Source organism: Kitasatospora sp. NBC_01539, assembly GCF_045040525.1.
In the GTDB taxonomy this organism is placed as follows: domain Bacteria; phylum Actinomycetota; class Actinomycetes; order Streptomycetales; family Streptomycetaceae; genus Kitasatospora.
In genome coordinates this window covers 6,291,101-6,348,015 of record NZ_CP109390.1, presented here as the reverse complement: position 1 = coordinate 6,348,015, position 56,915 = coordinate 6,291,101, and the positions used below count along the sequence as shown (strand labels likewise).

51 protein-coding genes (2 of these 51 running past the window's edge) are annotated in these 56,915 nt (G+C 74.2%); 18 read left to right on the top strand and 33 right to left on the bottom strand.

From position 1 onward, the window contains the following. Together OG335_RS27520 and OG335_RS27515 are read left to right on the top strand one after the other, a co-directional pair. On the top strand, positions 1-50 hold the end of the coding sequence (locus tag OG335_RS27520) for an MTH1187 family thiamine-binding protein (RefSeq protein WP_405013813.1). 250 nt of this gene lie to the left of the window's left edge; the window shows 50 of its 300 coding nt (coding positions 251-300); the start codon falls outside the window, past its left edge; it ends in the stop codon at positions 48-50. Between the two features lie 69 nt (positions 51-119). Then, a complete protein-coding gene (locus OG335_RS27515; RefSeq protein ID WP_405013812.1) occupies positions 120-641 on the top strand; it encodes a hypothetical protein in 522 nt (173 codons plus the stop codon). Between the two features lie 24 nt (positions 642-665). Here OG335_RS27515 and OG335_RS27510 read toward each other — a convergent pair whose 3' ends face one another. Further along, positions 666-1,358 (bottom strand): ester cyclase, encoded by a 693-nt coding sequence (locus OG335_RS27510; RefSeq protein ID WP_405013811.1) that lies wholly within the window; start codon positions 1,356-1,358, stop codon positions 666-668. A 291-nt stretch (positions 1,359-1,649) separates the two neighbouring features. Between OG335_RS27510 and OG335_RS27505 the strand changes: the two genes are divergently transcribed. The 3 genes from OG335_RS27505 (at position 1,650) to OG335_RS27495 (ending at position 3,888) form a co-directional block, all read left to right on the top strand. After that, the gene (locus OG335_RS27505) at positions 1,650-2,240 is read left to right on the top strand and encodes a hypothetical protein (RefSeq protein WP_405013810.1); all 591 of its coding nucleotides are present in this window, start codon (positions 1,650-1,652) and stop codon (positions 2,238-2,240) included. A gap of 62 nt (positions 2,241-2,302) precedes the next feature. Then, positions 2,303-2,950: a TIGR03085 family metal-binding protein gene (locus tag OG335_RS27500; RefSeq protein ID WP_405013809.1), complete on the top strand. Its 648-nt coding sequence runs from the start codon at positions 2,303-2,305 to the stop codon at positions 2,948-2,950. A gap of 158 nt (positions 2,951-3,108) precedes the next feature. After that, positions 3,109-3,888 carry a VOC family protein gene (locus OG335_RS27495; protein WP_405013808.1) on the top strand — a complete coding sequence of 260 codons (780 nt, stop codon included), beginning with the start codon at positions 3,109-3,111 and terminating at the stop codon, positions 3,886-3,888. Positions 3,889-3,931: 43 nt separating this feature from the next. Here OG335_RS27495 and hisF read toward each other — a convergent pair whose 3' ends face one another. The 8 genes from hisF to hisD are packed head-to-tail and all read right to left on the bottom strand — an operon-like array spanning position 3,932 to position 9,711. Next, complete coding sequence (gene hisF, locus OG335_RS27490) at positions 3,932-4,702, bottom strand: imidazole glycerol phosphate synthase subunit HisF (RefSeq protein WP_405013807.1); 771 nt, start codon at positions 4,700-4,702, stop codon at positions 3,932-3,934. Next, positions 4,699-5,133, bottom strand: coding sequence for a RidA family protein (locus OG335_RS27485; RefSeq protein ID WP_405013806.1), 435 nt, complete (start codon positions 5,131-5,133; stop codon positions 4,699-4,701). Before OG335_RS27485 ends, hisF begins: the two co-directional genes overlap by 4 nt. After that, entirely contained in the window at positions 5,130-5,855 is a 726-nt protein-coding gene (priA, locus tag OG335_RS27480) for a bifunctional 1-(5-phosphoribosyl)-5-((5-phosphoribosylamino)methylideneamino)imidazole-4-carboxamide isomerase/phosphoribosylanthranilate isomerase PriA (protein WP_405013805.1), read from the bottom strand. Before priA ends, OG335_RS27485 begins: the two co-directional genes overlap by 4 nt. Before the next feature lie 47 nt (positions 5,856-5,902). Continuing rightward, positions 5,903-6,538 carry an imidazole glycerol phosphate synthase subunit HisH gene (hisH, locus tag OG335_RS27475; protein ID WP_405013804.1) on the bottom strand — a complete coding sequence of 212 codons (636 nt, stop codon included), beginning with the start codon at positions 6,536-6,538 and terminating at the stop codon, positions 5,903-5,905. Between the two features lie 22 nt (positions 6,539-6,560). After that, entirely contained in the window at positions 6,561-6,713 is a 153-nt protein-coding gene (locus OG335_RS27470; protein WP_405013803.1) for a hypothetical protein, read from the bottom strand. Next, a complete protein-coding gene (gene hisB / locus OG335_RS27465) occupies positions 6,710-7,303 on the bottom strand; it encodes an imidazoleglycerol-phosphate dehydratase HisB (RefSeq protein WP_405013802.1) in 594 nt (197 codons plus the stop codon). Before hisB ends, OG335_RS27470 begins: the two co-directional genes overlap by 4 nt. Before the next feature lie 6 nt (positions 7,304-7,309). Next, positions 7,310-8,407: a histidinol-phosphate transaminase gene (locus OG335_RS27460; RefSeq protein WP_405013801.1), complete on the bottom strand. Its 1,098-nt coding sequence runs from the start codon at positions 8,405-8,407 to the stop codon at positions 7,310-7,312. Further along, entirely contained in the window at positions 8,404-9,711 is a 1,308-nt protein-coding gene (gene hisD, locus OG335_RS27455; protein ID WP_405013800.1) for a histidinol dehydrogenase, read from the bottom strand. The genes OG335_RS27460 and hisD overlap by 4 nt, the downstream gene beginning before the upstream one ends. Positions 9,712-9,802: 91 nt before the next feature. Between hisD and OG335_RS27450 the strand changes: the two genes are divergently transcribed. The 3 genes from OG335_RS27450 (at position 9,803) to ybaK (ending at position 12,710) form a co-directional block, all read left to right on the top strand. Then, complete coding sequence (locus OG335_RS27450) at positions 9,803-11,383, top strand: oxidoreductase (protein ID WP_405013799.1); 1,581 nt, start codon at positions 9,803-9,805, stop codon at positions 11,381-11,383. A 70-nt stretch (positions 11,384-11,453) separates the two neighbouring features. Continuing rightward, on the top strand, positions 11,454-12,182 hold the full coding sequence (locus OG335_RS27445) for an LON peptidase substrate-binding domain-containing protein (protein WP_405013798.1): 729 nt from the start codon (positions 11,454-11,456) through the stop codon (positions 12,180-12,182). 33 nt (positions 12,183-12,215) lie between these two features. Next, complete coding sequence (gene ybaK / locus OG335_RS27440; protein ID WP_405013797.1) at positions 12,216-12,710, top strand: Cys-tRNA(Pro) deacylase; 495 nt, start codon at positions 12,216-12,218, stop codon at positions 12,708-12,710. A gap of 6 nt (positions 12,711-12,716) precedes the next feature. On the opposite strand, the gene OG335_RS27435 is transcribed toward ybaK, so the two are convergent. From OG335_RS27435 to OG335_RS27420, 4 genes are all read right to left on the bottom strand, one after another. Next, entirely contained in the window at positions 12,717-13,529 is an 813-nt protein-coding gene (locus tag OG335_RS27435; protein ID WP_405013796.1) for a hypothetical protein, read from the bottom strand. Positions 13,530-13,585: 56 nt separating this feature from the next. After that, positions 13,586-14,389: an ABC transporter permease gene (locus OG335_RS27430; protein ID WP_405013795.1), complete on the bottom strand. Its 804-nt coding sequence runs from the start codon at positions 14,387-14,389 to the stop codon at positions 13,586-13,588. A 10-nt stretch (positions 14,390-14,399) separates the two neighbouring features. After that, a complete protein-coding gene (locus tag OG335_RS27425; RefSeq protein WP_405013794.1) occupies positions 14,400-15,425 on the bottom strand; it encodes an ABC transporter ATP-binding protein in 1,026 nt (341 codons plus the stop codon). A gap of 72 nt (positions 15,426-15,497) precedes the next feature. Continuing rightward, positions 15,498-16,724 carry an NYN domain-containing protein gene (locus OG335_RS27420; RefSeq protein ID WP_405013793.1) on the bottom strand — a complete coding sequence of 409 codons (1,227 nt, stop codon included), beginning with the start codon at positions 16,722-16,724 and terminating at the stop codon, positions 15,498-15,500. 162 nt (positions 16,725-16,886) lie between these two features. On the opposite strand from OG335_RS27420, the gene OG335_RS27415 reads away from it, so the two are divergent. After that, complete coding sequence (locus tag OG335_RS27415; protein ID WP_405013792.1) at positions 16,887-17,648, top strand: hypothetical protein; 762 nt, start codon at positions 16,887-16,889, stop codon at positions 17,646-17,648. A gap of 109 nt (positions 17,649-17,757) precedes the next feature. Here the strand turns inward: OG335_RS27415 and OG335_RS27410 are convergent, their stop codons facing one another. Further along, positions 17,758-18,786, bottom strand: coding sequence for an aspartate-semialdehyde dehydrogenase (locus OG335_RS27410; protein WP_405013791.1), 1,029 nt, complete (start codon positions 18,784-18,786; stop codon positions 17,758-17,760). Positions 18,787-19,022: 236 nt separating this feature from the next. Continuing rightward, a complete protein-coding gene (locus OG335_RS27405) occupies positions 19,023-19,997 on the bottom strand; it encodes a dihydrodipicolinate synthase family protein (protein WP_405013790.1) in 975 nt (324 codons plus the stop codon). A 29-nt stretch (positions 19,998-20,026) separates the two neighbouring features. Here OG335_RS27405 and OG335_RS27400 point away from each other — a divergent pair, with 29 nt between their 5' ends. From OG335_RS27400 to OG335_RS27390, 3 genes are all read left to right on the top strand, one after another. Beyond that, on the top strand, positions 20,027-20,926 hold the full coding sequence (locus tag OG335_RS27400) for a LysR substrate-binding domain-containing protein (protein WP_405013789.1): 900 nt from the start codon (positions 20,027-20,029) through the stop codon (positions 20,924-20,926). A 94-nt stretch (positions 20,927-21,020) separates the two neighbouring features. Then, entirely contained in the window at positions 21,021-21,467 is a 447-nt protein-coding gene (locus OG335_RS27395) for a type II toxin-antitoxin system PemK/MazF family toxin (RefSeq protein ID WP_405013788.1), read from the top strand. A 115-nt stretch (positions 21,468-21,582) separates the two neighbouring features. After that, positions 21,583-22,248, top strand: a complete 666-nt coding sequence (locus OG335_RS27390; protein WP_405013787.1) for an RDD family protein — start codon at positions 21,583-21,585, stop codon at positions 22,246-22,248. 60 nt (positions 22,249-22,308) lie between these two features. Here OG335_RS27390 and dnaE read toward each other — a convergent pair whose 3' ends face one another. Further along, positions 22,309-25,842, bottom strand: a complete 3,534-nt coding sequence (dnaE, locus tag OG335_RS27385) for a DNA polymerase III subunit alpha (RefSeq protein WP_405013786.1) — start codon at positions 25,840-25,842, stop codon at positions 22,309-22,311. A gap of 262 nt (positions 25,843-26,104) precedes the next feature. Here dnaE and OG335_RS27380 point away from each other — a divergent pair, with 262 nt between their 5' ends. The 3 genes from OG335_RS27380 (at position 26,105) to OG335_RS27370 (ending at position 29,135) form a co-directional block, all read left to right on the top strand. Next, complete coding sequence (locus OG335_RS27380; RefSeq protein ID WP_405013785.1) at positions 26,105-27,031, top strand: hypothetical protein; 927 nt, start codon at positions 26,105-26,107, stop codon at positions 27,029-27,031. A gap of 118 nt (positions 27,032-27,149) precedes the next feature. Continuing rightward, entirely contained in the window at positions 27,150-27,692 is a 543-nt protein-coding gene (locus OG335_RS27375) for a hypothetical protein (RefSeq protein ID WP_405013784.1), read from the top strand. Positions 27,693-27,797: 105 nt separating this feature from the next. Continuing rightward, the gene (locus OG335_RS27370) at positions 27,798-29,135 is read left to right on the top strand and encodes a DUF2252 domain-containing protein (RefSeq protein WP_405013783.1); all 1,338 of its coding nucleotides are present in this window, start codon (positions 27,798-27,800) and stop codon (positions 29,133-29,135) included. Between the two features lie 128 nt (positions 29,136-29,263). On the opposite strand, the gene OG335_RS27365 is transcribed toward OG335_RS27370, so the two are convergent. Next, a complete protein-coding gene (locus OG335_RS27365) occupies positions 29,264-29,857 on the bottom strand; it encodes a dienelactone hydrolase family protein (protein WP_405013782.1) in 594 nt (197 codons plus the stop codon). A 165-nt stretch (positions 29,858-30,022) separates the two neighbouring features. Between OG335_RS27365 and OG335_RS27360 the strand changes: the two genes are divergently transcribed. Beyond that, the gene (locus OG335_RS27360) at positions 30,023-31,702 is read left to right on the top strand and encodes an alkaline phosphatase D family protein (RefSeq protein WP_405013781.1); all 1,680 of its coding nucleotides are present in this window, start codon (positions 30,023-30,025) and stop codon (positions 31,700-31,702) included. A gap of 62 nt (positions 31,703-31,764) precedes the next feature. Here OG335_RS27360 and OG335_RS27355 read toward each other — a convergent pair whose 3' ends face one another. The 8 genes from OG335_RS27355 to OG335_RS27320 form a co-directional block, all read right to left on the bottom strand. Further along, the gene (locus OG335_RS27355; RefSeq protein ID WP_405013780.1) at positions 31,765-34,431 is read right to left on the bottom strand and encodes an MXAN_6230/SCO0854 family RING domain-containing protein; all 2,667 of its coding nucleotides are present in this window, start codon (positions 34,429-34,431) and stop codon (positions 31,765-31,767) included. A 164-nt stretch (positions 34,432-34,595) separates the two neighbouring features. Further along, on the bottom strand, positions 34,596-35,453 hold the full coding sequence (locus OG335_RS27350) for an ABC transporter permease (protein ID WP_405013779.1): 858 nt from the start codon (positions 35,451-35,453) through the stop codon (positions 34,596-34,598). Continuing rightward, positions 35,450-38,203, bottom strand: coding sequence for an alpha/beta fold hydrolase (locus OG335_RS27345; protein WP_405013778.1), 2,754 nt, complete (start codon positions 38,201-38,203; stop codon positions 35,450-35,452). The genes OG335_RS27350 and OG335_RS27345 overlap by 4 nt, the downstream gene beginning before the upstream one ends. A gap of 73 nt (positions 38,204-38,276) precedes the next feature. Then, entirely contained in the window at positions 38,277-38,855 is a 579-nt protein-coding gene (locus OG335_RS27340) for an O-methyltransferase (RefSeq protein ID WP_405013777.1), read from the bottom strand. A 242-nt stretch (positions 38,856-39,097) separates the two neighbouring features. Then, a complete protein-coding gene (locus tag OG335_RS27335; protein ID WP_405013776.1) occupies positions 39,098-39,394 on the bottom strand; it encodes a hypothetical protein in 297 nt (98 codons plus the stop codon). 94 nt (positions 39,395-39,488) lie between these two features. Beyond that, on the bottom strand, positions 39,489-39,839 hold the full coding sequence (locus tag OG335_RS27330; protein WP_405013775.1) for a hypothetical protein: 351 nt from the start codon (positions 39,837-39,839) through the stop codon (positions 39,489-39,491). Between the two features lie 204 nt (positions 39,840-40,043). Next, entirely contained in the window at positions 40,044-40,817 is a 774-nt protein-coding gene (locus OG335_RS27325; RefSeq protein ID WP_405013774.1) for a hypothetical protein, read from the bottom strand. 26 nt (positions 40,818-40,843) lie between these two features. Beyond that, positions 40,844-44,881 carry a toxin glutamine deamidase domain-containing protein gene (locus tag OG335_RS27320; protein WP_405015541.1) on the bottom strand — a complete coding sequence of 1,346 codons (4,038 nt, stop codon included), beginning with the start codon at positions 44,879-44,881 and terminating at the stop codon, positions 40,844-40,846. 697 nt (positions 44,882-45,578) lie between these two features. Here OG335_RS27320 and OG335_RS27315 point away from each other — a divergent pair. Next, a complete protein-coding gene (locus tag OG335_RS27315; protein WP_405013773.1) occupies positions 45,579-46,865 on the top strand; it encodes an SUKH-4 family immunity protein in 1,287 nt (428 codons plus the stop codon). A gap of 301 nt (positions 46,866-47,166) precedes the next feature. On the opposite strand, the gene OG335_RS27310 is transcribed toward OG335_RS27315, so the two are convergent. The 4 genes from OG335_RS27310 to OG335_RS27295 form a co-directional block, all read right to left on the bottom strand. Beyond that, positions 47,167-47,622 carry a GNAT family N-acetyltransferase gene (locus OG335_RS27310; protein WP_405013772.1) on the bottom strand — a complete coding sequence of 152 codons (456 nt, stop codon included), beginning with the start codon at positions 47,620-47,622 and terminating at the stop codon, positions 47,167-47,169. 1 nt (position 47,623) lies between these two features. After that, positions 47,624-48,562 (bottom strand): RluA family pseudouridine synthase, encoded by a 939-nt coding sequence (locus OG335_RS27305; RefSeq protein WP_405013771.1) that lies wholly within the window; start codon positions 48,560-48,562, stop codon positions 47,624-47,626. Between the two features lie 85 nt (positions 48,563-48,647). Then, positions 48,648-49,391 (bottom strand): signal peptidase II, encoded by a 744-nt coding sequence (gene lspA, locus OG335_RS27300; protein WP_405013770.1) that lies wholly within the window; start codon positions 49,389-49,391, stop codon positions 48,648-48,650. Positions 49,392-49,575: 184 nt separating this feature from the next. Then, the gene (locus tag OG335_RS27295; protein ID WP_405013769.1) at positions 49,576-50,082 is read right to left on the bottom strand and encodes a TraR/DksA family transcriptional regulator; all 507 of its coding nucleotides are present in this window, start codon (positions 50,080-50,082) and stop codon (positions 49,576-49,578) included. Positions 50,083-50,721: 639 nt separating this feature from the next. On the opposite strand from OG335_RS27295, the gene ileS reads away from it, so the two are divergent. After that, complete coding sequence (gene ileS / locus OG335_RS27290; protein WP_405013768.1) at positions 50,722-53,850, top strand: isoleucine--tRNA ligase; 3,129 nt, start codon at positions 50,722-50,724, stop codon at positions 53,848-53,850. Positions 53,851-53,997: 147 nt separating this feature from the next. Here the strand turns inward: ileS and OG335_RS27285 are convergent, their stop codons facing one another. From OG335_RS27285 to OG335_RS27270, 4 genes are all read right to left on the bottom strand, one after another. Beyond that, on the bottom strand, positions 53,998-55,434 hold the full coding sequence (locus OG335_RS27285; RefSeq protein ID WP_405013767.1) for a DivIVA domain-containing protein: 1,437 nt from the start codon (positions 55,432-55,434) through the stop codon (positions 53,998-54,000). 49 nt (positions 55,435-55,483) lie between these two features. After that, positions 55,484-55,774, bottom strand: a complete 291-nt coding sequence (locus OG335_RS27280; RefSeq protein WP_030262809.1) for a YggT family protein — start codon at positions 55,772-55,774, stop codon at positions 55,484-55,486. A 76-nt stretch (positions 55,775-55,850) separates the two neighbouring features. Then, positions 55,851-56,459, bottom strand: a complete 609-nt coding sequence (locus tag OG335_RS27275; RefSeq protein WP_405013766.1) for a cell division protein SepF — start codon at positions 56,457-56,459, stop codon at positions 55,851-55,853. Between the two features lie 210 nt (positions 56,460-56,669). Then, positions 56,670-56,915: the end of a YggS family pyridoxal phosphate-dependent enzyme gene (locus OG335_RS27270; protein WP_405013765.1), read on the bottom strand. It continues 543 nt past the right edge of the window; only the last 246 of its 789 coding nucleotides appear in the window; its start codon lies off the right edge, out of view; its stop codon occupies positions 56,670-56,672.

Genomic DNA, 56,915 nt, shown 5'->3' with positions numbered 1-56,915 from the left:
TGACGGCGAAGGTGGCGACCGTCGAGCGCCACCTGGGCGGCGGGCAGTAGCCCCGATCCGCTGACGGCGCCCACCGCCGGGGGCCAGAATGGGGCGGACAGGACCTGGGAGGGCTCGGGGTGGAGCAGGTGCGGAGGCGGCGGGCGGTCGTGGCGGCCGCCGTGGCGGCGGTGCTGGTGGCCGTGGCCGCGGTGTGGCTGTGGCCGGACGGCGGCCACCGCTCGGCGCAGCCGCCGCCGGTGGCGGTCAGTGCCTCGCCGAGCCCGTCGCCCAGTCCGTCGCCGACGCTGCCGTACCCGTTCTTCCCGCCGGGCACGTGCCTGGACCACCCGCAGCTCAGCAAGGTGATCACGACGGTCGAGGCGCGCCCCTGCGAGCAGTCGCACGACGGCGAGGCGATCGCGAACGTCCGGCTGCCGGAGGGGCTGACGAGCGATGCGGGGATCGGCCGGGCGCTGCGGGAGCTCTGCAAGGCCCCGCTCGCGGAGTGGGACGGCCGGCAGGGCGGCGGCGGCCCGTACTACGGTTTCCCGTTCGGTCCGTCCCTGGCGTTCTACGGGCAGGGGATGCGGGACGCGACGTGCGCGATGACGGTCAGCTCCCGGCAGGAGGGCCGGAAGCTGACGGGCCGTCTGCGCTGACCCGTGGGCGGGCGCGGCCGGGCGTCACATCCGGACGAGTCCGAGCTGCCGCATCATGCTCATGCTGTCCCAGTGCCACCAGCCTTCGCAGATCATGCCGTCCTCGATGCGGAAGATCGTGGTGCCGGTCATCTCGACGCGCTTGTGGGTGGCCGGCAGGCCCATGAACTCGCCCTTGTGGAGGCCGCTGAAGGTCCAGCGGGTGGCGACCTGGTCGCCGTCGGCGAGCTGGCTCTCGACGGTCATGCCGAGGTCGAAGGCGTCGAGCCATCCGGTGCACTTCTCCCGCATGGCGTCGCGGCCCACGACGTCGGTCTCGTCGGCGATGTCGTGGTCGTGGTAGCCCTCGGCCATCAGCTGGTCGAGCACGGAGAGGTCGCCGGCCGACAGGCCGTCCATGAAGCGGCGCACGGTCTGCTTGTTGAGCTGTTCGTCGCGGACGATGTCGAGGTCGGTGAAGGTCGGCGGCTCGTCGCAGAGCGCCACCATCTCGCGGAAGATCCGGTCGGTCTCGGGGAGTTTCGAGTTGCGCATCGCCTCCTCGTAGGAGGGGAACTCGACGATCTCGACGACGTGCCGGCCGTCGGCGCGGTCGGCGCCCACCATGGAGTGGGTGGCCGTCCTGCGGCCCCTGGTCTGCTCGACCCAGCTGTCCATCAGCCGGTTCAGGTCGTCGACCTTGTCGGTCCTGCACTCGATGAGCTGGACGAACGTCATGCTGCACCTCCGGGTGGCATCGCCCCCTGGCCCATGATCGTCCGCCGGCCGTCGTACCCCTCGGCTTCTTACGATCCTCCCGGTGCCCGCGACGGGCAAGGCGCGGGCGGGCGGGCCGGGCGTCGCACCCCGCGAGGCGTGTCAAGGAATCCTTGACAATTTCGATCATGTCAAGGTTTCCTTGACACATGGCGACCACGACACACCCGGCCCCGCGCCGGGACACCCCGCCCCCCGCCACCACCGACGCCCGCGAAGCCCTGCGGCCGCACGCCCCCGGAGGCCCCCGCCGTGGCCACTGAACCCCTGCTCGCCCCCGAGGAGGTCACCCGGATCCGCGAAGGCGTCGCCGCGGCCGTCCTCGGAGCGCCCGAGGGCCTGGCCGACGCCCTCGAACACGACCCGGCAGGCTACCTGCGCCTGGTCGACGCCACCCGGGTCGGCGCCGAGGAGACCGGCCGGCTGCTCCGCGAGGCGGTCCAGGGCGCCCGGGCCGCCGGCCACAGCTGGGACACGGTGGGCCGCATCCTGGGGGTGAGCCGCCAGGCCGCCCAGCAGCGGTTCGCCGGCAAGTCGCCGGACCCCGCGCCGTCCGGCACCGGGAGCGGCGGCCCCGAGCGCCGCACCCTGACCCCGCTCTCCGCCTTCGACGAGATGGCCGCCCTCGCCGAGGCCGGTCGCGACGGCTGGCACCTCGTCGGCTACGGCTCGTTCTTCCACGAGGTGGAGGCCTCCGACCACCCCTGGGAGCACTGCCGGGTCACCCTGGCGTCCGGCGGCCGGCACCGCCGCCTGGAGGCCGAGGGCTGGATCCAGGTCGGCACCGGCTGGTTCCCCTGGCGCTACTACAAGCGCCCGCTGCGCCCCGCCGGGAACGCCTGAGCGGCAACTCCCCCTGCCCGCACCGGCGCAGGACCGGCGGGCCGCTGACTAGGGTGGTGCGCATGGCGACCTATGCGCGGGCAGAGCGTGAACGGCTGGCGGACCTGCTGGTGGCGGCCGGGCCGGAGGCCCCGACCCTGTGCGCGGGGTGGACGACCCGCGACCTGGCGGCCCACCTGCTGCTGCGGGAGCGCCGGCCGGACGCGGCGGTCGGCATCCAGCTGGGCCCGCTCGCCGGCTGGACGGCCCGGGTGCAGCGCGGGTACGCGCGGCGGCCGTACGAGGAGCTGGTGCGGATGTTCCGGACGGGGCCCCCGCGGTTCTCGCCGTTCGCCCTGCCGGGGGCGGACGAGGCGGCCAACCTCGTCGAGTACTTCGTGCACGCCGAGGACGTCCGCCGGGCCGGCCCGGACCGGACGCCGGAACAGGTGGCGGCGCCGCTCGCCGACGCCCTGTGGCGCCGGCTGCCGACGGCGGCCCGGCTGGAGGCGGGCCGCCGCTCCCCCGTGCCGCTCGTGCTGGAGCGGCCGGACGGGCGGAGCGCCGCGGTGACCCGCCGCAGCGGGCCGGCCGTGCACGTCACCGGCGAGCCGGGCGAGCTGGTGCTGTTCGCCCTCGGCCGGGGGGCGCGGGCCGCCGTGACGGTGGTGGGTCCGGAGGCGGCCGTCGCCGCCCTGCGCGCCACCGTCCCGCTGCCTCCACCGCGCTGACCTGCGCGGATGCCGGGTGCGCGGCGCGGCGCGCACGACGGCCGGTGGCACCGCGCGCGCGATTGTCGGTGACGCCGGTCACACTGGCTGGTGGCCGTGGGTCGAGGTCTCCGCGTCCGGCGGAGCCGCCCGGCCACCGACCGCCGAAGGGCACCCTCATGCTCACCACGGACTTCCGGACCGGCTCCCCCTGCTGGCTCGACCTCGGCAGCCCCGACATCCCCGCGACCGCCGCGTTCTACGGCACGGTCCTCGGCTGGACGTTCCACCCGATGGAGGGCGCGGGCGGGTACGGCTTCTTCCACCAGGACGGCCGCAGGGTCGGCGCCGTCGGGCAGCAGACCGAGGAGGGCTCCTCCCCGGCCTGGATGATCTACTTCTCGACCCCGGACGTCGACGCCGCCGTCAAGACGGCCGAGCAGCACGGCGGCACCGTGCGGGTCGAGCCGGGCGACGTGATGGCGGAGGGCAGGATGGCGCAGCTGTCCGACCCGGCCGGAGTGCAGTTCGCGCTGTGGCAGCCCGGCAACACGGCGGGCGTGGACGCCGTCAACGACCCGAACACGCTCTGTTGGGCGGAGCTGCACACCCCCGAGCCGGCCGCCGCGACGGCGTTCTACCAGGCGCTGTTCGGCTGGCGCACGGAGGACGTCGAGATGCCCGGCATGACGTACACCGTGGTCTCCACCGCCGAGGGCGGCGACCGGCAGCAGACGTCGCTGGGCGGCATCGCCCCGCTGCAGAGCGAGGACGAGCCGCTGCGCTGGGTGCCGTACTTCGAGGTCGCGGACGTGGACGCGGTGCTCGGCCGGGTGGAGCACAGCGGCGGGGCCGTCGTCATGCCGGGCATGGACGTGCCGGGTGTCGGCCGGATGGGCTGGGCGACGGACCCGCACGGCGCGGTGTTCGCCGTGATCCGCAGCGAGACGGCGTCCTGAACGGCTCCGCGGGTCCCGCCGGGCGGCGGGACCCGCGGGCGGGTCAGCGGACGGGGTGTCCGGTCTCCCGGAGGGCGTCCTTGACCTGGCCGATGGTCAGGTCGCCGAAGTGGAAGACCGAGGCGGCGAGCACCGCGTCGGCGCCGGCGTCGACGGCCGGGGCGAAGTCGGCGAGCTTGCCGGCCCCGCCGGAGGCGATCACCGGGATCGAGACGTTCTTGCGCACGGCCCGGATCATCTCCAGGTCGTAGCCGTCCTTGGTGCCGTCGGCGTCCATCGAGTTGAGCAGGATCTCGCCGGCGCCGAGTTCGGCGGCGCGCACGGCCCACTCGACGGCGTCCAGGCCGGTGCCGCGCCGGCCGCCGTGCGTGGTCACCTCGAAGCCGGACGCGGTCTCGGTGCCCTCCGGCGCGCGGCGGGCGTCCACGGACAGCACCAGGACCTGCCGGCCGAAGCGGGCGGCGATCTCGCGGATCAGCTCCGGGCGGGCGATGGCGGCGGTGTTGACGCCGACCTTGTCCGCGCCGGCCCGCAGCAGCTGGTCGACGTCCCCGACGGCCCGCACGCCGCCGCCGACGGTGAGCGGGATGAAGACCTGCTCGGCGGTGCGGCGCACCACGTCGTACGTGGTCTGCCGGTCGCCGGAGGAGGCCGTGATGTCGAGGAACGTCAACTCGTCGGCGCCCTGGGCGTCGTAGGCCTTGGCGAGCTCGACCGGGTCGCCGGCGTCGCGCAGGTTCTGGAAGTTGACGCCCTTGACGACCCGTCCGGCGTCGACGTCCAGACAGGGGATGACACGTACTGCGAGGGTCACGGCTTGCCTTCCAGGGAGGTTGCGAGCCCGGTGCGGTGGGCCTCCAGCTCGACCTCGACCATCATGCGGGAGTCGATCAGGCCCTCCACCACGACCACGGTCAGCACCGGGCGGATCGTGTCGAAGAGTTTCTTGTGGGCGCGGCCGACCTCGTCGCTGTCCCGGACGTGCGTGAGGTAGATCCGGGTGCGGACCACGTCGGCCGCGGAAAGCCCGTACGGCTCCAGGGCCTTGAGTGCCACGGCGAACGCGGTGAGGGTCTGGGCGTACGGGTCGCCCTCGTCCTGCACCATGCCGTCGTGGAAGGCGGTGGTGCCGGCCACGAGGACGAAGTCCCCGGCCGCGACGGCCCGGGAGAATCCGAACTCCTCCTCCCAGGGGGAGAAGCCGGACACTCGCAGCGGACGTGACGCAGCCGGGGTCTCGGTCATCGGGACACAGCCTCCAGGGCCTCTTCGAGGGTGAACTTCTGCTCGTAGAGGGCCTTGCCCACAATCGAGCCCTCGACACCCTCGGGCACGAGGGTGGCGATGGCCCGCAGGTCGTCCAGCGAGGAGACGCCGCCGGAGGCGACGACCGGCTTGTCGGTCGCGGCGCAGACGTTGCGCAGCAGCTCCAGGTTGGGGCCGGTGAGGGTGCCGTCGCGGTTGACGTCGGTGACGACGTAGCGGGCGCAGCCCTCGGAGTCGAGGCGGGCGAGCACCTCGTACAGGTCGCCGCCGTCGCGGGTCCAGCCGCGGCCGCGCAGGGTGGTGCCGACGACGTCGAGGCCGACGGCGATCTTGTCGCCGTGCTCGGCGATGACCTTGGCGACCCAGTCGGGGGTCTCCAGGGCGGCGGTGCCGAGGTTGACGCGGGTGCAGCCGGTGGCGAGGGCCGCGGCGAGGGTCGCGTCGTCACGGATGCCGCCGGACAGCTCGACCTTGATGTCGAGGCGGCCGGTGACCTCGGCGAGCAGCTCACGGTTGGAGCCGGTGCCGAAGGCGGCGTCGAGGTCGACGAGGTGCAGCCACTCGGCGCCGGCGTTCTGCCAGGCGAGGGCGGCGGCGAGGGGCTCGCCGAAGGAGGTCTCGGTGCCGGAGGCGCCCTTGACCAGGCGGACGGCCTGGCCGTCGCGGACGTCGACGGCGGGGAGGAGTTCGAGGCGGCTCACGTACGGCTCTCCAGGCTCAAGAGGGGCTTCGGCGGGTGGCGACCCGGTCAGAGGGTCCCGACCCAGTTGGTCAGCAGGGCGGCGCCGGCGTCGCCGGACTTCTCGGGGTGGAACTGCGTGGCCCAGAGCGGCCCGTTCTCCACGGCGGCGACGAAGGGCCGGCCGTGGGTCGCCCAGGTGACGACCGGGGCGTGCAGGCGCTCGCTGTGGACCTCCAGCTCCCAGCGGCTGACGCCGTAGGAGTGGACGAAGTAGTAGCGGGCGTCGGCGTCGAGTCCGGCGAAGAGCCGGCTGCCCTCGGGGGCGTCGACGGTGTTCCAGCCCATGTGCGGGACGATCGGGGCGTCCAGCGGCTCGACGGTGCCGGGCCACTCGTCGCAGCCGGCGGTCTCCACGCCGTGCTCGACCCCGCGTTCGAAGAGGATCTGCATGCCGACGCAGATGCCGAGCACCGGGCGGCCGCCGGCGAGGCGGCGGCCGATGATCTGCTCGCCGCGGACGGCCTTCAGGCCGCGCATGCAGGCCTCGAAGGCGCCGACGCCGGGCACGAGCAGGCCGTCCGCGTCGAGGGCGGCCTGGAAGTCGGAGGTCACGGTGACGGTGGCCCCGGTGCGTTCGACGGCGCGCTGCGCGGAGCGGAGGTTGCCGGACCCGTAGTCGAGGACGACGACGTTCTTGCCCATCGGTTCTGTCTCTCCTGCGGGGCTAGAGGCGCATGGCGCCGGCGCCGAGGCACAGGGCGGCGCCGATGGCGAGGACGGCGATGACGCCCTTGGGCAGTTTCTGCTTCCAGAACGAGATGACGCCGCCGGTGAGGAACAGGCCGACGAAGATCAGCGCGAGGGCGCCCTTGCTCACAGTGCACCCTTGGTCGAGGGGAGGATTCCGGCCGCGCGCGGGTCGCGCTCGGAGGCGTAGCGCAGCGCCCGGGCGAGCGCCTTGAACTGGCACTCGACGATGTGGTGGGCGTTGCGGCCGTAGGGCACGTGGACGTGCAGGGCGATCTGGGCCTGGGCCACGAAGGACTCCAGGATGTGCCGGGTCATCGTGGTGTCGTAGGAGCCGATCATCGGCGCCATCGACTCCGGCTCGGTGTGCACCAGGTAGGGCCGGCCGGAGAGGTCGACGGTGACCTGGGCGAGCGACTCGTCCAGCGGCACGGTGCAGTTGCCGAAGCGGTAGATGCCGACCTTGTCGCCGAGCGCCTGCTTGAAGGCGGCGCCGAGGGCGAGGGCGGTGTCCTCGATGGTGTGGTGGGTGTCGATGTGCAGGTCGCCCTCGGTCTTGACCGTGAGGTCGAAGAGGCCGTGGCGGCCGAGCTGGTCGAGCATGTGGTCGTAGAACCCGACGCCCGTCGAGATCTCGGTCTTTCCGGTGCCGTCGAGGTCGATCTCGACGAGGACCGAGGTCTCCTTGGTGGTGCGTTCGACGCGGCCGATACGGGACATGCGGGGTTACAGCTCCTTGATCACTAGGCGGACGGCGTCCAGGAAGGCGTCGTTCTCGGCGGGGGTGCCCGCGGTGACGCGCAGCCATCCGGGCACGCCGTTGTCGCGGACGAGCACACCCCGGTCGAGGATCGCCTGCCAGACCGCGTGGGTGTCGGCGAAGCGGCCGAACTGGATGAAGTTGGCGTCGGAGTCGGTGACCTCCACGCCGAGGCCGCGCAGCGCGTCGACGACGCGGTCGCGTTCGGCCTTGAGCTGCTCGACGTAGCCGAGCAGGGTGTCGGTGTGCTCCAGGCAGGCCAGCGCCGTCGCCTGGGTGACGGCCGACAGGTGGTAGGGCAGGCGCACCAGCTGTACGGCGTCGACCACGGCCGGGTCGGCGGCCAGGTAGCCGAGCCGCAGGCCGGCGGCGCCGAACGCCTTCGACATGGTGCGGGAGACCACCAGGTGCGGGCGGCCCTCGACGAGCGGCAGCAGCGAGGCGCGGTGCGAGAACTCGACGTACGCCTCGTCGACGACGACGATGCTGGGCCGGGCGGCCTGCGCGGCCTCGTACAGGGCGAGGACGGTGTCGGCGGCGACGGCGGTGCCGGTCGGGTTGTTCGGCGAGCAGACGAAGACGACGTGCGGCCGGTGCTCGGCGATCGCGGCGACGGCGGCGTCGACGTCGATCGTGAAGTCGTCGTTGCGCGGGCCGGAGATCCAGCCGGTGCCGGTGCCGCGGGAGATCAGCGCGTGCATCGAGTACGAGGGCTCGAAGCCGAGCGCGGTGCGGCCGGGCCCGCCGAAGGTCTGCAGCAGCTGCTGCAGGACCTCGTTGGAGCCGTTGGCCGCCCAGACCTGCGGCCGGGTGACCGGGTGGCCGGTGGTGCGGGTGAGGTAGGCGGCGAGGCCCTCGCGCAGCTCGACGGCGTCCCGGTCGGGGTAGCGGTTGAGGTGGCGGGCGGCCTCGGCGACCCGCTCGGCGATCCGGGCGACGAGCGCCTCGGGCAGCGGGTACGGGTTCTCGTTGGTGTTCAGCTGGACGGGCACGTCGAGCTGCGGCGCACCGTACGGGGACTGTCCGCGCAGTTCGTCGCGGACGGGGAGGTCGTCGATGTTCATGCGCCCGGCACCGTCCAGTCGAAGCGGGCGCGGATCGCGTCGCCGTGGCCGGGCAGGTCCTCGGCGTTCGCCAGGTTGACGACGTGTGCGGCGACGTCGGCCAGCGCCTCGCGGGTGTAGTCCACGACGTGGATGCCGCGCAGGAACGACTGCACGGACAGGCCCGAGGAGTGGCAGGCGCAGCCGCCGGTCGGCAGCACGTGGTTGGAGCCCGCCGCGTAGTCGCCGAGCGAGACCGGCGCGTACGGGCCGATGAAGATCGCGCCCGCGTTGCGGACCCGGGCGGCGACCGCCCGGGGGTCGCGGGTCTGGATCTCCAGGTGCTCGGCGGCGTACGCGTTGACCACCGCCAGGCCCTGCTCGACGTCGTCGACCAGCACGATGCCGGACTGCCGGCCGGCGAGCGCCTCGGTGACGCGCTCGCGGTGCCTGGTGTTCGCGACCTGGGCCTTCAGCTCCGTCTCGACCGCGTCGGCGAGCGCGAGGGAGTAGGTGACCAGCACGGAGGCGGCCATCGGGTCGTGCTCGGCCTGGCTGATCAGGTCGGCGGCGACGTCGCGCGGCGACGCGGAGTCGTCCGCGAGGATCGCGATCTCGGTGGGGCCCGCCTCGGCGTCGATGCCGATCCGGCCCTTCAGGAGGCGCTTGGCGGCGGCGACGTAGATGTTGCCGGGGCCGGTGACCAGGTTGACCGGGCGGCACTCCTCGGTGCCGTACGCGAACATCGCGACCGCCTGGGCGCCGCCGACCGCGTACACCTCGGTGACGCCGAGCAGCGCGCACGCCGCGAGGATCGTCGGGTGGACGGAGCCGCCGGAGTCCTTCTGCGGCGGCGAGGAGACGGCGATGCCGGGCACCCCCGCCTCCTGCGCGGGCACGACGTTCATCACGACGGAGGACGGGTAGACCGCGAGGCCGCCCGGCACGTACAGGCCGACCCGGTCGACCGGCACCCAGCGCTCGGAGACCGTGCCGCCCGGCACCACCTCGGTGGTGTGGTCGGTGCGGCGCTGCTCGCGGTGGACGAGGCGGGCGCGGCGGATCGACTCCTCCAGCGCGGCGCGCACCTTCGGGTCGAGGGTTTCCAGGGCGGCGGTGATCCGCTCCTCGGGCACCCGGGTCGACTCCAGCGTCACGCCGTCGAAGCGGGCGGTGATCTCGACGAGCGCCGCGACCCCGCGATGGCGGACGTCCTCGCAGATCGGCCGCACCTTCTCCAGGGCGGCCTCGACGTCGAACTCGGCTCGGGGCAGCAGATCGCGCGGGTCCGAGAGGGAGCCGCGCAGGTCGATTCGAGAGATCACAGGGACCAGTGTAAGGAGTGGCCGAAACCGGGGGCCCCGCATTTCAGTCCGTGATACGAAAGGCGAGACGGCCAGTGATCACGGGGGGACCATGGCGGGCACGGCACCGGACGGCTGGACACCGGTCGAGCAGCGCCTCTGGGAGGCGTTCCGGCACGGCGAACCGCTCGACCTCCGCACCGGCGACGCCGGCCTCGACGACCCGGTGCGCAGCGGCGACTGGGGGCCCGGACGGACGGTGCGCGCCGCCGCGGTCGCCCGGCTGCTGCTGGACGGTCCGACGGCCGCCGACGGGCGGGTCGCCGCCCTCAAGCTCGCCGGCGCGCTCGTCACCGGCCCGCTGGAGATCGCCGGCGCGACGATCGGGCACTACGTCGAGCTGGAGGACTGCCGCTTCGACCACAAGGTGCTCATCTCCGAGGCCCGGGCCGGCACCGTGCGGCTCGTCGGCTGCCTCATACCCCGGCTGGAGGGCGCCCGGTTCGCCACCGAGGGCGACCTCCACCTGGCCCGGTGCACGGTGCCCGCCGGGATCCGGCTGACCGACGCCAGGATCGGCACCGACCTGCTGCTCAACCACGCGGTGCTCGGCGGCGACCGGTACGGCCGGGCGCTCGCGGCCGACGGCATCACCGTCGGCCAGGACGTCGAGGCCGAACGCCTCGTCGCCGTCGGCGAGGTGAGCCTGCGCACCGGACGCGTCGGCGGGCGGCTCTCCCTGCGCGGCGCCGACCTGCGGGTCACCGGTCCGGCCCGCAGCTGCCTCAACCTGGCCCGGATCACCGTCGGCAGCACCCTCTACCTCACCGGCTCGCTCGACAACGGGCGGCGCGGCTCCCGCACGCTCTACGGGCACGGCTACGGCGACCCGTCCGAGCCCGGCGAGCCGACCACGCCGTTCCGGGCACGCGGCGGCGTCCGCCTCTCCGACGGCCGGTTCGAGAACGCCTGCCTGGTCAACGACGCCGTGTTCACCTTCACCGACCGGCAGGAACTCGCGCTGCGCCGCATCCAGACCCCCGAACTGCGGTTCACCTGCCCCGCCCCCGCGGGGGGCCGCGTCTCGCTCTCCCGCGCCCGGGTGGGCAACCTCGTCGACACGCCCGCCTCCTGGCCCGGCGGCGGCCGGGTCGGCCTCGGCGGCTTCGCCTACGACTCGCTGCGCCCCGCCGTGCCGTTCACCGTCGCCCAGCGGATCGCCTGGCTGGAGAGCGCCCTCGCCGAGTACCAGCCGGAGCCGTACGAACAGCTCGCCGCCGCGCTGCGCCGCGACGGCCGCGACGAGGACGCCCGCGAGGTGCTCCACGCCAAGCAGCGCCGCCGCCGCGCGGCCCTGCCGCCGCACGCCCGGCTCTGGGGACTGCTGCAGGACGTCACCGTCGGCTACGGCTACCGCCCCGGCCGGGCCGCGCTCTGGCTGCTGCTGGCCTGGCTCGCCGGCACCGCGTGGTTCGCCGGCCACCCGCCCGCCCCGCTGAAGGCCGACGAGGCCCCCACCTGGAACGCGCCGCTGTACGTGCTCGGCAAGCTGCTGCCGGTCGTCGACCTCGGCCAGGGCGGCTGGGACCCGGACCGCCCCGGGCAGTGGGTGGCCGCGGCGCTGGTGCTCACCGGCTGGATCCTCGCGACCACCGTGGTCACCGGCGCCACCCGCCTGCTGCAGCGCGGCTGAGCCGCCCGGGGCGCCCCGCGTGGCGGAACGCCCCCGCGCGGCGGGCGCCGCTGCAACTACGCTGTGCGCCGTGACTGAACGGCTCCCGCTCTTCCCGCTCAACACGGTCCTCTTCCCGGGGCTGGTGATGCCCCTGCACATCTTCGAGGAGCGCTACCGCCGACTCGTCGCCGATCTGCTCGCCGGGCCCGAGGACGCCCCGCGGCGCTTCGGCGTGCTCGCCATCCGCGACGGCCGCGAGGTCGCGCCCGTCCGGGAGAAGGACGGGCCCGCCGGGCCGCTCGACGGTCTCGGCACGATGACCGGGGACCCGCTGGAGGCGCTGTACAAGGTCGGCTGCGTCGCCGACGTCACCACCGCCCGTCGGCAGTCCGACGGGCGGTACGAGCTGCTGATCACCGGTACGACGCGGTTCCGGCTGCACGCCGTCGACGCCACCGGGCCCTACCTGGTCGGCGAGACCGAGCTCCTCCCGGAGGAGTCCGGCCAGGGTTCCGGGGCGCTGGCGGCCGCCGTCGAACGGGCCTTCCGCGCGTACCGCAAGCGGCTCGCCGGCGCCAGGGAGTCCAGTCTCGCGGGCGACCACGACCTGCCGCTCGACCCGCAGGTGCTCTCCTACCTCGTCGCGGCCACCGCGGTGCTGCCCGCCCCGGTCAAGCAGGAGCTGCTCGCCAGCCCGCAGACCGCGCAGCGGCTCACCACCGAGCTGGAGCTGCTGCGCCGGGAGAACGCCCTGCTGGCGTGGCTGCCGTCGGTGCCCGCCGCCGACCTCACCCGTCAGGCCTTCAGCCCCAACTGACCACCGCGAGCACGCGAGGAGCGCCGCACCGCCATGGCGAAGAAGACGAAGAGGGGTGGCCGGGGCACCCCGGCCACGGTCGCCCTGGACACCGCCGGGATCGCCTACACCGTGCACGCCTACGACCACGACCCGGCGGCGGCCTCGTACGGCGGCGAGGCGGCCGAGGTGCTCGGCCTCCCCGCCGCCCGGGTGTTCAAGACCCTGGTCGCCGACGTCGACGGCACCCTCACGGTGGGCGTCGTGCCCGTCTCCGGTCAGCTCGACCTGAAGGCGCTGGCCGCCGCCGTCGGCGGCAAGCGGGCGGTGATGGCCGACCCGGCGGCCGCCGAGCGCAGCAGCGGCTACGTGCTCGGCGGCATCTCCCCGCTCGGGCAGCGGCGGCCGCTGCGCACCGTGCTGGACGCGAGCGCCCTGGACCACGGCACGGTCTTCGTGTCGGCGGGCCGCCGCGGCCTGGAGGTGGAGCTGGCCCCCGCCGACCTGGTGGCGCTCACCGGTGCCCGGACGGCCCCGATCGGGCGCTGAGCGCCCCTACGCGCCCGGCCACCGCCCGTCGGGCCGGTGACCGTCGGGCCGGGGCTCGCCCGGGTACGGGCCGGGGTCGCCGTACGGGCGGCCGTCCCAGGGCTGCGCGCCGTGCACCGGCGCGTCCGGGTGCGTGCCGGGCGGCAGGCCCGGCTGCTGCGGCGCGTCCTGCGGCACCGGACCGGCCCAGGGCTGCGGCGACGCCCAGTACGGCGGCGGGTCCTCCTCGCGCTTGCCGAAGGCCGCGGAGAGCGCCAGCAGCAGCACCATCGACGTCATCGGCCAGACCAGCAGCGCGCCGTGCGCACCGAGCTCCAGCGGGGCGCTGAAGTGCCCGCCCTCGCCGGCCGCCCGGGCATGGGCCACCAGGTCGGAGGTCGGGCCGAGCCGCATGCCGAGCTGCCAGCCCGCCACCGAGCCCGCCAGCCCGCCGACGGCCAGGCCCACCGCGACCGCGATGCCGCCGCCGCGGCGCCGCGTCAGCAGGAACGCGGCCAGGGCCGTGAGGAGGCCCGCGCCGAGCGCGAGGAGGGCGAAGACGCTGTCCGCACCGGCCCGCTGCTCGCCCTCGGGATCCGCGTAGAGCAGCTGGTCGCCCTTGACGATCAGGCCCACCCGGGGGGCGAGCCAGAGCCAGAGCAGGCCCAGCACCACACCGAGCAGCGCGCACGCGGCCGCCGTCAGACCGCCGGCCCTGAGCTCCGGGAGCAGCGCGCGCTGCGGCCGGTCAGGCCGGGCGGGCAGCGGGGGCGGGGCGAACGGGTCGTGCGGGACGGGCGGGTGCGCGTCCGGGCCCGTAGGTGTGTTCGGTGCGGTCACCGGCCCATCGTTTCACGACCCGGCCCGCTCCGGTCGGACACGGTTCGATCACCGCCTCAGCGGGTGGCCCGCCGGTACGCCCAGGTGGCCGCCGTGAGCGAGCACAGGCCCACCGCCGCGCAGACCCCGAGGTCGCCGAGGACGGCCGCCCAGTCCGGCGAGGCCGTGAACGTCCGGGCGAGCGCCTCGACCCCGTACGTCGAGGGCAGCAGGTCGCGCAGCCAGGTGACGGGCTGCGGCAGGTTGCCGGCCGGGAGGACGCCGAGCAGCAGCGCCGCCGACATGCCGAGCTGGCCGAGCAGGGTGGCGATCTCCTGGCGGGGCGCGAGCAGGCCGCAGACGGCGCCGAGGCCCGAGAGCGCGGCCCCGGCGAGCGGCACGACCGCCAGCAGCACCCACAGGTGGGCGATCGGCAGGTCGAACAGCCAGGCGCCGGCGGCGGCCGTCACCAGCGACCCCGGCAGGGTGAACGAGGCGTACGCGCCGGCCGCGCCGAGCACCACGGCGGCGGGCGGCACCGGCAGCGTCGCGTAGTGGTCGAGGCCTCCGGTGGCGCGGAGCCTCCCGAAGTACTGGGCGAGCAGGTTCAGCGCGACGAACGCGACCACCAGCACCGCCGACCCGGCGACGACGGCGTGCGCGGCCGGGTTGTCGCCCGGCTCGACGACGCCGCGCATCATGACGAGGATGCCGAGCGACTGGAACGTCGCGACGAAAAGCAGCGGGATCCGGGCCACCCGGGCCCGGGCGAGCTGCGCCCGGTACACGGCGGCGAGCGAGGGCAGCAGCCGGGCGGCGGGCGCGAGTTCGGCGGCGGGCACCGGCGGGGCCGCGGGGGCCGGGGCTTCCAGGATCGTCACGTCGGGGTCCTTACTTCGCCAGGCCGCTGTGCCGGCCGCCGAGCTTGAGGTAGGCGTCCTCCAGGCTGGGCGTGGCCAGGGTGAAGTCGTCGAGGGCCGCGAAGGCGGCACCGCTGGTGACGGCGGCCACCAGCTCGCGGGCCTCGTCGGGGGTGGTGCGCACCGTCCAGCGGCGGCCGGTGCGCTCGGCGCGTTCGGCGAGCAGGGCGACGGCGGGGACGTCGAGGGGCGCGTCGGTGCGCCACACCAGGTCGAGCCGGACGTCGCCGTCGACCAGCGCCTTGAGGCCGCCGGGGGTGTCGCAGGCGATGACCCGGCCGTCGTCGACGACGGCGACCCGGTCGAGGACGGTCTCGGCCTCGATCACGTTGTGGGTGACCAGCAGCACGGTGGTGCCGTGCTCCGCCCGGCGGCGGTCGACGGCCGACCAGACGGCGCGCCGGGCGACCGGGTCCATGCCGGTGGTGGGCTCGTCCAGGACGAGCAGCGGCCGCTCCCCCACCAGGGCGGCGGCGAAGCAGGCGAGTCGGCGCTGGCCGCCGGACAGCTTGGCGAGCGGGCGATGCGCGATCGGCCCCAGGCCGAGCTCGTCGAGCACGTCGGCGGTCGCGGCGCGGGCCTGCGCCCGGCCGAGGCCGCGCAGCCGGCCGGTGGTCTCGGCGGCGAGCGCGACGGTCAGCTCGTCCAGTGCGGTGGACTCCTGGCCGAGGTAGGCGAGCAGCCGGGCGGCCCGCTCGGGGTGGCGCACGATGTCGTGGCCGAGGATGTCGATGCTGCCGGCGTCGGGGCGCAGCAGGCCGGTGAGCTGACGCACCAGGGTCGACTTGCCGGCGCCGTTGGGGCCGAGCAGGCCGAAGATCTCGCCGCGCCGCACGGTCAGGTCGATCCCGTCGTTGGCCCGGACCTCGACGGCCTTCGCACCGGTGCCGCTGCGGTACGACCTGGCGAGGCCGCGCACCGTGCAGCAGGCCGGGCCGGCCCGGTCCTCCACGGCCCGCGGCGGGGCCTGCGGTGCCGGCCGGTCGGTTGTGCTCACGGTCGAAGACTCTACGCGCCGCGGCCCGCGAACCGGACGACGGGGCCCGACCCGGGCGGGCCGCGGGCGCGGCTACTCCTCGGCGAGGGCCACCCGGCCGCCGGGCACGCGGGCTGCGAGCTCCTTCCAGAAGCCGTCGCGGATCGCGTAGCGGTCGGCCTCGTCGATCTGGTCGTCCTTGTGGGCGAGCAGCCCGAAGCGGGCGGCGTAGCGCAGCAGCTCGCCGTCGAGGCGGTGCGGGATGCGCGGGTAGTCGGCCCACAGCGCGGCGGGGCGGCGCCCCGGGCCGAGGCGGTCGAGCCAGCGGCGGGCGAAGACCTGGCCGACCTCGTGGGCGTCGCCGCCGATGCCGGTGATGTCCTCCTCGCGGTCGGTCCAGCGCTGGGCGGCGGTGGTGAGCTGGGCGAGCGTCGGGAGGGCGTCGCCGGCCGTGGCGGCGGGGTCGGCGGACGGGCGGTCCACCCAGCCCCGGTCGGAGGACCAGCGCAGCACGGGGCCGCCGTGCGCGGCGGCGGACTGCGGGGGCGTCCCGGCGGGCTGGGGGGCGGACGGGTGGGGCACGGTGGTGCGGGCGGCGAGGTCCCTGGGGGTGGGCACGACCTTGAGGGCGGCGGCCGGCTGCGGGCGGCCCGGGGCGGGTGCGGGCACCGGCAGCGGTGCGGCGGCGGGGCCCGCGGGCGGGGCGGCCGGGGCGGCCAGCAGGGTGGCGATCCGGGACGGCGCGCCGGGGGCGGCGTAGGGCGGCGGCACGTCGCGGAGCCGTACCCAGCGCTCCATCCAGGCGCGGTCGAGCACGCGGCGCTCGTCGGCCTCGGCGACGAGGTCCTCGGACTGGTTGAAGTCGCCGTCGGCGGCCTGCAGCGCCCACAGGTGGACGGCGACGCCGTGCTCCTTGGCCGACATCACGCCGGGCAGCAGGTCGCCGTCGCCGGTGACGAGCACCACGTCGGCGCAGGCGTGGTTGCGGGCGAGCTCGGTCAGCTCGGCGTGCATGGCCGCGTCGACGCCCTTCTGCACCCACCGGCCCTCGGCGCGCGTGAGCGCGCCGAGCCGTACGGTCACCCGGGGCAGCACGCGCAGCCGGCGGTGCTCGGGCAGCGGGCGGCGGTCGGGAGCGGCGTCGAACCAGTAGACGCGCAGCAGTGGCAGGCCGGTCTCGGCCTCGGCGCGCTCGCGGAGCGCGGAGATCAGCACGGGGTGGTCGACGGTCACCCGGGAACGGGACGGCTCGCCGACCAGCAGACTGGCGGCGGCTCCCAACAGGTAGCCGGCGTCGACGAGGACTACGCAGCGGTCCACATCCGCTCCTCTCCTCCGGTGGCCCCCGGTGGGGCGGGGGCCGGGTACCCCTCACGGAGTGAGGAATTGGGCAGTCCTTACCCTCGGATCGGCCGCCGAACCGCTGCGGGCGCACCCCCACGTGCCGGAGCACCCCCGGACGGCGGCGATACTGGTCGGATCATGCGGAAGACATCCTGGGCGCTGTGCGCGGCGGCGGCGGGCTCGGCGGTGGCCGTGCTCGCGGTGCCGACCGTCACCACCGACCGTTCGCACGGCGACACCGCCGTGACGTCGATCACGGTCAACGACGGCAAGCCGGTCCTGCTGGGGCCCGCCAAGGCGGCGGCGTTCCCCCTGGTGGTCCGGGCGCGCGACGGCTCGGGGATCCGCGCGGTCGACCCGGTGGGCGTCTGGGGGCCCAACTACGGGGTGCTGAAGGTCGGTGCGATGCGCTGCACGGCCGGGCCGGGCACCGAGTCGGTGTGCCGGGGCACGGTGACGGTCGACCCGGTGAAGAAGGAGATCTTCAACGACGAGGCCGGCACGTGGTTCGTCGACCTCCAGGTGACGGCGAACGACGGCGACCGCTTCGTCGGCAAGGCGACGGGCGGGTTCTCCCTGAAGCGCGCGGCGAAGCTCTCCGGGTCGGGGGTGCCGGCGACGGCGACGGCCGGACAGCGGATCGCCGTGCAGGGCTGGCTGGCGCGGTCGTTCTGGACGGACAACAGGTTCCACGGTTACAAGGACGGCGTGGCGTACCTGCAGTTCCGTGCCGAGGGCTCGCACCGCTGGACGACCGTCGCCCGGGCGGTCTCCGCCGCCTCCGGCACGGTGAAGGCGAGTGTGAAGGTGACCGGCCCCGGTGACTTCCAGTGGTACGCGCCCGGCGACAAGTGGACGGGCGACGCGGTCTCCCGGGAGATGCCGGTCCGCACCCGCTGAGCGGCGCGGGGCCTGCCCGTCGCGGGTGCCGCCGTGCAGGTGTCGCCGCGCGGGCCGGCCCCGCCCCCGTGGCTCACGGGGGCGGGGCCGGCCGCCGCGGCGGGGCGGGTCAGCCGCGGAGTTCGGCGGCGACCAGCTCGGCGATCTGCACGGCGTTGAGCGCCGCGCCCTTGCGCAGGTTGTCGTTGGAGAGGAACAGCGACAGGCCGTTGTCGACGGTCTCGTCGACGCGGATCCGGCCCACGTACGTCGGGTCCTGGCCGGCCGCCTGCAGCGGGGTCGGGATGTCCGTCAGCTCGACGCCCGGCGCGCCGGCCAGCAGCTCCACCGCGCGCTCCGGGGCGACCGGGCGGGCGAAGCGGGCGTTGACCTGCAGCGAGTGGCCGGTGAAGACCGGCACGCGCACGCAGGTGCCGGAGACCTTGAGCTCGGGGATCTCCAGGATCTTGCGGCTCTCGTGGCGGAGCTTCTGCTCCTCGTCGGTCTCGTTGGAGCCGTCGTCGACGACCGACCCGGCCAGCGGGATGACGTTGAAGGCGATCGGGCGCTTGTAGACGCCCGGCTCCGGGTACGCGACGGCGGAGCCGTCGTGGACGAGCGCGGTGGCGTTCTCGACGACCTTGCCGGCCTGCTCGTGCAGCTCGGCCACGCCGGCCAGGCCGCTGCCCGACACCGCCTGGTAGGTGGAGACCACCAGGGAGACCAGGCCGGCCTCCTCGTGCAGCGGGCGCAGCACCGGCATGGCCGCCATGGTGGTGCAGTTCGGGTTGGCGATGATGCCGAGCGGGCGGTCCGCGATCGCGTGCGGGTTGACCTCGGCGACGACGAGCGGCACCTGCGGGTCGCGGCGCCAGGCCGAGGAGTTGTCGACGACGACGGCGCCCGCGGCGGCGACCTTGGGGGCGAGCGCCTTGGAGGTGGAGCCGCCGGCGGAGAAGATCACGATGTCCAGGCCGCTGTAGTCCGCCGTGGCCGCGTCCTCGACGGTGACCTCGGTGTCCTGCCACGGCAGCGTGCGTCCGGCGGAACGCGCCGACGCGAACAGCCGCAGCTGCTCGACCGGGAAGTCCCGTTCCGCCAGGATCTCGCGGACGACGCCGCCCACCTGGCCGGTGGCCCCAACGATGCCGATCCTCATTGCGTTTCCTCCAGTGTCGTGCTCGATCGGGTTGTGCTTGATCGCCGTCCGCACCCTGCCATCATGCCCTGTCGCGGGCGGGGGCCGCCGTGGTGTCCCACGGTGTGGGCCGCCGGCCGCGGGGCCGTGCGGGCCCGTACCGAAACGGCCTGCGGGCGGAGTCCGCGGGCCCCGGAAGAACTGCGGGGCGGGTCGGCGCGGACGGGGATTCGTCCGAATACGATTCGTACGGGAACTCAGTCCTCGTCGAGGGCGGCGAGGCGCTCCAGGGCGGCGGCCACCGCGGGGGCGGTCGCGGGCAGCAGCGGCAGCCGCACGTCCGGCGTCGGGATGCGGCCCCGGGCGTGCAGCACGCCCTTGACGACCGCCGGGTTCGGCTCGGCGAAGGCCGCGCGGGCGAGCGCCGCGAGCCGGTGGCCGAGTTCGCGGGCCCGGTCGGTGTCGCCCTTGCGCCAGGCGTCCGCAAGTTCGGCGTGGCGGGCGGTCGCCAGGTGCGCGGAGGCCGTGATGCCGCCCGCCGCACCGAGCGCGAGCATCGGCGACAGGTAGGTGTCGTCGCCCGCCGTCACGCCGTCGTGTCCGGCGCCGAGGAGTTCCACGGCGGCCTCGTCGAGGCTGCCCGTCGCGTACTTCAGCCCGGCCACGCCGGGCAGCCGCAGGAGTTCGCCGAGCACGTCGGCGCCGAGCGGCTGCCCGGTGCGGTGGGGCACGTGGTAGACGACCAGCGGCACGGGGCTGTGCGCGGCGAGGTGCCGGAAGTGCGCCAGCACCCCGGGCCCGCCCGCGCGGACGAAGGCCGGCACGGTCACCAGCGCGGCGTCCGCGACGCCGTCCAGGGCGGCGAGCGCCCCGACGCTGCGGCGGGTGTCGCCGCTGCCCGCACCGACGGTCAGGTGGGCGCCGTGCGCGCGGGCGACGCGGGCCAGCACCTCGACGACGGTCTGCCGCTCCTCCTCGTCGAGGGTGGCCGGCTCGCCGGTGGTGCCGAGGGCGACGAGACCGGTCGCGCCCTGCGCGAGCACGTCGCGGGCCAGGCCCTCCAGGGCGTCGACCGCCACGGAGCCGTCCGCGGCGAAGGGTGTGACCAGCGGGACGTGAATGCCGTGCAGGGCCGGCGGTGCCAGCGGTGCGCGGGGTTCCGGTGCTTCAAGCGGTTCCAGCGGTTCCATGCCGACGAGCCTGCCGCCCGGCATCGTGCAGGTCCAGTTCACGTTTCCGAGGCTTCTCGTAAGCTGAGCCGATGCTCGATGTCCGCCGCCTGCGCCTGCTGCGCGAACTCGCCCACCACGGCACGATCGCCGCGGTCGCCGAGGCGCTCGCCTTCAGTCCGTCCGCCGTCTCCCAGCAGCTCTCCGTGCTGGAACGGGAGGCCGGCGTGCCCCTGCTGGAACGCACCGGCCGCCGGGTGGCGCTCACCCCCGCCGGCCGGAACCTCGTCCGGCACGCCGAAGCCGTCCTCGAACTCCTGGAACAGGCCGGCGCCGAACTCGCCCACGCCCGCCGCGGCCTGGCCGGCCCGCTGCGGATCGGCACCTACCCGTCCGCGGCGCGCGCCGTCATGCCCGCCGCCCTCGCCGAGCTCACCGCCCGCCACCCCGGGCTGGAGCCGATGGTCACCGAGGTCGACCCGGCCGCCGTCGCCGCCGCGCTGCGCGCCGGAGAGCTCGACGTCGCGCTCGTGCACGAGTACGACCTCGTGCCGGCCGAGCCCGAACCCGGACTCGCCCTGACCCAGCCGGTCTTCACCGAACCGATGTACCTCGCCGCGGCCGCCCCGGGCACGGTCGCCGGGCACCGCGACTCCCCGTGGATCATGTCCCCGCCGGGGACGCTCTGCCACGCGATGGCCCTGCGGGCCTGCCAGCAGGCCGGGTTCACACCACGTGTACGGCACCACATCGACGACTTCGCCACCGTGCTCGCCCTGGTGGCCGTCGGGCAGGGCGTCGCCCTCGTCCCGCACCTGGGCACCGCCGGCGGCACGCCCGCCGGCGTCGCCCTGACCCGGCTGCCGATGTACCGGCGCACCCGCACCGCCTTCCGCGCGGGCGGGGCGGGCCACCCGGCCGTCGGCGCCTTCACGGCCGCGCTGCACACGGCCGTCCCGCCGGCCCTGGGCGGAACCCCGCCGGTGAACTGACGCCGGGCGGGCCGCCGTCGGGCCGGCCGGCGGAGGTCGACGGGGGGTGCGGGCCACCGGATGCCGGCCGGGCCGCACCCGCTACCCTTCGCGCATGGCTGAGCTGATCAACGAGGACGTCCCCGGCCGTCACGGCCCCGACGCGACCGTCGAGGTGGAGGCGTACGAGGTGGGCGCCGTCCGCACCGAGTACTCCCCGAAGCACGACGGCGACCCCGACCCGGGCGAGATCGTCTGGACGTGGGTGCCGTACGAGGAGCGGGACGGGCGCGGCAAGGACCGGCCGGTGCTGGTCGTGGCCCGGGAGGACGGCGGCAGCCTGCTGGCCGTCATGCTCTCCAGCAAGGGGCACACCGGTGACCGCGACTGGGTGCCGATCGGCGCCGGGCCGTGGGACAAGTCCGGGCGCGACTCGTGGGTCGCCCTCGACCGGGTGATGCGGGTGTGGGACGGCGGGATGCGCCGCGAGGCCTGCGCGCTGGACCGGGCCCGCTTCAACACCGTGGTCGACAGCCTGCGCCGCCGTTACCGCTGGCGTTGACGGGCGTTCACCCGGGGTTGCCCGGAGGGGCTGTCGCCGCGGGGTGCGCAGCCGGTAGAACTGGCGTGCGCAGCGACCGCGTTCGGCGGTCCTGCACGAGACGAGCCGGGAGAGCATGAGCACCGACGATCCCACGGGGCACGGTCGTCCGACCGACCCGGGGCAGAACCCGTACGGCAGTACCGCGAAGGAGAACCCCTACGGCGAGCCCGGCGGGCCGGCGCCGTCCGGGCAGGCACCGCCCGGCGGCGTCCCGCACGCCCGGCAGCCTTTCGAGGGCACCCCGCAAGGCGACGGGCGGTACGGGTCGCCGCTGCCGCGGTGGCTCACGCCGCGCGGGTACGGCGGGCCGGTGCCGCCCGGGTCGCGGACGTTGGCGTCGTTCGGCGAGCGCTTCCTCGCCCGGCTGGTCGACTTCGCGGTGCTGCTCGTCCCGTCGGTGGTGCTGTTCGTGCTGTTCGGCGGTCGGACACCGGGCCTGGCCTCCCTCGCGATGGCCGTGGTGACGCTGGGCTACGAGATCGGCATGATGCTGGCGGCGGGTCAGCAGACCGTCGGCAAGAAGGTCATGCGGCTGCGGGTGGTGGAGGCCGACGACGGCGGCCGCCCGGCGGACGGCCGGCTGTGGGCCCGCTCGGCGGTCTACGCGGTGCCGCAGTCCCTGTCGACGGTGGGCGCGTTCTTCTCGCTGCTCGACGACCTGTGGCAGCTGTGGGACAAGCCGCTGCAGCAGTGCATCCACGACAAGGCGGGCCGGACCCTGGTGGTCAAGGAGCACTGAGCCCGCTCGCGACGGAGGGCCCCGCCGGATGCCCGGCGGGGCCCTCCTCCGTCGCGCGGGTCAGACGGCGAGGCAGCTCGGGCCGAGGAGCTGCTTGAGGTCGCCGAAGAGGGCCGGGTCGGACTTCACCCGGTGCCGGTCGAGGCGCAGCACGGTGGTCTTGTTGCGGCCCTCCAGGCGCAGCCGTACCTCGGTGGTGCCCCTGTGGTGGGTGAGCACCTCGCCGAGGCGGGAGACCAGCGGCGGGGTGATGCGCCCGCTGGGGATGTTGATGACGATCGGCGCGTCGGCGTGGGCGTTGGAGAGGTCCGGGACGGAGAGTTCCATGCCCATGAGCCGGGGCACGTCCTCCCGCTTGTCGAGCTTGCCGCGGACGAACACGACGGCGTCCTCGACGAGTTGGGAGGAGACGAGCTGGTAGCTGGCGGGGAAGAACATGCAGTCGATGGAGCCGGCGAGGTCTTCGACGGTGGCGATGGCCCAGGCGTTGCCCTGCTTGGTCATCTTGCGCTGCAGGCCCGAGATGATGCCGCCGATGGTGACGATGGCGCCGTCGGGGCGTTCGGCGAGGTCGGCGACGGCGCAGTCGGCCTTGTCGGAGAGCACGTGCTCGATGCCGTGCAGGGGGTGCGAGGAGACGTAGAGGCCGAGCATCTCGCGTTCCTGGGTGAGCAGGAACGACTTCTCCCACTCCTCCTCGGAGAAGACGACGTCGAGGCCGAAGCCGGGCTCGTCGCTGACGGTGTCGCCGCCGAAGAGGTCGAACTGCCCCTCGGCCTCCTTGCGCTTGACGCCGACGACGTTGTCGATCATCGGCTCGAACTGCGCGGTCAGGCCCTTGCGGGTGTGGCCGAGGGAGTCGAACGCGCCTGCCTTGATGAGGGATTCGACGGTGCGCTTGTTGCAGACCACCGACTCGACCTTGTCGAGGAAGTCGGGGAAGGAGGAGAACTTCCCCTTGGACTTGCGGGTGCGGATCATCGACTCGACGACCGGCCCGCCGACGTTGCGGATGGCGGTGAGGCCGAAGCGCACGGTGTCGTCGCCGTGCGGTGTGAAGTCGCCGTCCGACTCGTTGACGTCCGGCGGCAGGACGTTGATGCCCATCTTCCGGGCCTCGTTGAGGTAGATCGCGGACTTGTCCTTGTCGTCCTTGACCGAGGTGAGCAGGCCGGACATGTACTCGGCCGGGAAGTTGGCCTTGAGGTAGGCCGTCCAGTACGAGACGAGGCCGTAGCCGGCGGTGTGCGCCTTGTTGAAGGCGTAGCCGGAGAAGGGGACGAGGACGTCCCAGACGGCCTGGATCGCGGCGTCGGAGTAGCCGTGCTCGCGGCAGCCCCGCTGGAAGGGGACGAACTCCGCCTCCAGGATCTCCTTCTTCTTCTTGCCCATGGCGCGGCGCAGCAGGTCGGCCTGGCCGAGGGAGTAGCCGGCGAGGATCTGCGCGGCCTTCTGCACCTGCTCCTGGTAGACGATCAGGCCGTAGGTCGGCTTGAGGATCTCCTCCAGGGGCTTCTCCAGCTCCGGGTGGATCGGGGTGATGTCCTGCTGGCCGTTCTTGCGGAGCGCGTAGTTGGTGTGCGAGTTGACGCCCATCGGGCCCGGCCGGTAGAGCGCCAGGACGGCGGAGATGTCCTCGAAGTTGTCGGGCTTCATCAGGCGCAGCAGCGAGCGCATGGGGCCGCCGTCGAGCTGGAAGACGCCGAGGGTGTCGCCGCGCGCGAGGAGTTCGTAGGTCGGCTTGTCGTCGAGGGGCAGATCGAGGAGTTCGATCTTGATGCCCTTGTTCTTCTCGATCGCCTTGACGGCGTCGTCCATGATCGTCAGGTTGCGCAGGCCGAGGAAGTCCATCTTGAGAAGGCCGAGGCCCTCGCAGGTGGGGTAGTCGAACTGCGTGATGGTGACGCCGTCGGAGTGCCGGGTCCAGACCGGGATGTGGTCGGTGAGCGGCTCGGCGGACATGATGACGCCGGCGGCGTGCACGCCGGGCTGGCGGATCAGGCCCTCGATGCCGCGCGCGGTGTCGATGACCTTGCGGATGTCCGGGTCGGTCTCGTAGAGGCCGCGGATCTCGCCGGCCTCGCCGTAGCGGGGGTGCGCGGTGTCCGTGATGCCGGAGAGCGGGATGCCCTTGCCCATGACGTCCGGCGGCATCGCCTTGGTGATGCGGTCGCCCATCGCGTACGGGTAGCCGAGGACCCGCGAGGAGTCCTTGATGGCGGCCTTCGCCTTGATGGTGCCGTACGTGACGATCATGGCGACCTTGTCGGAGCCCCACTTCTCCGTCACGTAGCGGATCACGTCGCCGCGCCGGCGCTCGTCGAAGTCGATGTCGACGTCGGGCATGGAGATGCGCTCGGGGTTGAGGAAGCGCTCGAAGATCAGGCCGTGCGGGATGGGGTCGAGGTCGGTGATGCCCATGGCGTACGCGACGAGCGAGCCGGCCGCGGAGCCTCGGCCGGGGCCGACCGCGATGCCCTGCTCCTTGGCCCACATGATGAAGTCGGCGACGACGAGGAAGTACGCCGGGAACCCCATCTGGATGATGGTGTCCATCTCGTACTCGGCGAGCTTCTTGTGCTCCTCGTCGTAGCCGCCGGGGAAGCGCCAGTCCATGCCCTCCCAGACCTTGGACCGGAAGAAGTCCGACTCGGACTCGAAGCCCTCCGGGATGGGGAACCGCGGCATGAGGTTCTTGAACTCGAACATGCCGGCGGTGTCGACGCGGGAGGCGACGAGGAGCTGGCTGTTGCGGCAGCCCTCCTGCCAGGCGTCGGAGGTGTCGAGGCCGTACATCTCGGCGGCCGACTTGATGTAGTAGCCGGTGCCGTCGAAGCGGAAGCGGTCCGGGTCGGAGAGGTTCTTGCCGGTCTGCACGCAGAGCAGGAGGTCGTGCGCGCCGGCGTCGGACTCGGTGGTGTAGTGCGAGTCGTTGGTGACCACCGGCGGGATGTTCAGCTTCTTGCTGATCTCCAGGAGGCCGTCGCGGACCCGCTTCTCGATGTCGAGGCCGTGGTCCATCAGCTCCAGGAAGTAGTTCTCGGCGCCGAAGATGTCGCGGTAGTCGGAGGCCGACCTGACCGCCTCGTCGAACTGGCCGAGCCGCAGGCGGGTCTGCACCTCGCCGGAGGGGCAGCCGGTGGTGGCCATCAGGCCGGCCGCGTGCTCGGCGATGATCTCCTTGTCCATCCGGGGCCACTTCACGAGCCAGCCCTCGGCGTAGGAGCGCGAGGTCAGCTTGAAGAGGTTGTGCAGGCCCTCCCTGTTGCGGGCCCAGATGGTCTTGTGGGTGTAGGCGCCGGACGCCGAGACGTCGTCCTTCTTCTGGTGTGGCTGGCCCCACAGGATGCGCTTGGTGTTGGAGCGCGCCTCCGGCGCGACGTACGCCTCGATGCCGATCACCGGGGTGATGCCGGCGGCGGTCGCCTGCTTGTGGAACTCCGCGGCGCCGTACATGTTGCCGTGGTCGGTCATCGCCACATGGGTCTGCCCGAGCCGCTCGACCTCCTTGAAGAGCTGCTTCAGCCGGGCGGCGCCGTCCAGCATCGAGTACTCGGTGTGAACGTGCAGGTGCGCGTACGGCTGGTCGCTCAAGGCGGGGCCTCCGGTGTCTCGGTACGGACGGGCGAAGCGGTCCGAAACACGTAAGGCCCGAGCCACCTCCAGGGCCCGGACCACGGCTTCCGCGTTCGCGGGGTCGAGTCTAGTCCCCCGCCGCAGCCGCCACCCCACACGCCGGGAGTGTCCCCGTGTCCCTCACATCCGCACGCCGGGTCACGGTACGGCACACGTGTTCCGCCCGGGGCTCCCGCGGCGCTAGCCTCGGGCACGAACGGCTACGGACCAGGGGGCGGCCATGACGCAGGGGCAGAACGAGCCGTACGGGGCGGGCAACCCGTACGCGGACCGGACACCGCAGGCCGGCCCGTACCCGCCGCCGGGCCCGCCCGCGGCGTGGCCCCCGCAGGGCGTCCCGCCGCAGCCGGGCCCGTGGACCCCGCACCCGGCGGCCGCCCCGGCCACGCCGTGGGGGGCGTACGCGCCGCCCGCGCCGCGCCCGGCCCGCCCGGCCGGGACCGGCGGATCGGGCGGGACGGCGGTGATCGGCGTGCTGCTGCTCGTCCTGCTCGTGGCCGAGCTCTGCGTGCTCGGCTACGACCTCGCCGAGGCGGGCGCCGGCTACCTGTCGGTGACGGTCGGCTACTCGTACGCGGAGTACGTCGGGGCGCCCGTCGGGTTCTTCCCGTACGACACCGCGCTCTGCGCCGCCCTGGTGGTGCTCGCCGTGGCCGCGTTCACCCGGCGCTCCTGGGTGCGGCCGGCCGCCACCGCGCTGCTCGCCGTGAACGCCTTCTCGGCCGCGTCCGGGCTGTTCAACCAGCTGGTGCACGGCAGCTCCCGCGCGCACTTCGCGGACCCGACGAGCAACCTGTGGCTCAACCTGACGGCCGTGCTGGCCGTCGTGATCGGCATCGCGGTCGGCGTGGTCGTGGCGGCGACCCGGACGGCCGGCACCGCGCCGGGCGGGCCGGGCCTGCCCGCTGCCGCCTTCCCGCAGGCCCCGACCCCGTACGCACCGGCGCCACAGGCCCAGGCGCCGTACGCACCCGCACCGCAGGCACCGGCCCCGCAGGCCGCAGCGCCGTACACGCCCGCACCGCCCGCACCTGCGCCGTACCCCGCGCCGGGCGTGCCCGGCGGACCGCCGCCGAAGCCGCAGGGCGCCCCGGCGGGCCCGGCCGACGCGGCTCCGCAGGGCCCGCCCGCACCGCCGGTCGGCTGACGGTCGGGGCGGCCGGTCGGCCGACGGCCCGGGCGCCCGGGGGACACGCCCGCGCAGACGACCACGCGTTCACCCGGGGCCGCTACGGTCGGCCCGACGACGTCGACAAGGGGGGCCCATGGCATACGACCAGACGGCACGGCAGGCGTACGGAGCGGCGGGGCACGGCGGGGGGCTCGTCGCGATCGGGGTGCTGATGCTCGTCCAGCTGGCCCTCGACCTCACGCTGCTGGTCTCCGACCTCGCCACCGGCCGCTACGACGCGGTGTTCCGCCTCGCGCACCGGAACGCCGACCTCGACCTCCTGGCCATGGCGGGCTTCTTCACGCCGGTCGCGGTGGTGTGCGCCGCGCTCCTCACCCTCGCGGCGGCCGCGTTCAACGGCGCCCGCTGGGTGCGGCCGGCCGCCGTGGCACTGCTGCCGGTGATCGCCTGCTCCGGCGCGGGCACCCAGCTGTTCACCGCCCTCTCGACCGGCACGGACATCCTCTCCCTGCCGCTCCGCGACCTGGTCGCCGTGCTGGAGCCGGCCGTCGCCGTCGTCCTCGCGGGGGCGGTGGTGGCGGTGGTCGCCGCGACGCGCAGACCCGTGTCACCCGCGCACTCCCCGCTGCCCGCGCCCGGCGGTTCGCCCGCGGACGGGCCGTACCGGGCGCCGTGACGGTCGGCCGTCCGCCGGAGCGGCCCGCCCCGACGGGACGGGGACGGGCCCGCCCGGGGATGATTCGGTGCGAGACCGCCCGCACCACCGAAGGACTGACGCACCATGGCCGACCAGCCCACACTCGCCGACCGGGAGCCCGAGCGCTCCGAGACCGTCCTGCGGGTGTTCGACTCCGCGTTCGGCGAGCTGCTGGCCCAGGACCCGGGCGCGTTCCGGGTGAAGTTCCGGAAGATGGCCGCCTCCGCGTTCGCCTTCTACCGGGGCACCGCCGCGCTCTTCTACGCCGATGTCACCGAGGGGCCGTTCGCCGGGCACGGCTCGCCGTTCCTCGACGACCGGACGGGCCGGGTGTGGATCCACGGCGACCTGCACGCGGAGAACTTCGGCAGCTACCTCAACGCCGAGGGCCGGCTGGTCTTCAACGTCAACGACTTCGACGAGGCGTACGTCGGCGCCTTCACCTGGGACGTCCAGCGGCTCGCGGCGAGCCTCGCCCTCATCGGCTACGCGAAGGCGCTGTCCGACGACACGATCACCGGCCTGGTGCGCGCCTTCGCCGCCGCCTACCGCGGCCGGATCTCCGACCTCGTCGCGCGCGGCGACTCCTCGCAGTACACCCTGGACACCGCCGACGGACCGATCCTCGACACCCTGCGCCGCGCCCGCCTGCAGACCCGGGTCTCCCTGCTCGACTCGGAGACCGTGATCGACGGCTACGACCGCCGCTTCCGCATCGGCGGCGGCGCCTTCGAGCTCGACGACACCACCCGCGGCGAGGTCCTCGACGCCTTCGGCGCGTACCTGGAGACCCTGCCGCCCGCCTCCCGCACCCGCCCGGACGCGCTGCGCGTGAAGGACGTGGTCGGCCGCCGCGGCATCGGCATCGGCAGCGCCGGCCTGCCCTCGTACAACCTGCTGCTGGAGGGGCACACCGACGCCCTGGAGAACGACGTCATCATCTACATGAAGCAGGGCCAGACCCCGGCGGTCGCCCGGCACGTCACGGACCCGGAGATCCGCGACTACTTCACGCACGAGGGCCACCGCACCGTCATCTCGCAGCGCGCCCTGCAGGCGCACAGCGACCCGTGGCTCGGCTACACCACCCTGCACGGCCGCGGCCAGCTGGTCGCCGAGGTCTCCCCGTACGCCGCCGACCTCGACTGGACGGACCTCATCGAGCCTGACGACCTGCGCACCGTCACCGAGTACCTCGGCCGGGCGACGGCCAGCATGCACGCCGCCGCCGACGAGTCCTCCAGCGGCCACAGCCTGGTGCCGTTCTCCACCGAGCACGCCATCGACGAGGCGATCTCCCGCGACGAGGAGGGCTTCGCCGACATGCTCGTCGCCTTCGCCCACGCGTACGGAGACCGGGCGCGCCGCGACCACCAGGTCTTCGTCGACCTCTTCCGCAACGGCCGCATCCCCGGCCTGTAGGCGCGGCACCGCGGCGGCGGCCGGTCGGGCCGCCGCCGCGCGCCCCGGGCCGTCCGGGCCGCCCGCACCGGGCCGCGCCGGTCGGCCGTCCGGGTCGACGCCGGTCAGCCGGTCAGCCGGTCAGCCAGTCAGCCGTCCAGGTCGGCGAGGAAGGCGAGGGCGGCGGCCCAGGTGCGCCCGGCGGCCTCGGCGTCGTGGTCGGGCAGGTCGGGGTCGGTGTAGAGGTGCCCGGCGCCGTGATAGCGGTGCACCTCGACGTCGGCGCCGGCCTTGGTCATCCGCAGGTACCAGGCGTTCAGCCAGTCCTCGGACTCGAACGGGTCGGGCTCGGCCACGTGCAGCTGCACGGGCACCGCGGTCGAGGCGTCGTCGCGGATGTCGGAGGTGCCGTGCAAAAGCAGCAGGCCGAGGGCGCGGTCGTCGGCGAGGGCGAGGTTCTGCGCGACGGCGCCGCCGAGCGAGAAGCCCGCGTAGACGAGGCCGGGGCCGTCGGGCCCGTCGGCGGCGAGCAGCGGGGCGACGGCGGTGACGCCGCGGCGCAGCAGCTCGTCGTTGGTGAGCTCCTCCTTGTAGGCCATGCCCTCCTCGACGTCGTCGAAGGTGCGGCCGTCGTAGAGGTCGGGGGTGTGGACCTGGTGGCCGGCGGCGCGCAGCCGGTCGGCGGCGGCGTGGACGGCCGGGCGCAGGCCGTAGGCGGAGTGGAAGAGGACGATCTGGGCCACGGGGTTTTCCTTCGCTCGCGTGCGGTGCCACGTCCATGATCCCGCATGCCGGCGGGGGCGCCCGGGCACCGGGGACCCGGCGGGAGGGGACGGCCGGGTGAAGAGCCGACGAACAGTCGTCCCAGAGTATGGACAAATGATTACCCGTCAGTAGCCTTGGCGGATGTGACTGAGCCCACCGACTCCACGACTCCCGCCGCCGCCCACCCGCGCCGCCGCCGGGTGCTGAAGGCCGCCGCCCTCACCGCCGGCGCGGCCGTCCTGCCGATCACCGCAGGATCCGCGACGGCCGCCGGCGCCCCGGCGCCCGCCCTCGCCGCACCGCGGTTCCTGCACGGCGTCGCCTCCGGCGACCCGCTGCCGGACGGCCTGCTGCTCTGGACCCGGGTGACGCCCACCCCGGAGGCCGTCCCCGGCTCCGGCGCCGGGCCCGCCACCGAGGTCCTCTGGCAGGTCGCCACCGACAGGGCGTTCACCGCCGTCCGCGCCAGCGGCACGGTGACCGCCGACGCCGCGACCGACCACACCGTCAAGGTCGACGTCCGCGGCCTGGCCCCCGACACCGCCTACTGGTACCGCTTCACCGCAGGCGGCACCACCTCCCCCGCCGGCCGCACCCGCACCACCCCCGCCGACGACGCCGTCCTCGACCGGCTGCGCCTCGGCGTCGCCTCCTGCGCCAACTGGGAGGCCGGCTACTTCTCCGCGTACCGGCACCTGGCCGCCCGTGGCGACCTCGACGTCTTCCTCTTCCTCGGCGACTACATCTACGAGTACAAGAGCGGCGAGTTCTGCGCGGCGGGCACCGTCGTGCGTCCGCACGAGCCCGCGCACGAGATCACCACCCTCGCCGACTACCGTGCCCGGCACGGCCGGTACAAGACCGACACCGACCTGCAGGCCCTCCACGCGATCGTGCCCACCATCGCCATCTGGGACGACCACGAGTTCGCCAACGACGCCTGGTCGGGCGGCGCCGAGAACCACACCCCCGGCACCGAGGGCGACTGGGCGGCCCGGCAGGCGGCCGCCAAGCAGGCGTACTTCGAGTGGATGCCGGTACGCCCCTCGGTCGCCGGCACCACCTACCGGCGGCTGCGCTACGGCAAGCTCGCCGACCTGCACCTGCTCGACCTCCGGTCGTTCCGCTCCGCGCAGGCGAAGACGGCCGGCGGTGAGGTCGACTCCGCCGACCGCACCCTCACCGGCCGCGCCCAGCTCGACTGGCTGAAGGCCGGCCTGTCGGCCTCCGACACCACCTGGCGGCTCATCGGCAACGAGGTGATGATCTCGCCGGTCGCCTTCCTCTCGCTGCCCGACTACCTGCTGCGCCCGCTCGCCCAGCTGCTCGGCCTGCCCGGCGAGGGCCTCGCCGTCAACCCCGACCAGTGGGACGGCTACACCCACGACCGCCGCGAACTCCTCGGCCACCTGCGGAGCAACGGCATCGGCAACACGGTCTTCCTCACCGGCGACATCCACTCCGCCTGGGCCGCCGACGTGCCGTTCGAGGCCGCCACCTACCCGCTCTCCGGCAGCGCCGCCACCGAGTTCGTCGTCACCTCGGTCAGCTCCGACAACATCGACGACTTCCTCAAGGTCGCACCGCAGACCGTCTCGCTGCTGGCGGCCGGCGCCATCAAGGCCGCCAACCGCCACATCAAGTGGGTCGACCTCGACTCGCACGGCTACGGCGTCCTCGACGTCACCCCGCAGGCCGTGCAGATGGACTACTACGTGCTCTCCGACCGCACCCGCCAGGACGCCACCGCCCGGTGGACCCGCTCCTACCGCACCCGCACCGGCACCCAGCAGGTCGAACGGGTCTCCTCCCCCGTGAAGTGACGCACCCGCCCGTGCGGATGCCCCGCCCGCCGGCCGGCAGGCGGGGCGTCCGCACGGACGGCTCAGGTGCCCGGTCCGAAACGGGCCACCAGGTCGCCCGCGGTGAGGCGGTCGACCTCCTCCGGTGCCGCGTCGAACGGGCCCGGGTGGAGCCGGTACGCGGTGCCGGACATCGTCTCCGGCGCGGGCACGTCGCCGTCGACCAGCGCGACGAACGCCCGCTGCCCGGCGAGCCGTTCGGTGAGCGGCCGTCCCTCCCGCGCGTCGGGGGCGCGCCGGTCCCGCAGCCGGGCGGCGAACTCCGCCACCGACTCGCCGCCGCCCCGGCGCCAGACCTGCACACCGCCGCCGTCCCGCTCCCGGACGAGCACCTCGTCGGAGCCCGCGGCGGCCACCGCCGAGGCGAGGTCCCACAGGGTGGCCCGGCGGCCCTCCGCGAAGTGTGCGAGCACGTCGCGGCAGAGTCCGCCGACCTCGGCGTGGTGCCGGCGCACACTGTGGAAACCGCCGTCCGCACCGGTGTTGAGGTCCGTCCAGACGTACCGCCGGTCGGCCAGGTCGACGATCATCGGGACGCACACCTTGGCGTCGCCCATCAGGTCGAGCCGCTGCCGGACGGCCTTCGGGTCGTAGTGCCCGGCCGCCCGGTCCGCCGCGGCGAGTTGCAGGAAACCGGCGAAGGCGTCCGTCAGCTGCTCGAACGGGACGTCGTTGTAGCTGAACACGATCATGACGGCGTACCGGGCGCCCCCGCCGGTGAGCCGGGGCAGGTCGAGGTCGACGAACTCCGTGGCACCGTCCGGCGGCGGCGCGGAGACGAAGTCCCCCGAGTGCACGGCCGCCCGGTCCCCGTGCACCAGCTCGGTGAAGTCGCACAGGCCGGTGAACCGCCACTCGGCGTCGTACAGCGCCACCGACAGGTCGAGGTCGACCCGCAGGTGCACGGGCTGCATCCAGTGCAGGAAGAGCCGCAGCCGGTCGCCGGAGGGCAGGGCCTGCCGACTGCCGCGCGGCACCGCGACCAGCGTGCGGGAGGCCGCCCGCTCCGCGAACGGCGCCACCAGATCGTCCAGCCCCTCGTCCAGCAGGGCCAGGCCGTACCGCTCGCCGGAGGCCCGGCGCAGCAGCTCCGCCTCGATCAGCGCGCACACCGGACCGCTCGACGCGGCCGGCACGACGGTGCCGTGGTCCTCCCGCGCATACGCCAGCGACACCGCGCCGCGAGGGAAGTACAGCCGCCGCTCGCCCTGCTCCCGCGGGCCGCGCAGCCGCCCGTACGCACCGAGCAGCGGGCCGGGCGCGACCGACCGCAGCGCGCCGGCCAGGGTGCGCAGGACGTCGTCGGGCAGCGGCTCGCCGGGCCGGACGGCGGCGTGCACCCGCAGCACGTGGTGCAGTCGGCGGGTCAGCTCGCCGGGACGTCCGGCGAGCACCTGCAGGGCGCCGGGCACGTCTCCGGCCGCGAGCAGGCCCTCGACCTGCCCGGCGAAGCCGGTGAAGCCCAGCCGGGTACGCCCCCCGGACTCCACCGCCCTCAGCGGCACGGGCGGTTCGGCGAACTCGGCGCCGACCGGGTGATCCCGCAGGTCCGTCCCGCGCAGCAGCGCGAACGCGGCCGCGACGTTCGGGAAGCGCTGCCGGTACTCGTACGGATGGAGGAGTTCGCCGGCCCGCAGCCAGGCCGAGCGGTGCCTCCGCAGGTCCTCGGCGAGCCCGGCGAGGGGCAGGGCGTCGAGCAGGGCGAGCAGGGCGCGGCGGAGCGGCCGCGACAGGTTGCGCAGACGCAGCCGGCGGGCGGTGGCGGGCAGGAGATCGGGCTCCGCACCGGACCGCACCCACAGCAGGCGCAGCACGTCCGTGGCGGTGTCGATGCGCGTGGCGAGCACCGGCAGGGCAGCTTCCGGGTCGCGTCGCAGCAGGGCCGCGAGGACGACCGCCTTGGTCTCGCGCACCGGGATCCGCTCGGGCAGCCGGTCGGCGAGGTCGTCCGGGGCGAGGGCGAGCAGGGCGACCAGGTCGTCGCGGTCCTGCGGGTCGAGCGGGGTGCGGCGGGCGAGCAGTCGGCCGAGCTCCGCCATGGCGACGGTGACGGTGTCGCCCTCGGCGAGGCGCAGCGTCCGCAGGGCCTGGTCGCCGCCGAACTCCTCGGCCGCCTTGCGGCCCTGCGGGTTGTCCTCCCCGAGGTACGGCTCGGGGGCGAGCGGGGAGCCGCACAGCGGGCAGGCGCCGGCCCGCCCCTCGGCCGCGAGGCCGTCGTGGCAGGCCACGCAGAGCAGGTGGGCGCAGGGCGCGAGCGCGCCGATGCCCGCCTCACCGCCGGACCGCCCGCAGTGGGCGCAGGGCTGGCGCGGCTGGTTGAGCAGGAACGCCCGGATCTGCCGCGAGTACAGCAGGTGGGCGTGGTCGGGCACGGCGTCGGGGAAGCGGTGGAACAGCGTGAGATGGCGGCGGTCCGCACCGAGCAGGTGGTCGATGCGGGCGAGCAGCGCCCCACCGGTGCGGGCCAGTGCGGTCGGGGCGAGCCGGCCGAGCGCGGCCCGGAGCCCTACGGTGAGGAGGTACCCGCGTTGCGCGAGGTCGGCGTCCAGGGCGACCAGCCCGTCGGTGCTCCACGGGTCGGCGGCGGGCAGCAGGTCGCCGGGCGGCACGCACACGGCACCGCGGCGGCGGAGGAGGAAGAAGTCGAGGTCGAGATCGGCGTCGGCGTCGGCCGAGGCGACTCGGGGCATACGGAAGTGCCCTCCGGGGAGGCGGAAAAGGAGGAGGCGGGCGGAGAGGGGGCGCGCTGGCCGGTTTCAGGAGAAGTGAGAAGGAAGCACGCCGCGGAGCCGCCCGCGGGAGCGAACATAACGCAGCGCGCCGCCGGGTGCCCAGCGATTTTCCCGCGGGGCCGTCAGGACACGATGTCCTTGCGGGCGAACCCGCGGAAGGCCAGTGCGATCAGCACGATCGCGTACGACACCGACAGGGAGGCGCCCTGGATCATGCCGCCCCATTCGAGCTGCGGCTGGAGGGCGTCGGCCCAGGCGTACTGCCAGTGTGCGGGGATCCACTCGCGGAGGTCGCCGAGCGCGGTGATGGCGTCGAGGACCCCGGTGACGATGGTGAGGAACACCGCGCCGCCGACCGCGCCGAGCGGCGCGTCGGTGGCGGTGGAGAGCCAGAACGCGAGCGCGGCGACGACGAGTTCGGCGACGAAGACGTACAGCACGGCGAGGCCGAGCCGGGGCAGCGCCTCGGCCGCGGGCAGGCTGGTGCCGGCGGGCAGCTGCAGGTCGCCCCAGCCGTACGCGACGGTGCCGACCGCGAGCCCGACCAGCGGGAGCAGCAGGATCGCGGCGGCCGAGAAGGCCAGCCCGACCGTCAGCTTGCGGGCGAGCAGCCGGGCCCGCGGCACGGGCGCGGCCAGCAGGTAGCGCAGCGACGACCAGCCGGCCTCGGAGGCCACGGTGTCGCCGCAGAACAGCGCGACCGGGATGACCAGCAGGAAGCCGGTGCCCATGAAGAGCAGGGTGGCGGCGAAGTTGGGCCCGGAGGCGGTGGCGAGTTCGATGAAGGTGGTGCGGCCGGGCCGGTCCGGGGTGCCCCCGATGCGGAACGCCACGAGGACGACGAACGGCAGCGCGGCGAGCACCCCGGCGATCACCATCGTGCGGCGTCGGCGCAGCTGGCGGACGGCCTCCACCCGCAGCGGCAGGGTGCGCCGCGCCGAGTAGCCCGCGGCGGCCGTGGCGGTGGAGGTGGTGCTCATGCGGGGCCCCCGATCAGGGAGAGGAAGGCGTCCTCCAGGCGGCGGTGCGGGCCGACCCGCTCCACCGGCACGTCGAGGCGCACGAGTTCGGCGACGAGCCGGGCCGCGCCGGTGCCGTCGAGCTGCACGAGCAGTCCGCCGGGCACGACGGTGGCCCCGGCGACGCCGTCGAGCGCGGCGGCCTTCTCCGCGGCGGCGGCCAGCTCCTCGGGGCCGTACCCGTCGCCGGTGGCGACGAGGAGCTGCTCGCCCGCGCCGACGATGTCGGCGACCGGGCCGGCGGTGACGAGCCGGCCGTGGTCCATGACGACGAGGTGGGTGCAGCTCTGCTCGACCTCGGAGAGGAGGTGGCTGGAGACGATGACGGTGCGCCCGGCGGCGGCGTAGCGGATCATGACGCCGCGCATCTCGCGGATCTGCGGCGGGTCGAGGCCGTTGGTCGGCTCGTCGAGGATCAGCAGGTCGGGCAGGCCCAGCATGGCCTGGGCGATGGCGAGGCGCTGCCGCATGCCCTGCGAGTAGGTGCGCACCGGGCGGGCGAGTGCCTCGCCGAGGTCGGCGATGGCGAGGGCCTCGTCCAGGTGGGCGTCCTCGGCGGGACGGCCGGTGGCCTGCCAGTACAGCTCCAGGTTGGCCCGGCCGCTGAGGTGCGGCAGGAAGCCGGCGCCCTCGACGAACGCGCCGACCCGGGAGAGCACGGGTGCGCCGGGCCGCACGGCGTGGCCGAAGATCCGGATCTCGCCGGCGTCGGGGCCGATCAGGCCCATGAGCATGCGCAGGGTGGTGGTCTTGCCCGCGCCGTTGGGGCCGAGCAGGCCCAGCACCTGGCCCTGTTCGACGCGGAACGACAGGTCGCGGACGGCGTACCGGTCGGCGGCGCCCTTGTAGCGCTTGGAGAGCCCGGTGATCTCCAGCGGCACGCCGGCGAGCGCCGGGTCGGCCGGCACCTGCGGGCGGCGACGGCGGCGCAGCAGGAGCAGCGCGGCCGCGGCGGCCACGGCGAGCAGCGGCAGCTGCCAGACCCGGGCGGGCAGCGGCGCGGGCTCGGTGTGCAGGGCGGCCACGGTCGGTACGGTCAGCGGGCCGGCCACGGCGACGGTGTAGACGGCGGGCTGCGCCGGCGAGGCGTACGCGAGGTCGGTGGAGGCGAGGACGAGCCGCACGCGGTGCCCGGCCGCGAAGGAGTGGTCGACGGCGGGTAGCGCGACCTCGACGGTGCGGCCGCCGGCCGCGTCGGCGCCGGTGACCCGGAGCGGGGCGACGAGCTGCTGCGGCAGGGTCTGCCGGCCGTCCGGGCCGACGTCGTAGAGCTTGGCGAAGAGCACCGCGTCCGGCCGGTCGGCGTGCACGGTGACGGAGACGCGCGGCTGCCCGGTGAGGTCGAGGGCCTGGTCGAGCGGGGTGGAGTCGAAGGTCGCGTACTGGCCGGGGAAGTCGACGGCGAGGCCGGTGCCGAGGGCGGCGGCCTGGGAGAGGGCGCCGATGCCGGGCACGGTGGAGATGTTCGGCGGGGCGCCGCCGGGCGGGTTGGCGATCGTCTGTGCGCGGCCGGCGAGCTCGACGCTGCGGGTGGCGGTGCCGCCGAGGCCGGGGTAGGCGGGGGCGTCGGCGCCGCGCAGGACGGCCTCGAAGCCGGTGGAGTCGACGCCGCCGGTGCGGGTGACGCGGAACGCCGGGCCGGTGTCGGCGGGCTTGCCCGCGAGGTAGTGGTCGAACCAGGCGGTGACGCGGGCGTCGGTGCGCTCGCTGCCCTCGGTGCCGCCGTCGTGGCCGCCGGCGAACCAGTCGACGGCGACGGGGGCCCCGTTGGCGGCGACGGCGCGGGCGATCCGGTCGCCCTGGTCGAGCGGGAACAGCGAGTCCTGCTGGCCCTGCACGACGAGGGTCGGCACCGTGATCCGGTCGGCGACCGAGGACGGGCTGGACGCCTCCAGGGCGGCGACCGCGTCCGCGTCCGGCCGTCCGGCGGTGGCGACCCGGTTGTACATGGTGCACAGGGAGTCGAGGAAGCGGCCGCAGCCGACCGGGCCCTGCTGCCCGGTGCCCGCGCCGCCCTGCGGGGCGGCACCGGTCGGGGCGTCGGCGGAGCCGGTGGTGAAGAAGAGGCCCGCCCACAGCTTCTTGAAGACGCCGTCCGCCGCGGTCGAGCCCTGTGCGGCCTGCGGGAACAGCGCGTCGGCGAGGTTCCACCAGGTGATGCCGGCCGCGACCGCGTCGACCCGGGGGTCGTAGGCGGCGCCGAGCAGGGCGGCGGCGCCGCCGTACGAGGCGCCGGTGATGCCGACCCGGGGGTCTCCGGCCTTGTCGAGCTGCACCTCGGGACGCTGGGCGAGCCAGTCGACGAGCCGGGTGACGTCCTGGATCTCGCGGTCGGGGGCGTTCAGGCCGATCCGGCCACCGGAGTGCCCGAAGCCCCGGGCGGACCACGTCAGCACGGCGTAGCCGGAGCGGGCGAGCTGCTCGGCCCGGGCGCGCTCGCCCTCCTTGGAACCGCCGAAGCCGTGTGCGAGGAGGACGGCGGGCCGCGGCGAGCTGCCGGTGGTGAAGAAGGAGGTGTCGATCTGCACGGTCGCCGTGCTGCCCGGGGTCTCGGGCATGGCGAGGAGGCGGTCCTCCTGTCGCACCGCGGCGCCGGAACCGCCGGTGGCGGTGCTGACCGCCCCCACAGCGATCAGCACCGCCACCACCACATACGCCACCAGCGCACGCCGCCCCACCAGCCGCCTGCGCCAGTCCCCACCGATCCCCATGAGCACCGACCCTAACCCCGTGGCGGGTAGGGAGCCCGTAAAGGCCGCGATCACCGGGCAGGCCCCTGACCTGTCAGGACGTGCGGACGGCCATCAGCAGACCGGACGCCCACGCCATCCGCACGGTCCGGAAACCGGGGCGGTCGGTCAGCTCGCCGAGCAGCCGGTGCACGGAGTCCAGGTGGGTGGCGGGCCAGTCGGGCTGCGGCAGCAGGTCGTCCACGACGTAGGTGCCGCCGGGCGCCACCAGCCCGAGGGCGGTGTCGAGGTGCGTGTACTTGCCCGGCCAGGTGTCGGCGAAGACCAGGTCGAAGGGCGCGCCGCGGTACTCCTCCAGCCAGGCGCCTCCGTCGCCGCACGCGAAGCCGACCCGCGGGTCGCCGCCGAGCTGCTCGCGGGCGACGGCCTGCACCTCGCCGTCCAGTTCGACGGTGACCAGCGAGGCGTCCGCGTCCATGCCGCTGAGCAGCCAGGCGGTGCCCTCGCCGATGCCGGTGCCGAGTTCGAGGATGCGGCCGCCGGGCCGGGCGGCGGCGAGCGCCGCGAGCAGGGCGCCGGTGCGGGTGTCGCAGGACCTCGTGAAGCCGTGGTCCGCGGCGGCGGCGCGCAGCCCGGCGACGGCGGGAGGGAGGTGGGGCGTGGTGTCGTCCATGCCGGGATTCTCGGGCTACGGCGGTCCGGCCGCACCCCGTTTTCCCCGCCCGATGCCACCGCGCGATGTCCCGCCCGGTGCGGCAGACCGGTGCGGCATACCGGCGGCGGCGCCGGGGCGGTGACGGCTGGTCAGCGCGTACGCGCGAGGGCGAGGCCGTCCCGTACGGGGAGCATCACGGCCACCACGGCCCGGTCGACCGACCGCCGACCGACCGCGTGACCGGCCTCGCCGCCGCGGGCTCAGACCCACTCGGCCGGGGAGACGTCCGGCTCGCTGCCGCGCACCCAGATCACCGAGGACCCCAGCACGATCCGGGTCACGGCGAAGGCCGACTCCCAGCCGCCCGGCAGCCGGAGCCGGCCGCGGCGGCTGCCGCCGACCGCGCCCACGGCCGCCGCGCCGTCCCGCGACTCCAGCGTGCCCGACCAGCTCGTGAGACCGAACTCGGGCAGGAACCCCGTGAGGTCGGCGTGCACGTCGACCTCACGGCCCTCCGCAAGGAGGGTCGCCGATCCGCGGTAGACGAGAGTGTCCATGACTCGACCTTGCGCCGACCGACCGGCCCGCGCACGGCGGGGCGGTCGGCATCCGGACACCGGGCGCAGCCGACAGCCGGCGTCCGGCGGACCGCTACGGCCGGCCGTCCCGCTTCGGCCTGTCCCGCTCGGCCTCCTCGGCCTCGCGGACCATCTTCTCCGCCCGCGCCTCCGACCTGCGGCGATCCTCCGGCGACATGTTCTCGGCCGCGTCCCGCATCTGCCCCAGCCGGTCGCCGATGGCGTGCATGTAGCGGTCGGAGCCGATCACGTCCTGCATGCCGATCCGGCCGCTCAGCACGTCCTTCGCCATGCCCTGCAACTCCGGCCCCAGCGCGGGGGTGTTGGCGATGGTGCGCAGCGCCTTGTGCAGCGAGGCCGCCTGCTCCGGGTTGTCGGCCACCTCCAGCAGTTCGTCGTCACCGATCTCACGCTCTGCGGCCATCACGGCCACCTCCCCGTCCTCGTGCAGGATGTGCGACCCGCACCGCTGCCGCGGTCGTTCCCGGCAGGGGCGGTCGCACTGACGGTGAGATCATATGCAACCGCCCCGGTGCGACGCAGGCGCCGGGAACGGACGAAGCGTCACGTGACGGTGCGTCGGCCCGGAATCCGCCCCGGCCCGGGGAGGCACGACGGTCCACGACGGTCAGGAGGAGGCGAGCGCCGCGGTGACGCGGCTGCGGATCGCGTCGTCCCCCACGGCGGCCAGGTACCCGGCGAAGCCGCGGCGCTCCGGCCCCGACGTCCGGTACACGAGGTCGACCGCGTGGTTCAGGGCCCGGTGCGAGGGGGTGGCGGCGAGCACCTCTGTGGCCAGGGCGATCGCCAGCGGCGCATCGGTCCGGGCGGCCGCCGCAGCCAGGTCCACCAGCTGGGTCGACAGGTCGAACCGCTGCGGCACCCCGTCCGCCAGCGACCGCACACCGCGCCGGACGGTCGCCGCGATCACCTCCAGGTTCGCCGCCACCGACGCCGCGTCGAGGAAGTACTCCAGCTTCCCGTCGAAGTACACGCGGTCGGCGAGACCGACGAGGGCCGTGACCGCGAGGGCCCGGTCCGGGCCGCTGCCCTTCTCCTCCGCGAGGTCCGAACCGTCCTCCATCGCGACCGCCAGCTGCGCGAACGTGCCGTCCACCGAGTAGGTGCGGTCGATGATCGTGTCGTACCAGGCCACCGCCGCGGGATTCCGCGCCGCCTCCACCACCGCCCGGTACCCCGCGGCCTCGCCCCAGCTGGTCAGCGCGTAGCACGCCAGGTAGCGCTCCTCCGGCGCGGCGGACCCGTCCGCCAGGAGTTCGGCCAGCGCGGGCACCCGGGTGGTGTGACGGGGGTCCTCCAGACCTGCGTCGACGATCTCGTAGGGATCCGCGACGGGCTCACCGTCGAACCCGACGTGGAACAGCAGGTCGGACGAAGTCATCGGACGGCCTTTCGTGGGCTCGGTCATCAGGCGGGCCCTTCAATGTAGTCGTGCGGAACGACGCCCTTGATGAGCCATTCCTCGTCACGGCTGGTGTTCTGCATGTCCAGAATCCGCTGCTGGAGCCGCTTGGCCGCGGTCTTGCTCAGTCCGTACGACTCGGCCAGCGCCTTCATGTCGTCCCGGCTCGAACCGGGGGGCAGCCGGATGTCGACGGGCTTGCCTGCGATCCGCTCCGCGTCGGCCTGGATGGCGGCCTGGACCTGCGCCGGCGAGTTGATCTCGACGCCGGTCACCTTGCCGTCGGCGATGTCCTGCTCCAGCTGGGGCAGGTCGATCCTGATGCGGTTGCCGCCGAAGTCCTTCGCCGACGCGCCCTCGCGGCTGAGCGACGTGTAGGGGCTGTCCGACTTGATCGGTCCTCGGCCGTCCACGTGGTCGACCATCGTCGCGGCACCGTTCGGATTCGCCGGTACGAGATCGCCGTCCGCGTTGAGATGGGACTTCCGTTGGCCCTTGTAGTTGGTCTCCGACCGGAAGTCGTCGTCGTTGCGTGTCAGGTTGTCGCCGGTGCCCGCCACGTCGTCCGGAATCGCCCGATCCGGCTGCTCCTCCGTACGGCCCTCCGTACGGTCCCCGCCGTGGTCACCGCCGTGGTCACCGTCGTGGTCCGCGCCGTGGTCCGTGGTCGGCCCGTGGTCCGTCGGGCGGCGGTCGGCATCGAGCGGGATGGCGAAGACGCCGTTGTCGCCGTCGTGCAGCGGCTGGTCGCTGCGCCGGCCGCTCTGGGCGTCGATGTAGGTGACGGTGCCGTTGTGGTTGACGGCGTTCCAGGCGTGTGCGCGGCCGTCGGCGTCGCGGGTGATGATGACCGCCTGCGCGCCGTGGCCGTCGCGGCGGAGGGTGTCCTCCAGCCGCCGGTAGGCCTGCGGGCCGTCGCCGAGATCGGAGAACTTGGCGCCGAGCGCGTTCTCGATCCGGTCGCGTCCGCCGCGCTCACCGCGGTCGGACGGGCGGCCCTCGGCGTCGTGGTCGGGTGTACGGGCCGCGGCGGGGGTCGGATGACCGGAGTAGGTGTCGACGGTGGCGAGCGCCACGTCGACGCAGTTGTTGTGACGGCCGGGGCCCGCGGGATCGTCGCCGTTGATGGCGTGCGGCCAGTCGCCCTCGGGGTCGGGGTGGCGCTGGGGCTTGCCGTCCGCGTCGCGCGGCACGGCGTCCTCGACCCGTTCGCGGTCGCGGTCGGACGGTTCCTCCAGGCCGCCGGGGCCGCCGTACGGGCGGTCCTCCGTCGCGGACCTGGGCGGGGTGCGGTCGGCCGACCCCGTGTCGGCCGCGGAATCCGCACGGTCACCGGTCGGCGTCCGCCCGTCGTGGTCGGACCCGTCGTGGTCGGGCCCGTCGTGGTCGGGTCCGGTGTGGTCGGGTGCAGGGTGGGCCGCATCGGGGCGGCCGGAGTCGGGGCGGCCCGCGTCGGGATGCCCGGAGGCCGGGTGCTGCCCGTCCGCGGCACGCTGATCGGGCCGGACCGGACCGTCGGACGTGCGGCGCGGGTCGGAGCCTTCCGGACGGTCCACGCCGGGGCGGCCGGTGGCCGGCTGCTGGCCGAGGCCCGTGGGGCGCTGCTCGGAGCGGTCGGTCCGGTCCGGTCGGCCGTCGGCCTGGCCGGGCACGGTCGAACGGTCCGGAACCGAACCCGCACCCGGGGTCGGGGTCGGGGTCGACGACGGGGACGGTCCGGCGGAGGGCCTGGCCGTACTCCCGGGCGCGCCACCAGTGGGCGCGGAACCACCGGCGGTGGGCACGCCCGCGCCCGGCCCGACCGGGCCGGTGGCCGTGGGGGCCGAAGTCTGCTGGCCGCCGGGGGCCGAGCCTGCCGGTTCGGCGCCGGTGCCACGGGTGTCGGGCGCTGCGGGGGCTGCGACCGAAGCGGTCTCGATCCTGGGGTCGCGGTGGGATCCCTCGGACGCAGCCGGACGGGCGTGGTCCGCCGCCGGGGCGGGCACCGCACCACCCGACGGCACGGTGCGGGGGTCGGCGGCGCCGTGCGAGGCAGCGGCTGGTTCCTGTACGGGGGCGCGGTGCTCCGGCGACGGCGCGGACGTGTCGCCCGGACGGCCGTGCTGCGCCGTCGGTGCATGCTGCCCGGCCGTCCCGGAACGGTCGGCCGGACCGGCGTCCGGTGCGGGCTCGTGCCGCTGCGGCGGGACGTCGCCGCCGCGCACCGGCCCGTACGCCGGTGTCGCCGTGCCGTGGTCCCCGCTGCGGCTCCCACCGTGGTCGCCACCCTGGTCGCCACTGTGGAAAGGCGTCGGCGAGCCGTCGGAGCCGCCCTGACGCACGGGCCCGTACGAGGGCGCCGGACGGCCGTCATCCGCGCGCGACGGACCGGGGGCCGGGTCGGACGCCGAGTCGGGTCTGGGGTGACCGGACACCGGCCCGCTCTGACGGGAATCGTCTCCGGACCGATCCTGCCGCGGCCCCTCGGCACCGCGGCCGTCCGCATCCCGCCTGTCGCCACCCCGGCCGTCGGAGTCCGGCGTGTGGCCGGGCGCAGTCGTGCCGCCGTCCCCGGTCGGCGCCGCCGCCGAACGACCGTCGGTACCCGTGTGCGCCGGAGCCGGACCCGAACCTGCGGCATCCGAACGGGAATCCGCCCCCGAGGCCGCCCCGGCGTCCCCGGTCGGCGCCGCCGCCGACCGACCGTCGGTACCCGTGTGCGCCGGAGCCGGAGCCGGACCCGAACCTGCGGCATCCGAACGGGAATCCGCCCCCGACGGCGCAGAACGCTCCGCCGACGGCACGCTGTCGCCGCCGGTCGGCATGGGCCCGGCACCTGATGCGGAGTCTGCGGGAAGACGGGTGCCGAAGGGGTCGAGGGGTGAGGAGTTGCGGTTGTCAGAGGCCGAGGGAGCCGTCTGGCCGTTCCCGCCGGGCGGTGTCGTTGCCTGGTCGCTGCGGCTTCCGGACGAGTCGGTCGACGTCGGGGTGTGCGGAGCGGAGGTGCTGCCGTCACCGGAGTGCCGCGGGCCGTCCGACGACCCTCCCGACGGTGTACCCGAGCTCCCGGCGGAACCCGCCGAGCCGGAGGAACCGGAGGAACCGGACCCGCCCGAGGAACCGGACGAACCGGGGGAACCCGCGGCACCGGAGGAGCCGCCGGAGCCACTCCCCTGCTGCCCGCCGCTCCCACCGCTGTCGCCCGCGCCCGTCGCGCCGTTGCTGCCGTTGCTGCCGCCGCCGTCACCACCCGCGGCTCCCTCGGCTCCGTTGCCGTTGGAGTTGGAGTTGGAGTTGCCGTCGGTGCCGCCGTTGGAGTCGCCGTGGCCGGCCGCGTTGTCGGCGTGGTGCCGTGCCGCGCCGCCGGCGCGGGAGCCGAGGCCGTCACGGAGGGACTCGGTGAAGGTCTGGTCCCAGTTCTTCGCGGACTCCTTCCCCTCCTCCCAGCCCGTCTTGACGGTGCGGCCGAGGTCGTAGCCGTCCTGCGCACCGAAGCCCTGGTTGACGGTCTGCGCGATGAGGTCCGAGATCATCGCCTGCACCGCGGAGACGATCGGATCCTTCAGCGTCTCCATGATCGCCTCGATCAGGGCGTCCCTGAGCTCCTTCAGCAGCCGGCGCACGATCATCTTCGTCGCCTGCGTCGCGCCCAGCGCGCCGACCTCGGACAGACCGAAGGTGAACGGCGCGGCGGCCTGCGCCGCGATAAGTTCCGCGGCCAGGATCACGAGCTGCGTGATCACCGCGATCTTGCACACCACCACGATCACCGCAGCGGCCTCGAACGCCGCCGCGATCAGCCGCGCCGCGGTCGCCGCATCCGCGAGGTAACCGTCCCCGCCCGTCGTGAACTTGTCGAACGCCGTCCCGAACGCCTCGATCGAGTCACCGGAGTTCGCCGACCGCACACTGTTCGCCGCACTCAGCGCACGGTAGTTGAGATCGTCGACCTGATCCGCGAAGTCACGCCACACCTGGGCGCACTCACGCAGCTTGTCCTCGTCCGCCTTCGGCCAGTCGAAGCCGAGCATCTCCAGGACCCACTCGACGCCGTCCGGCAGCATCAACGACACGGTTCAACTCCCCTTAGCGGCAGACCGTGGCCACGGCTCGGGCGGCACGGGTCACGGGTGGTGAGGACGGCGGGCGGTCCGGGGAGGATCCGGACGGCAGGGCGGGAGCACCGGTACGCGGCGGGCCGGTGCGCCGGGACGACGGCAGCGCTACGGACGGTTCGCGGCGCGTCGCCGCGCGCACCCGTCCGGCGCGGGCCGTTCCGTACGCGGGCACCCCGCACCGACGATCTGCTGCACCCTCACGGCCCCCGCCTCATCCCCGTTCCGAGGTCCGGAAGCTTCCGGAACCCGGCTCATGACACCTTCTCAGGGCCGCCGACCGTCCTGCAGTGATCGACGGACGCCCCTTCAGTCGGATGATCCTACTCATGCACGGGCTTCGGCCGCCTGACCGGACGTCTCCACACCGCTGTACCACCGCCCCACCACACCACCAACCCGCCGCCTCCACCGTCTCCACCGTCCCACCGCCCCAACGCCCCACCGGCCGGAGATCACGCGGCACCTCGACCCCCACATCCCGCAATCCCCGCAATCCCCGCAGTCGCCACAGTCACCGCGATCACCGGGTCACGCCCCCGAGCCCGCTCGATCATGCGATCATGTGCAGCCGAACGGCGGCCGCCCGCCCGAACGGTAGTCTCGGGCCGGGCACCCGACCGGTCCGCACGCACGGAGGATTCTCGTGATCACGCAGGAGCAGGCCCTCGCCACCGCCGAGAGCTGGCTGAACAGCGATGTCCCCGCCGAGGAGCGCCGTGGCGTCCGCCACCGCGAGTTCGACCTGGGCTGGGTGGTCTGGGCCGCGCCCGCGCCGTTGGAGCGCGATCCCGTGACGGGCGAGCGCCGCCCGCCGGCCGACCTCGGCGACGCCTGCGGCGTGATCGACCGCTCCACCGGCGCGTTGGAGGTCTGGCCGTCGGTGCCCGTCGACGAGGTGATCTCGCGGTACACGGAGAAGCACGCGCCGCCGGCCACCGGACCGGGCAACACCGCCGTCGCCACCTACCTTGACCCGGCGAGCGGCGGGGAGGTGATGCTCCACCGCATGTCCGGCCCCGGTCTGCCCCCGGCGGAGTACCAGCTCGCGGCCGAGCTCGACCGGCTCGGGGTGCCCGCGGGTGACGTGCTCGCCGTGCACACCGACCTGCGTCCGGCCACCCTGCCGGGCGGTTACACCGCGGCACTGCTGGAGCGGTCCTTCCCGAACGCCGAGATCTCCTGCGCCCACCCGTACGGCATCTTCGCCGACGAGCGGGCCGAGGGCGTCCGGGCGCTCGCCGACCGCGTGGAGTCCGTCGGCCGCCTGGCGGGCCGTCCGAACCCGCCCCGCCCGCACCGGGTGCCCGCCCCGAAGCCGGGTGAGGTGGAGGCGACCGGGCCCGTCCGCGACGTGGCGCTGGGCCGGCTGCTCACCGAGGTCTTCGGCGACACGGTCCGTCTCGACGCCGACGACCTGTCGAACAGTGCTCTGCCGGACGCCGCACGGGCGACCCTCACCTGGGCGGGCCTGCCCGCCGACGTGCCGCTGTTCTTCACCGCGGACCGCCCCGACGCCCCGCCCGCGGGCGGGCTGCTCGCCGATCTCCGCACGCATCTGACGGCCGCGGGCACGGAGGCCGGGGCGTCCGCCCTGGACGTCCTGGCCGGCTGGACGCGGATCGGCACCGACGGCTTCTGCGTGATCGCCGTGCAGTGCGGCGGCGACGAGCGGGCGGTCGGCTCGGTGTGGGCGGTCCATCCGCGGACCGGCAGCGGACGCTTCGTCAACGCCTCGGTCTCCGCGTTCCTGCGCAGCCTGGCGCTGCTGGCTCCCGCCCGCGCCGGGTTGCGGGGCCTGGACCCGCTGGCGGCCGGTGCCGCGGTGGCCTCGTTCCAGAGCGGCCTGGCCGCGATCGACCCGGACGCGTTCCACAAGGAGTCGGCCTGGTGGAGCGTCGTCGTCGAGCAGATGTGGCACGGCCTGTTCTGAGCGGCGGTCGGCCGCCGCCCGGCACCGGGCGCCGCCGGTGCGGCCCGCGGCGGCACTGATGCCGTAGCCGGGGTCCCGGTCCCGGTCGGGGCCGAGGTGGGCGGTCGTGCCGTCGACCTGCCGGGTGAGGCACGGGCCGTCCGCGGTGCCGTCCGGATCGGGCGCCCGCTCCCGCTCCCGCTCGCCGGGCGGGGCGGGCTGCCGTGCCGGACGTCAGCCCACCGGCGACGACGAACGCTCCCACCCGAAGATCGTTCACGGGCAGGAGCGTGGCGGCCGGGCAGGTTGCCGGAAAACGCCGTCAGAACACCCGCACCATCGTGCGGTGCGGGATCCCCGCGTCGTCGTAGACCGGGCCCTCGGCGGTGTAGCCGAGGCGCTCGTAGAAGCCGAGGGCGTGCACCTGGGCGTGGAGTTCGAGCTCGCGGGCGCCGCGGTCGCGGCCCTCCTGCTCGATCGCCCGCACGAGCTCGGCGCCGAGCCCGGTGCCGCGGGCGGCCTTCCGCACGGCGAGGCGTCCGAGGAGCACCCGGCCCTCGATGCCGGTCAGCTTCAGTGCGTCCGCCCCGTGGATGAGGCGGCCGGTGCCGAGCGCCTCGCCGTCGGGTCCGGTGGCGAGGAGGTGCACCGAGGTGGCGTCGAGCTCGTCGTACTCCAGCTCGACGGGGACGTTCTGCTCCTCGACGAAGACCTCGTGGCGGACGCCGCGCACCCGGGCGAGGTCGGCCTCGCCGGTGGCGACGCGGATCCCGGCCACGTCAGCTCTCCGCGGAGATCACGTCGAGGGCCCTCTGCAGGTCCTCCGGGTAGTCGCTGCGGAACTCCACCCACTGGCCGTCCGAGGGGTGCTCGAAGCCCAGCTGGACGGCGTGCAGCCACTGGCGGGCGAGGCCCAGGCGCTTCGAGAGCGTCGGGTCGGCGCCGTAGGTGAGGTCGCCGACGCAGGGGTGCCGCAGCGCGCTCATGTGCACCCGGATCTGGTGGGTGCGGCCGGTCTCCAGCTTGATGTCGAGCAGGGAGGCCGCGCGGTACGCCTCGATGAGGTCGTAGTGCGTGACGGAGGGCTTGCCGTCGCGGGTGACGGCCCACTTCCAGTCGCTGCTGGGGTGGCGGCCGATGGGGGCGTCGACGGTGCCGGACAGCGGGTCGGGGTGGCCCTGGACGAGCGCGTTGTACTTCTTCTCCGTGATGCGGTCGTGGAACTGCCGCTTCAGGTCGGTGTAGGCGCGCTCGGACTTGGCGACGACCATGAGGCCGGAGGTGCCGACGTCGAGGCGGTGCACGACGCCCTGGCGCTCGGCGGCGCCGGAGGTGGAGATGCGGTACCCGGCGGCGGCGAGGCCGCCGATGACGGTGGGGCCGGTCCAGCCGGGGCTGGGGTGGGCGGCGACGCCGACCGGCTTGTCGATCAGCACGATGTCGTCGTCGTCGTGGACGATCCGCATGCCCTCGACGTGTTCGGCGACGATCCGCACGGCTGCGGCCGGGGCCGGGATCTCGACCTCCAGCCAGGTGCCGGCGCTCACCCGGTCCGACTTGCCGGCGACGGCGCCGTCGAGCGTCACCTTGCCCTCGCTGGCCAGCTCGGCGGCCTTCGTCCGGGAGAACCCGAACATCCGGGCGAGGGCGGCGTCGAGTCGCTCACCCTCCAGGCCGTCGGGTACGGGGAGGCTGCGGGTCTGCGCTGCAATACTCACTCGTACGAGTATGCCGGACGGCGCGGCCCGTCCCTCACCGTCCCCGCTCGGGGGCACGGGCCCGCGGTCGGTCGCGGCGGGCGGGTCACTCGGTGTCGTCGACCGGCTTCGGCGCGTCGGTGGAAGCGGTGTCGGCCTCGGAGCCGGTCTTCGCGGGCTTGCCGGGCTGGTGGACGGTGCCGTCCGGGTTGGAGCCGCGGAAGGAGAGCAGCACGACGAGGATGCCGCCGCAGACGATCGCCGAGTCGGCGAGGTTGAAGACGGCGAAGTGCTGCACGGAGATGAAGTCGACGACGTGGCCGCGGAAGACGCCGGGGGCGCGGAACAGCCGGTCGGTGAGGTTGCCGAGCGCGCCGCCGAGCAGCAGGCCGAGGGCGACGGCCCAGGGCAGGCTGTAGAGGCGGCGGGCGATCCGCCAGATCACGACGATCACGGCGGCGGCGATGCCGGTGAAGACGACGGTCATCGCCTGGCCCATGCCGAAGGCGGCACCGGGGTTGCGGATGACCTGGAAGGTCATGACGTCGCCGACGACCTGGATCGCCGGGCGGCCCTCCAGCCGGGCGACGACGAGCAGCTTGCTGCCGAGGTCGATCAGGTAGGCGAGCAGGGCCACGGCGAGCAGCACGCCGATGCGGCGGCGGCGGACGGCGGCGCGGGCGCCGGACGCGGCGGTGGCGCCCACGGGGCCGGACGGGCCGGCGGGCTCGGCGGCGGGCTCGTCCACGACGGTCTCCGGCTCGTGCGACACGCGGGCGGTGGGGACGGCTTCGTCCTGCGTCTGGGGGGAACCTGAGGTGCTGATGATCCGCTCCGCTGCCGTGTACAAGGGGTCCGGCCGTGGGGGCCGGCCGGGGCCGAGGTTACGGGGACGAGCGTACGGCACCCGATGGCCGGAACGCCCGTCTCCCGTCACCCGTCACGCGGGGCGGTCCGCCCCGGGTTCCGTCAGGCCGATCCCGCGGGCTCGGCGGGATCGGCCGGACGGGGCCCGGTCGACGACCGGGGACCGGTCAGCGGCGTTCCTGCTTGGCCTTGCAGCTGACGCAGAGGGTGGCCCGCGGGAAGGCCTGCAGCCGGGCCTTGCCGATCGCCTGTCCGCAGGACTCGCAGACGCCGAAGCCGACGCCCTCCAGACGGGTGAGGGCGCGCTCGGTCTGGGCGAGGCTGTCCCGGGCGTTGTTGGCCAGGGCCAGCTCGCTCTCCCGGTTGATGTTCTTGGTGCCGGCGTCGACCTGGTCGTCGCCCGCGCCGTCGTTGGAGTCCCGCATCAGGCCGGTGATCGCCGCCTCGGAGGCCTCGATCTCGGCGCGGAGGCGTTCGAGGTCCGCGTTGAGCTCGGCGTGGAGCTCGGAGACCTCGGCCGATGTCCAGGCGTCCTCGCCGGTCCGCACCGGCAGCTCGGCCGGGTCCACCGACTCGGCGCCGCCGCTGCGGGCGCCGGTGCCTGCCGGGACATGGGTGCGGCTGGTCGCCGCCCGGCCGGTGCTGGTGCTGGTCTTCCGCCGTGCAGTGCTCACGGTCCCCTCCCCTGGGTCGCCTGCCACAGCCTCGCGCGCCCGCGTGGTGGCGGTGCGTGCGCCAGTCGCTCTCTCAGCCATGGCTTTCGACCTCATTCACGAATGATGCGTACCGCCGGTTCCCGGCGGCCTCCGGTGCCGGAACGATAATCCCCATCGAATCCGGCCACAACGGGACATACCGATGACGGAATCGAATCGAATCCGATCACACCCGGGCAGCCTCCGCCGATGGCACGCGCCCGGGCGCTGACCAGGTTGTGCCCAGATCGACACCGGCTAACCTCCCCGCCCACGGGACGGGACGGGCGCGCGCCGTCCGGACTCGCGCCGCCGGGCACCAATCGGTTTGCGCGGGCCGATACACTGGGCCTGCAAGGCGCAGATGGGACGAGTACCGCAGTACGCAGCCATGAGCGATCCGGGGACGGTGCGAGCCCGGGGGTGTGCGCGGCGGGAAGATCACCCCGGAGCCGCCGGAGGAACGGCCGTACGGCCCAGTAGAACCGGCAGCAACCCCCAAACAAGTGGGTCGCGGGCACCAGCCGCGGCCAAGGAGGGTGGTACCGCGGGGCGGCTCGCCGTCTCGTCCCTCCGTCGGAAGCCAGTCCACGCATCCGCCGGAGGTAGACGCCCGCGATGACCACCTACAACGCCGTCCCCGCGCAGGTAGACCTGCCCGTCCTGGAGCACGGCATCCTGTCGTTCTGGCAGGACAACAAGATCTTCCAGCGCAGCCTGGAGCAGTCCGAGGGCCGCCCCGAGTGGGTGTTCTACGAGGGCCCGCCCACCGCCAACGGCATGCCGGGTGCCCACCACATCGAGGCCCGCGTCTTCAAGGACGTCTTCCCGCGGTACCGCACGATGAAGGGCTACCACGTCGCCCGCAAGGCCGGCTGGGACTGCCACGGCCTGCCGGTCGAGCTCGCCGTCGAGAAGGAGCTCGGCTTCTCCGGCAAGAAGGACATCGAGGCGTTCGGCATCGCCGAGTTCAACGCCAAGTGCCGCGAGTCCGTCACCCGCCACACCGACGAGTTCACCAGGCTCACCGAGCGCATGGGCTACTGGGTCGACCTCGACGAGGCGTACCGCACCATGGACCCCTCCTACATCGAGTCGGTCTGGTGGTCGCTCAAGCAGATCTTCGACAAGGGCCTGCTCGTGCAGGACCACCGGGTCGCCCCCTGGTGCCCGCGCTGCGGCACCGGCCTCTCCGACCACGAGCTGGCGCAGGGCTACGAGACCGTCGTCGACCCGTCGGTGTTCGTCCGCTTCCCGCTGACCTCCGGCCCGCTCGCGGGCGAGGCCGCGCTGCTCGTCTGGACGACCACCCCGTGGACGCTGGTCTCCAACACGGCCGCCGCCGTGCACCCGGAGGTCACCTACGTGGTGGCCACCGACGGCACCGAGCGGCTCGTCGTCGCCGAACCGCTGGTCGGCAAGGCGCTCGGCGAGGGCTGGGAGACCACCGGGCAGTCGTTCACCGGCGCCGAGATGGAGCGCTGGGCGTACACCCGGCCGTTCGACCTCGTCGAGATCGAGAACGCGCACTACGTGCTCACCGCCGAGTACGTCACCACCGAGGACGGCACCGGCATCGTCCACCAGTCGCCCGCCTTCGGCGCGGACGACCTCGCCACCTGCCGCCGCTACGGCCTGCCGGTGGTCAACCCGGTCGAGGCCGACGGCACCTTCGCCGCGGACGTCCCGCTGGTCGGCGGCGTCTTCTTCAAGAAGGCCGACGAGGCGCTCGTCGCCGACCTCCAGGCCCGCGGCCTGCTCTTCCGCCACCTGCCGTACGAGCACAGCTACCCGCACTGCTGGCGCTGCCACACCGCGCTGCTCTACTACGCGCAGCCCTCGTGGTACATCCGCACCACGGCGGTCAAGGACGCCCTGATCCGCGAGAACGAGGCGACCAACTGGTTCCCGTCGAGCGTCAAGCACGGCCGCTTCGGCGACTGGCTGAACAACAACATCGACTGGGCGCTGAGCCGCAACCGCTTCTGGGGCACCCCGCTGCCGATCTGGCGCTGCGAGGAGGGCCACATCACCTGCGTCGGCTCGCTGACCGAGCTCGGTGAGCTCACCGGCACCGACCAGAGCGCGCTCGACCCGCACCGCCCGTACATCGACGACGTCACCTTCGCCTGCCCGAGCTGCCAGGCGACGGCGACCCGGGTGCCCGAGGTGATCGACGCCTGGTACGACTCCGGCTCGATGCCGTTCGCGCAGTACGGCTACCCGTACCGCAACAAGGAGCTGTTCGAGAGCCGGTACCCGGCGCAGTTCATCTCCGAGGCGATCGACCAGACCCGCGGCTGGTTCTACACGCTGATGGCGATCGGCACCCTGGTCTTCGACCGGAACTCCTACGAGAACGTCGTCTGCCTCGGCCACATCCTCGCCGAGGACGGCCGCAAGATGTCGAAGCACCTCGGCAACATCCTGCAGCCGATCCCGCTGATGGACCAGCACGGTGCCGACGCCGTGCGGTGGTTCATGGCCGCGGGCGGCTCGCCCTGGTCGGCGCGGCGCGTCGGCCACGGCACCATCCAGGAGGTCGTCCGCAAGACGCTGCTGACCTACTGGAACACCGTCGCCTTCCAGGCGCTGTACGCCCGCACCGCCGGCTGGGCGCCCTCGGCCGCCGACCCGGCGCCGGCGGACCGCCCGCAGCTCGACCGGTGGGTGCTCTCCGAGCTCAACACGCTCGTCCGCGAGGTCGACCTCGCCCTGGAGGCGTACGACACCCAGCGGGCCGGCAAGCTGCTCTCCGGCTTCGTCGACGACCTCTCCAACTGGTACGTGCGGCGCGGCCGCCGCCGCTTCTGGCAGGGCGACGCCGCGGCGCTCGCCACCCTGCACGAGGCGCTGGAGACGGTCACCCGCCTGATGGCCCCGCTCACCCCGTTCATCACCGAGCAGGTCTGGCAGGACCTCGTCGTGCCGGTCGCCCCCGGCGCCCCCGCCTCCGTGCACCTGGCCTCCTGGCCGGTCGCCGACGAGTCGCTGATCGACACGGACCTCTCGCGGCACATGGCGCTCGTCCGGCGCCTGGTCGAGCTCGGCCGCGCCACCCGCGCCGAGTCCGGCGTGAAGACCCGTCAGCCGCTGTCGCGCGCGCTGGTCGCCGCCCAGGGCTGGGAGGAGCTCCCGACCGACCTGCGGGCGCAGATCGCCGAGGAGCTCAACGTCTCCGCCCTGGAGTCGCTCGCGGAGGTCGGCGCCTCGCTCGTCGACACCTCGGCCAAGGCCAACTTCCGCGCGCTCGGCAAGCGGTTCGGCAAGGGCGTGCAGGACGTCGCCAAGGCGGTCGCCGCCGCGGACGCCGCCGTGCTCGCCGCCGAGCTCCGCGCCACCGGCGTCACGGGCGTCGACCTCGCCGGCGAGCGGATCGAGCTCTCCCCGGAGGAAGTGATCATCACCGAGACGCCGCGCGAGGGCTGGGCCGTCGCCAACGAGGCCGGCGCCACCGTCGCCCTCGACCTGGCGATCACCCCCGAGCTCAAGCGGCTCGGCATCGCCCGCGACGCCATCCGGCAGATCCAGGAGGCCCGGAAGAACTCCGGCCTGGACGTCGCCGACCGGATCGTGCTGCGCTGGCAGGCCACCGCCGAGGAGACGGCCGGGGCCGTCACCGAGCACGGCGGCCTGGTCGCCGAGGAGGTCCTCGCGGTGGACTTCGCGGCGGGCGCCGCCGACTGGGAGTCCGACACCTTCACCGACGAGTCGCTCGGCCTCGCCTTCCAGCTCCGCAAGGCCTGACCCGCACCGCGCCACGACGGGCGGGCAGGTGACCACGGTCACCTGCCCGCCCGTCGGCGCGTGCGGCCGCCGGTGCCCCGGCGCGCACGGACGAGGGCGCCCCCGCCGTGACCGTCGTCACAGTGGGGGCGCCCTCGTGGGGTGCTGCTAGTTGTCGCCGTCCTCGTCGATGAGGAAGCCCCGCATCGGCGCGGGAGCCTGCTGCATCGGCTGCGGCGGCTGCGGGCGGACCGCGGCCATCGGCTGGGTCATCCCGGCGGGCGCCATCTGCGCGGCACCGGTGCCGGCGCCGGGCTGGCCGCCGAAGCTCGGGTTGCTGCCCGAACCGAAGGAGTTCCCGCCGAACGACTGGCCGTTGCCGCCGAACGACTGGCCTCCGCCGTTGCCGCCGAAGGACTGGCCTCCGCCGCCGAACGACTGGCCGCTGCCGCCGAAGGACGACTGGCTGCCGAAGCTCGGCGCGCTGCTGCCGACCGAGGAGCCCGCCGGAGCCATCGACGACGCCGCCGGGGGCAGCGAGGCGGTGGCCGGGATCCGCGGCGGGGCGAGCGAGTCGTCCGCTTGCGACTCCAGCTGGCGCAGCTGGGTCTCCAGGTACGACTTCAGACGCGTGCGGTACTCGCGCTCGAAGGCGCGCAGGTCCTCGACCTTGCGCTCCAGCGTGGCGCGGGCGGACTCCAGGGAGCCCATCGCGACGCGGTGCTTCTCCTGCGCGTCCCGCTCCAGGGCGTCGGCCTTGGCGCGGGCGTCCCGCTCCAGGCCCTCGGCGCGGCTGCGGGCCTCGCCGACGATCTTGTTGGCCTCGGAACGCGCCTCGGAGATCGCCTGGTCGGCGGTCTGCTGGGCGAGTGCGAGCACGCGGGCCGCGCTGTCGCCGCCGGGAGCCTGCTGCGGCTGGCCCATCGGGCCGCCGAGCGGGCCGCCCATGGGCTGACCCATCGGGCCGCCCATCGGGGCCAGCTGCTGCTGGCCGCCCATGGTCTGGCCCATCTGCTGCTGCTGCCCCATCGGGCTGCCCATCGGCTGCAGCATCTGACCGCCCATCGGCTGCACCAGCTGCTGCTGGCCGCCCATGGTCTGGCCCATCTGCTGCTGCTGCTGCCCCATCTGCTGGGGCTGGCCCATCTGCGGCTGCCCCATCTGCTGGGGCTGCCCCATCTGCGGCTGCCCCATCTGCTGCGGCTGGCCCATGTGGCCGCCGTTGCCGGGGGGAAGCGCGGGGGCGCCGGACGGCAGGCCGAGGGGCTGGTTGCCCATCTGCTGCTGCTGCGGGCCGCCCATCTGCTGCGGACCGGGGCCCTGCTGCTGGCCGGGCACCGGCGGGCCGGATATGGCCGCGGGCACCGGGGCGCCGCCGGGGCGGGCGTCCTGCGGCTGCTCCTTGCGCATGTTGGCCTGGTTCTGCGCCGCGGCACGCGTGGCGGCTGCCAGCTTGGCGCGCAGGTCCTCGTTCTCGCGCAGCAAGCGGGTCAGCTCGGCTTCGACCTCGTCGAGGAAGGCATCGACCTCGTCCTCGTCATAGCCTTCGCGCAACCGGACGGTCGTGAACTGCTTGTTCCGAACGTCCTCGGGGGTCAATGGCATCTCTTCACCTCAACGTGATCGTCGGCACTCCGGAATCCTGTCGCATCGCTCACAACGACAGGGACCGCACGAGCGAGATCAGGACATACACAATGATCATCAGTACGAAGAAGGACAGGTCGAGCGCCACGCCCCCGAGACGCAACGGCGGAATGAAACGCCGAAGGAGTTTGAGCGGCGGATCCGTGACAGTGTACGTGGCCTCCAGGACGAGGACCATGGCCCTTCCGGGTCGCCATGAGCGGGCGAACTGGAAGACCCAGTCCATCACGAGCCGGAAGAGCAGGATGAGCAGGAAGACTGTCAGCGCGTAGTACAGCACCGCCCCGACGATCCCCATGTGGTCTCCCTCTCCCTGGTCCTCAGCCCGTCGGTGACGGACCGTCGATCGGTCCACACGTAAAGTCGTGACCGGGTCAGCTCTGGTTGAAGAACCCACCCTCGGCGATCCGAGCCTTGTCCTCCGCCGTGACATCGACGTTAGCAGGAGACAGGAGGAACACCTTCTGCGTCACGCGCTCGATACTGCCGTGCAGACCGAAGACGAGTCCAGCGGCGAAGTCTACGAGGCGCTTGGCGTCCGTGTCGTCCATCTCGGTCAAATTCATGATCACGGGAGTGCCGTCGCGGAACTGTTCCCCGATGGTACGGGCCTCGTTGTACGTCCTGGGGTGCAGCGTGGTGATGCGGTAGGGCTCTCGTTCGTTCACTACCTTGGGCATGATCACCGGGGCGCTCTTCTCCACGTTCTGGCGGCGGTCGGGTGTGATGGACGACACTGGGGCCATCCGCGGAGCCTCCTGCCGGATCGGCACGGCGGCCGGCACGGGCTGCGGGGCGATGTGGGCGACGGGCGCAGGCGCGGGCCGCTGCTCGGCGACCGGGCGCAGGTCCTCGGTGCGGCCGGTACGGAGGGGCTCCGGGTCGGCGTCGTAGTCGTCGTCGGGGTCGTACCCCTGGCCGTCGTACGTCTCGTCCTCCACGAGGCCGAGGTAGACCGCCATCTTGCGCATTGCGCCGGCCATGCTCCTGTCTCCTCCGCTCTGTGGTGGATCGGCTCCGACTCCGGCCTCGGCCTGCGGTCTCCGCAGCGCCCCGGCGCCCGCCGGGGCGACGGCCCGTCAGGCCGTGAGGATTCTGCGGAGATGCGATCCACGAAGTTGTCACTAGCGCGCTGATGGGCTGCTAGGTTCTGTCCTGTTTTGTCCTGCGATCTGATCTACTACCCGGTGACGTTACCCGAGCGGTGACCGCACGCCGAGTACCGCCGTACCGACGCGTACATGTGTCGCTCCGGCCGCCACCGCCTGCTCCAGGTCGCCGCTCATGCCTGCGGACACCATCGTGGCAGCAGGATGCCGCGCCCGTACCCCGCTTGCGATTTCCGCCAGCCGCGCGAAGGCGCGGGCCGGATCGCCGGCCAGCGGGCCCGCCAGCGGAGCCACCGTCATCACCCCGTCGAGCCTGAGCCCGGGGGTTCC

Excerpts from the sequence above, each read along its gene's own strand:
- OG335_RS27450 (WP_405013799.1), top strand. The coding sequence starts at position 9,803 with ATGGCGGGCACGGCACCGGACGGCTGGACACCGGTCGAGCAGCGCCTC.
- OG335_RS27395 (WP_405013788.1), top strand. The coding sequence starts at position 21,021 with ATGGCTGAGCTGATCAACGAGGACGTCCCCGGCCGTCACGGCCCCGAC.
- ileS (WP_405013768.1), top strand. The coding sequence starts at position 50,722 with ATGACCACCTACAACGCCGTCCCCGCGCAGGTAGACCTGCCCGTCCTG.
- OG335_RS27485 (WP_405013806.1), bottom strand. The coding sequence starts at position 5,133 with ATGACCGAGACCCCGGCTGCGTCACGTCCGCTGCGAGTGTCCGGCTTC.
- OG335_RS27375 (WP_405013784.1), top strand. The coding sequence starts at position 27,150 with ATGGCATACGACCAGACGGCACGGCAGGCGTACGGAGCGGCGGGGCAC.
- OG335_RS27345 (WP_405013778.1), bottom strand. The coding sequence starts at position 38,203 with ATGGGGATCGGTGGGGACTGGCGCAGGCGGCTGGTGGGGCGGCGTGCG.
- OG335_RS27415 (WP_405013792.1), top strand. The coding sequence starts at position 16,887 with ATGCGGAAGACATCCTGGGCGCTGTGCGCGGCGGCGGCGGGCTCGGCG.
- OG335_RS27390 (WP_405013787.1), top strand. The coding sequence starts at position 21,583 with ATGAGCACCGACGATCCCACGGGGCACGGTCGTCCGACCGACCCGGGG.
- OG335_RS27335 (WP_405013776.1), bottom strand. The coding sequence starts at position 39,394 with ATGGACACTCTCGTCTACCGCGGATCGGCGACCCTCCTTGCGGAGGGC.
- OG335_RS27460 (WP_405013801.1), bottom strand. The coding sequence starts at position 8,407 with ATGAACATCGACGACCTCCCCGTCCGCGACGAACTGCGCGGACAGTCC.
- OG335_RS27330 (WP_405013775.1), bottom strand. The coding sequence starts at position 39,839 with ATGGCCGCAGAGCGTGAGATCGGTGACGACGAACTGCTGGAGGTGGCC.
- OG335_RS27410 (WP_405013791.1), bottom strand. The coding sequence starts at position 18,786 with ATGAGGATCGGCATCGTTGGGGCCACCGGCCAGGTGGGCGGCGTCGTC.
- OG335_RS27275 (WP_405013766.1), bottom strand. The coding sequence starts at position 56,459 with ATGGCCGGCGCAATGCGCAAGATGGCGGTCTACCTCGGCCTCGTGGAG.
- OG335_RS27380 (WP_405013785.1), top strand. The coding sequence starts at position 26,105 with ATGACGCAGGGGCAGAACGAGCCGTACGGGGCGGGCAACCCGTACGCG.
- OG335_RS27500 (WP_405013809.1), top strand. The coding sequence starts at position 2,303 with ATGGCGACCTATGCGCGGGCAGAGCGTGAACGGCTGGCGGACCTGCTG.
- OG335_RS27510 (WP_405013811.1), bottom strand. The coding sequence starts at position 1,358 with ATGACGTTCGTCCAGCTCATCGAGTGCAGGACCGACAAGGTCGACGAC.
- ybaK (WP_405013797.1), top strand. The coding sequence starts at position 12,216 with ATGGCGAAGAAGACGAAGAGGGGTGGCCGGGGCACCCCGGCCACGGTC.
- OG335_RS27280 (WP_030262809.1), bottom strand. The coding sequence starts at position 55,774 with ATGGGGATCGTCGGGGCGGTGCTGTACTACGCGCTGACAGTCTTCCTG.
- OG335_RS27285 (WP_405013767.1), bottom strand. The coding sequence starts at position 55,434 with ATGCCATTGACCCCCGAGGACGTTCGGAACAAGCAGTTCACGACCGTC.
- OG335_RS27355 (WP_405013780.1), bottom strand. The coding sequence starts at position 34,431 with ATGCCCCGAGTCGCCTCGGCCGACGCCGACGCCGATCTCGACCTCGAC.
- OG335_RS27320 (WP_405015541.1), bottom strand. The coding sequence starts at position 44,881 with ATGCTGCCGGACGGCGTCGAGTGGGTCCTGGAGATGCTCGGCTTCGAC.
- OG335_RS27340 (WP_405013777.1), bottom strand. The coding sequence starts at position 38,855 with ATGGACGACACCACGCCCCACCTCCCTCCCGCCGTCGCCGGGCTGCGC.
- OG335_RS27325 (WP_405013774.1), bottom strand. The coding sequence starts at position 40,817 with ATGACTTCGTCCGACCTGCTGTTCCACGTCGGGTTCGACGGTGAGCCC.
- OG335_RS27350 (WP_405013779.1), bottom strand. The coding sequence starts at position 35,453 with ATGAGCACCACCTCCACCGCCACGGCCGCCGCGGGCTACTCGGCGCGG.
- hisB (WP_405013802.1), bottom strand. The coding sequence starts at position 7,303 with ATGTCCCGTATCGGCCGCGTCGAACGCACCACCAAGGAGACCTCGGTC.
- OG335_RS27400 (WP_405013789.1), top strand. The coding sequence starts at position 20,027 with ATGCTCGATGTCCGCCGCCTGCGCCTGCTGCGCGAACTCGCCCACCAC.
- OG335_RS27370 (WP_405013783.1), top strand. The coding sequence starts at position 27,798 with ATGGCCGACCAGCCCACACTCGCCGACCGGGAGCCCGAGCGCTCCGAG.
- hisH (WP_405013804.1), bottom strand. The coding sequence starts at position 6,538 with ATGGGCAAGAACGTCGTCGTCCTCGACTACGGGTCCGGCAACCTCCGC.
- OG335_RS27495 (WP_405013808.1), top strand. The coding sequence starts at position 3,109 with ATGCTCACCACGGACTTCCGGACCGGCTCCCCCTGCTGGCTCGACCTC.